Annotated in this window: 56 protein-coding genes and 1 pseudogene (2 of these 57 cut by a window edge); 38 read left to right on the forward strand and 19 right to left on the reverse strand. The window is 45.9% G+C overall.

What is annotated here, in order from left to right; translation table 11 throughout:
- From sirA to L5L77_RS03845, 10 genes are all read left to right on the forward strand, one after another.
- On the forward strand, positions 1–733 hold the end of the coding sequence (gene sirA / locus L5L77_RS03800) for a dissimilatory sulfite reductase SirA (RefSeq protein ID WP_263192868.1). Its footprint begins 1331 nt before the window's first position; 733 of the gene's 2064 nt are visible here — the last part of the coding sequence; the start codon falls outside the window, past its left edge; the stop codon is at positions 731–733.
- Between the two features lie 62 nt (positions 734–795).
- Complete coding sequence (locus L5L77_RS03805) at positions 796–1236, forward strand: rhodanese-like domain-containing protein (RefSeq protein ID WP_028761786.1); 441 nt, start codon at positions 796–798, stop codon at positions 1234–1236.
- 85 nt (positions 1237–1321) lie between these two features.
- Complete coding sequence (locus L5L77_RS03810; RefSeq protein WP_263222100.1) at positions 1322–2104, forward strand: FKBP-type peptidyl-prolyl cis-trans isomerase; 783 nt, start codon at positions 1322–1324, stop codon at positions 2102–2104.
- Positions 2105–2138: 34 nt separating this feature from the next.
- Positions 2139–2819, forward strand: a complete 681-nt coding sequence (locus L5L77_RS03815; RefSeq protein WP_263222102.1) for a tetratricopeptide repeat protein — start codon at positions 2139–2141, stop codon at positions 2817–2819.
- Between the two features lie 89 nt (positions 2820–2908).
- A complete protein-coding gene (locus L5L77_RS03820) occupies positions 2909–3400 on the forward strand; it encodes a nitrous oxide reductase accessory protein NosL (RefSeq protein WP_263222103.1) in 492 nt (163 codons plus the stop codon).
- A 10-nt stretch (positions 3401–3410) separates the two neighbouring features.
- Complete coding sequence (gene nosD / locus L5L77_RS03825) at positions 3411–4700, forward strand: nitrous oxide reductase family maturation protein NosD (RefSeq protein WP_263222106.1); 1290 nt, start codon at positions 3411–3413, stop codon at positions 4698–4700.
- Positions 4697–5737, forward strand: coding sequence for an ATP-binding cassette domain-containing protein (locus L5L77_RS03830; RefSeq protein ID WP_263222108.1), 1041 nt, complete (start codon positions 4697–4699; stop codon positions 5735–5737). Before nosD ends, L5L77_RS03830 begins: the two co-directional genes overlap by 4 nt.
- Positions 5734–6606, forward strand: coding sequence for an ABC transporter permease (locus L5L77_RS03835; protein ID WP_131524238.1), 873 nt, complete (start codon positions 5734–5736; stop codon positions 6604–6606). Before L5L77_RS03830 ends, L5L77_RS03835 begins: the two co-directional genes overlap by 4 nt.
- A gap of 221 nt (positions 6607–6827) precedes the next feature.
- Positions 6828–8111: a transcriptional regulator gene (locus L5L77_RS03840; protein ID WP_173496241.1), complete on the forward strand. Its 1284-nt coding sequence runs from the start codon at positions 6828–6830 to the stop codon at positions 8109–8111.
- A 235-nt stretch (positions 8112–8346) separates the two neighbouring features.
- Positions 8347–10461, forward strand: a complete 2115-nt coding sequence (locus L5L77_RS03845) for a M13 family metallopeptidase (protein ID WP_263222111.1) — start codon at positions 8347–8349, stop codon at positions 10459–10461.
- A gap of 51 nt (positions 10462–10512) precedes the next feature.
- Here L5L77_RS03845 and L5L77_RS03850 read toward each other — a convergent pair whose 3' ends face one another.
- The gene (locus L5L77_RS03850) at positions 10513–12906 is read right to left on the reverse strand and encodes a fatty acid cis/trans isomerase (protein WP_263184552.1); all 2394 of its coding nucleotides are present in this window, start codon (positions 12904–12906) and stop codon (positions 10513–10515) included.
- A gap of 255 nt (positions 12907–13161) precedes the next feature.
- Between L5L77_RS03850 and L5L77_RS03855 the strand changes: the two genes are divergently transcribed.
- From L5L77_RS03855 to L5L77_RS03865, 4 genes are all read left to right on the forward strand, one after another.
- Positions 13162–13791 (forward strand): flavin reductase family protein, encoded by a 630-nt coding sequence (locus L5L77_RS03855; RefSeq protein WP_263184550.1) that lies wholly within the window; start codon positions 13162–13164, stop codon positions 13789–13791.
- Positions 13792–14618: 827 nt separating this feature from the next.
- Positions 14619–14930: a type II toxin-antitoxin system MqsR family toxin gene (locus L5L77_RS22765; RefSeq protein ID WP_394474184.1), complete on the forward strand. Its 312-nt coding sequence runs from the start codon at positions 14619–14621 to the stop codon at positions 14928–14930.
- A gap of 13 nt (positions 14931–14943) precedes the next feature.
- Positions 14944–15501, forward strand: a complete 558-nt coding sequence (locus L5L77_RS03860) for a type II toxin-antitoxin system MqsA family antitoxin (RefSeq protein WP_263184549.1) — start codon at positions 14944–14946, stop codon at positions 15499–15501.
- Between the two features lie 2 nt (positions 15502–15503).
- Positions 15504–16013 carry a hypothetical protein gene (locus L5L77_RS03865; RefSeq protein ID WP_263184545.1) on the forward strand — a complete coding sequence of 170 codons (510 nt, stop codon included), beginning with the start codon at positions 15504–15506 and terminating at the stop codon, positions 16011–16013.
- 541 nt (positions 16014–16554) lie between these two features.
- Here the strand turns inward: L5L77_RS03865 and fre are convergent.
- Positions 16555–17265 carry an NAD(P)H-flavin reductase gene (fre, locus tag L5L77_RS03870; RefSeq protein ID WP_063883664.1) on the reverse strand — a complete coding sequence of 237 codons (711 nt, stop codon included), beginning with the start codon at positions 17263–17265 and terminating at the stop codon, positions 16555–16557.
- 114 nt (positions 17266–17379) lie between these two features.
- Positions 17380–18861: a 4-hydroxy-3-polyprenylbenzoate decarboxylase gene (gene ubiD, locus L5L77_RS03875; protein ID WP_263184543.1), complete on the reverse strand. Its 1482-nt coding sequence runs from the start codon at positions 18859–18861 to the stop codon at positions 17380–17382.
- A gap of 159 nt (positions 18862–19020) precedes the next feature.
- Between ubiD and L5L77_RS03880 the strand changes: the two genes are divergently transcribed.
- Both L5L77_RS03880 and L5L77_RS03885 read left to right on the forward strand, forming a co-directional pair.
- Positions 19021–19830: a hypothetical protein gene (locus L5L77_RS03880; protein ID WP_263184541.1), complete on the forward strand. Its 810-nt coding sequence runs from the start codon at positions 19021–19023 to the stop codon at positions 19828–19830.
- Positions 19831–19964: 134 nt separating this feature from the next.
- Positions 19965–21188 (forward strand): MFS transporter, encoded by a 1224-nt coding sequence (locus L5L77_RS03885; RefSeq protein WP_263171841.1) that lies wholly within the window; start codon positions 19965–19967, stop codon positions 21186–21188.
- A gap of 54 nt (positions 21189–21242) precedes the next feature.
- Here the strand turns inward: L5L77_RS03885 and L5L77_RS03890 are convergent, their stop codons facing one another.
- From L5L77_RS03890 to arfB, 4 genes are all read right to left on the reverse strand, one after another.
- The gene (locus L5L77_RS03890) at positions 21243–21920 is read right to left on the reverse strand and encodes an SDR family NAD(P)-dependent oxidoreductase (protein ID WP_263184539.1); all 678 of its coding nucleotides are present in this window, start codon (positions 21918–21920) and stop codon (positions 21243–21245) included.
- An 81-nt stretch (positions 21921–22001) separates the two neighbouring features.
- Entirely contained in the window at positions 22002–22466 is a 465-nt protein-coding gene (gene accB, locus L5L77_RS03895; protein WP_263184537.1) for an acetyl-CoA carboxylase biotin carboxyl carrier protein, read from the reverse strand.
- A 35-nt stretch (positions 22467–22501) separates the two neighbouring features.
- Positions 22502–22942: a type II 3-dehydroquinate dehydratase gene (gene aroQ, locus L5L77_RS03900; RefSeq protein ID WP_028759381.1), complete on the reverse strand. Its 441-nt coding sequence runs from the start codon at positions 22940–22942 to the stop codon at positions 22502–22504.
- Between the two features lie 272 nt (positions 22943–23214).
- Positions 23215–23646, reverse strand: a complete 432-nt coding sequence (gene arfB, locus L5L77_RS03905; protein WP_011787977.1) for an alternative ribosome rescue aminoacyl-tRNA hydrolase ArfB — start codon at positions 23644–23646, stop codon at positions 23215–23217.
- A 136-nt stretch (positions 23647–23782) separates the two neighbouring features.
- Here arfB and L5L77_RS03910 point away from each other — a divergent pair, with 136 nt between their 5' ends.
- The 7 genes from L5L77_RS03910 to L5L77_RS03940 all read left to right on the forward strand — a co-directional run bounded on the left by L5L77_RS03910 (position 23783) and on the right by L5L77_RS03940 (position 31866).
- Positions 23783–24148, forward strand: coding sequence for an STAS/SEC14 domain-containing protein (locus L5L77_RS03910; RefSeq protein WP_105250333.1), 366 nt, complete (start codon positions 23783–23785; stop codon positions 24146–24148).
- A gap of 36 nt (positions 24149–24184) precedes the next feature.
- Entirely contained in the window at positions 24185–24394 is a 210-nt protein-coding gene (locus L5L77_RS03915) for a DUF3012 domain-containing protein (RefSeq protein ID WP_113939200.1), read from the forward strand.
- Between the two features lie 181 nt (positions 24395–24575).
- Entirely contained in the window at positions 24576–25019 is a 444-nt protein-coding gene (locus tag L5L77_RS03920) for a hypothetical protein (protein ID WP_131524257.1), read from the forward strand.
- Positions 25020–25348: 329 nt separating this feature from the next.
- Positions 25349–26842, forward strand: a complete 1494-nt coding sequence (locus L5L77_RS03925) for a TolC family protein (RefSeq protein ID WP_263184536.1) — start codon at positions 25349–25351, stop codon at positions 26840–26842.
- Between the two features lie 10 nt (positions 26843–26852).
- Complete coding sequence (locus L5L77_RS03930; protein ID WP_263143111.1) at positions 26853–28118, forward strand: efflux RND transporter periplasmic adaptor subunit; 1266 nt, start codon at positions 26853–26855, stop codon at positions 28116–28118.
- Between the two features lie 29 nt (positions 28119–28147).
- Positions 28148–31372, forward strand: coding sequence for an efflux RND transporter permease subunit (locus L5L77_RS03935; protein WP_173496248.1), 3225 nt, complete (start codon positions 28148–28150; stop codon positions 31370–31372).
- Between the two features lie 170 nt (positions 31373–31542).
- A complete protein-coding gene (locus tag L5L77_RS03940; RefSeq protein ID WP_025008611.1) occupies positions 31543–31866 on the forward strand; it encodes an antibiotic biosynthesis monooxygenase family protein in 324 nt (107 codons plus the stop codon).
- A 77-nt stretch (positions 31867–31943) separates the two neighbouring features.
- Here the strand turns inward: L5L77_RS03940 and mscL are convergent, their stop codons facing one another.
- Both mscL and L5L77_RS03950 read right to left on the reverse strand, forming a co-directional pair.
- Positions 31944–32354: a large-conductance mechanosensitive channel protein MscL gene (gene mscL, locus L5L77_RS03945; protein ID WP_105250328.1), complete on the reverse strand. Its 411-nt coding sequence runs from the start codon at positions 32352–32354 to the stop codon at positions 31944–31946.
- A gap of 203 nt (positions 32355–32557) precedes the next feature.
- Positions 32558–33502 carry a LysR family transcriptional regulator gene (locus L5L77_RS03950; RefSeq protein ID WP_263222114.1) on the reverse strand — a complete coding sequence of 315 codons (945 nt, stop codon included), beginning with the start codon at positions 33500–33502 and terminating at the stop codon, positions 32558–32560.
- Between the two features lie 94 nt (positions 33503–33596).
- Here L5L77_RS03950 and L5L77_RS03955 point away from each other — a divergent pair, with 94 nt between their 5' ends.
- The 5 genes and pseudogenes from L5L77_RS03955 to L5L77_RS03975 all read left to right on the forward strand — a co-directional run.
- Positions 33597–34655, forward strand: coding sequence for an HlyD family secretion protein (locus tag L5L77_RS03955; RefSeq protein WP_263222116.1), 1059 nt, complete (start codon positions 33597–33599; stop codon positions 34653–34655).
- Between the two features lies 1 nt (position 34656).
- A complete protein-coding gene (locus tag L5L77_RS03960; RefSeq protein ID WP_131524254.1) occupies positions 34657–36285 on the forward strand; it encodes a DHA2 family efflux MFS transporter permease subunit in 1629 nt (542 codons plus the stop codon).
- A gap of 162 nt (positions 36286–36447) precedes the next feature.
- On the forward strand, positions 36448–36903 hold the full coding sequence (locus tag L5L77_RS03965) for a GNAT family N-acetyltransferase (RefSeq protein WP_263163685.1): 456 nt from the start codon (positions 36448–36450) through the stop codon (positions 36901–36903).
- 99 nt (positions 36904–37002) lie between these two features.
- On the forward strand, positions 37003–37329 hold the full coding sequence (locus tag L5L77_RS03970; RefSeq protein ID WP_113939190.1) for a putative quinol monooxygenase: 327 nt from the start codon (positions 37003–37005) through the stop codon (positions 37327–37329).
- A 28-nt stretch (positions 37330–37357) separates the two neighbouring features.
- Positions 37358–37456: pseudogene (locus tag L5L77_RS03975) on the forward strand (radical SAM protein); the annotation flags it as partial.
- Between the two features lie 273 nt (positions 37457–37729).
- Here the strand turns inward: L5L77_RS03975 and L5L77_RS03980 are convergent.
- The gene (locus L5L77_RS03980) at positions 37730–39367 is read right to left on the reverse strand and encodes a lactate permease LctP family transporter (protein WP_263222117.1); all 1638 of its coding nucleotides are present in this window, start codon (positions 39365–39367) and stop codon (positions 37730–37732) included.
- A gap of 566 nt (positions 39368–39933) precedes the next feature.
- On the opposite strand from L5L77_RS03980, the gene L5L77_RS03985 reads away from it, so the two are divergent.
- The 4 genes from L5L77_RS03985 to L5L77_RS04000 all read left to right on the forward strand — a co-directional run bounded on the left by L5L77_RS03985 (position 39934) and on the right by L5L77_RS04000 (position 43067).
- Positions 39934–40170, forward strand: a complete 237-nt coding sequence (locus L5L77_RS03985) for a thioredoxin family protein (RefSeq protein WP_113939188.1) — start codon at positions 39934–39936, stop codon at positions 40168–40170.
- 339 nt (positions 40171–40509) lie between these two features.
- On the forward strand, positions 40510–41379 hold the full coding sequence (locus tag L5L77_RS03990) for a DUF2927 domain-containing protein (RefSeq protein ID WP_263163682.1): 870 nt from the start codon (positions 40510–40512) through the stop codon (positions 41377–41379).
- Between the two features lie 117 nt (positions 41380–41496).
- A complete protein-coding gene (locus tag L5L77_RS03995; protein ID WP_263163681.1) occupies positions 41497–42936 on the forward strand; it encodes an MBL fold metallo-hydrolase RNA specificity domain-containing protein in 1440 nt (479 codons plus the stop codon).
- On the forward strand, positions 42924–43067 hold the full coding sequence (locus tag L5L77_RS04000; RefSeq protein ID WP_263222120.1) for a hypothetical protein: 144 nt from the start codon (positions 42924–42926) through the stop codon (positions 43065–43067). Before L5L77_RS03995 ends, L5L77_RS04000 begins: the two co-directional genes overlap by 13 nt.
- Positions 43068–43134: 67 nt before the next feature.
- Here L5L77_RS04000 and L5L77_RS04005 read toward each other — a convergent pair whose 3' ends face one another.
- Positions 43135–44490 carry a flavohemoglobin expression-modulating QEGLA motif protein gene (locus L5L77_RS04005; protein WP_263163680.1) on the reverse strand — a complete coding sequence of 452 codons (1356 nt, stop codon included), beginning with the start codon at positions 44488–44490 and terminating at the stop codon, positions 43135–43137.
- A 541-nt stretch (positions 44491–45031) separates the two neighbouring features.
- The gene (locus L5L77_RS04010; protein ID WP_006079984.1) at positions 45032–45208 is read right to left on the reverse strand and encodes a PA3496 family putative envelope integrity protein; all 177 of its coding nucleotides are present in this window, start codon (positions 45206–45208) and stop codon (positions 45032–45034) included.
- Positions 45209–45532: 324 nt separating this feature from the next.
- Here L5L77_RS04010 and L5L77_RS04015 point away from each other — a divergent pair, with 324 nt between their 5' ends.
- The 4 genes from L5L77_RS04015 (at position 45533) to rimK (ending at position 50927) form a co-directional block, all read left to right on the forward strand.
- Positions 45533–47686 carry a CHASE domain-containing protein gene (locus L5L77_RS04015; protein ID WP_263222123.1) on the forward strand — a complete coding sequence of 718 codons (2154 nt, stop codon included), beginning with the start codon at positions 45533–45535 and terminating at the stop codon, positions 47684–47686.
- A complete protein-coding gene (locus L5L77_RS04020) occupies positions 47683–48117 on the forward strand; it encodes a response regulator (protein ID WP_105250317.1) in 435 nt (144 codons plus the stop codon). Before L5L77_RS04015 ends, L5L77_RS04020 begins: the two co-directional genes overlap by 4 nt.
- Positions 48118–48126: 9 nt before the next feature.
- A complete protein-coding gene (locus tag L5L77_RS04025; RefSeq protein WP_263184528.1) occupies positions 48127–49842 on the forward strand; it encodes a putative bifunctional diguanylate cyclase/phosphodiesterase in 1716 nt (571 codons plus the stop codon).
- A 179-nt stretch (positions 49843–50021) separates the two neighbouring features.
- Positions 50022–50927, forward strand: a complete 906-nt coding sequence (gene rimK / locus L5L77_RS04030) for a 30S ribosomal protein S6--L-glutamate ligase (protein ID WP_113939182.1) — start codon at positions 50022–50024, stop codon at positions 50925–50927.
- Positions 50928–50985: 58 nt separating this feature from the next.
- Here the strand turns inward: rimK and L5L77_RS04035 are convergent, their stop codons facing one another.
- The 4 genes from L5L77_RS04035 to L5L77_RS04050 form a co-directional block, all read right to left on the reverse strand.
- A complete protein-coding gene (locus L5L77_RS04035) occupies positions 50986–51678 on the reverse strand; it encodes a TorF family putative porin (protein WP_105250314.1) in 693 nt (230 codons plus the stop codon).
- Positions 51679–51969: 291 nt separating this feature from the next.
- Positions 51970–52242: an HU family DNA-binding protein gene (locus tag L5L77_RS04040; protein ID WP_006079990.1), complete on the reverse strand. Its 273-nt coding sequence runs from the start codon at positions 52240–52242 to the stop codon at positions 51970–51972.
- Between the two features lie 159 nt (positions 52243–52401).
- Complete coding sequence (locus tag L5L77_RS04045; protein ID WP_105250312.1) at positions 52402–53199, reverse strand: response regulator; 798 nt, start codon at positions 53197–53199, stop codon at positions 52402–52404.
- Between the two features lie 82 nt (positions 53200–53281).
- Positions 53282–53662: a hypothetical protein gene (locus L5L77_RS04050; protein ID WP_105250311.1), complete on the reverse strand. Its 381-nt coding sequence runs from the start codon at positions 53660–53662 to the stop codon at positions 53282–53284.
- Positions 53663–53790: 128 nt separating this feature from the next.
- Here L5L77_RS04050 and L5L77_RS04055 point away from each other — a divergent pair, with 128 nt between their 5' ends.
- Positions 53791–54300, forward strand: a complete 510-nt coding sequence (locus L5L77_RS04055) for a DUF4240 domain-containing protein (protein ID WP_263139852.1) — start codon at positions 53791–53793, stop codon at positions 54298–54300.
- 13 nt (positions 54301–54313) lie between these two features.
- Here the strand turns inward: L5L77_RS04055 and L5L77_RS04060 are convergent, their stop codons facing one another.
- Positions 54314–54628 carry a hypothetical protein gene (locus L5L77_RS04060; RefSeq protein ID WP_263139850.1) on the reverse strand — a complete coding sequence of 105 codons (315 nt, stop codon included), beginning with the start codon at positions 54626–54628 and terminating at the stop codon, positions 54314–54316.
- A 135-nt stretch (positions 54629–54763) separates the two neighbouring features.
- The gene (locus tag L5L77_RS04065; protein WP_105250308.1) at positions 54764–55072 is read right to left on the reverse strand and encodes a hypothetical protein; all 309 of its coding nucleotides are present in this window, start codon (positions 55070–55072) and stop codon (positions 54764–54766) included.
- Between the two features lie 279 nt (positions 55073–55351).
- Between L5L77_RS04065 and L5L77_RS04070 the strand changes: the two genes are divergently transcribed.
- Positions 55352–55876 carry a DUF3016 domain-containing protein gene (locus tag L5L77_RS04070; protein WP_131523944.1) on the forward strand — a complete coding sequence of 175 codons (525 nt, stop codon included), beginning with the start codon at positions 55352–55354 and terminating at the stop codon, positions 55874–55876.
- Positions 55877–55919: 43 nt separating this feature from the next.
- Here L5L77_RS04070 and L5L77_RS04075 read toward each other — a convergent pair whose 3' ends face one another.
- Positions 55920–57671, reverse strand: the 3' portion of a protein-coding gene (locus tag L5L77_RS04075) for a GGDEF domain-containing protein (protein WP_263184527.1). Its footprint extends 6 nt past the window's final position; 1752 of the gene's 1758 nt are visible here — the last part of the coding sequence; the start codon falls outside the window, past its right edge; the stop codon is at positions 55920–55922.

Consider the following 57671-nt stretch of genomic DNA (forward strand, 5'->3'; position numbering starts at 1 on the left):
TACTAAACCAAAACTCATCAAAGAATGTACCGATTGCCATACGGCACAGGCTGAAATTGCGAGTAATACCAAGACCCACAGTAAACAAACTTGTCAAAGCTGTCATATGCCAAACATGGGTAGTTGTGAAAACTTCACCGCGATCCAGTTCCCTGATATGGCCGGTTTCGACAACGTTCGTAAGTCGCACATGTGGAAAATCGATGTCGATCCATTGCGTAAGACGCTTAACCCACCTGAAGGTAAGTCTCGCGACTCATCCACTAAGGGCTGGACTGTGGCGAAGGACGAAAATGGCCATAACTACCTCGATCTGATGTGGACCTGTGCTCGTACTTCCGCTTCTGATCACGATGTAGTGGATAACAAAGGCTGCCATAGTCAATTCCAATCTAAGTTGGGTGAGGGTCTGCACTTTAAAGATCAACAGCAAATCTACGGCAAAGTTCAGAAGTGGCAAAAACCAGTGAAAGAAACCTATGCCAAAGTAGAAAAAGCCCTTATTAGCATCGATAAGTCGCCCAATATGGCGAAGTTATCGGTAGAAGATAAGACGCAAGTGCTGTTGTTGACCGATAAAGCTCAAGATGTCCTCAAGCTGATTAAAGCCGATGGTTCATGGGGGGTTCATGGTGCGCGTTACTCACAAAAACGCTTAGATGCCGCCTTGACCTATGTGACCCAAGCCCAAGCCATTATTGATGGTAATGCGCTGAGTGCGAAGAAAATATAGTTTAACTTGAGTCCTAGTTATCCCCGACACCTTTGGGTGTCGGGGAATATGAGAGCCTAATTATGCATAACATGCTTCGTCAAAGTGTAAGCCGAATATTGATGGTGTTGGCCTTAGGCGTGACTGCGATGCCAGTCATCGCCGGTGGTGGCTCAGAAATGTCTGAAGTGCCCTATAACGAAATCCAATTAAATCCCATTTCGATGATGGAAGCGGAAACCTTAGTCGGCAAACAAGGCGTTTATTTTTTCGACGTAAATACACTGGAGATATGGGCAGAAGGTTTTATCCCCGGAGCGGTTTTTTTCAATGTTCAGAATTGGAGAGAGTTACTTCCAAAGAATAAAGATGCAGTCATGGTGTTTTACTGCGCTAACCGCCTTTGCACCAGCAGCAATATGGCGGCGAGAGAAACCATGAAGCTAGGTTACACAGGTGTGCGTCATATGGCCGATGGTATTTATGGCTGGCGTATGTCAGGTCGAGTAACAGAAAAACCTTAGTAACACACAGGACCGATGTTTTATCGGTTTGGTTTGCAGGGCCAAAAGGCGAAACCCACAGGGTTAACATTGTAGAGAACATAAAATGAAAACACGTATGTCAACTTCTTTTATCCCCAAAAGCATCACAGTGGCGACCTGCGCCGCATTATTTGTTTCGGTAGCCAGTTTTGCCGGCACAAGTCTGAAAACCGATGCAGATAAAACCTCTTACAGCATTGGCGCTTCTATTGGTAATTACATTTCTGGTCAAGTCTACAACCAAGTTGAATTAGGCTCAGAGGTGAATGTCGACTTAGTCGTGCAAGGTTTTGTGGATGCGCTTAAAGATAAACAGCAATTAACCGACGAAGAAGTGCTGACCTACCTGAACCAAAGAGCAGAACAACTCAATGCCGCAAGAACTGTCGTTGCTGAAAAACAAATGGCAGAAACTAAAAAGGCAAGTGCGGCATATCTTGCTGAAAATCAAAAAAAGTCTGGCGTTAAAGTTACCGCCTCTGGTCTTCAATACGAAGTCTTAACCCAAGGTAAAGGTCATAAACCCAATCCAGAAGATGTGGTCACAGTGGAATATGTTGGCACTCTTATCGATGGGACTGAGTTTGAAAATACGGTTGGACGTAAAGAGCCCACTCGGTTTGCATTAATGTCGGTGATCCCCGCTTGGGAAGAGGGATTAAAGTTGATGCCTGTGGGGTCTAAATACCGTTTTGTGGTACCAGCAAGCCTTGCCTATGGCACTGAAGCCGTAGGTATTATTCCTCCTGAGTCAGCACTTATCTTTGAAATTGAACTGAAAAATATTGAGAAACCCAGCGAAATGAAAGAGATGAAAAATAAAAAGATGATGCCTGCACACGGTTAATCTGGCTCCTAAAACGAGTTGTTTGGAGAGTGAAATGGAGACTGGAATGGTGAGCTTAGGACTAGGCATTGGCATCAGTTTACTGTTGTTTGTTGCTTATATTTACTGGCAGCACATGCGTCTAAACCTAGTCATGGGAATAGCACAGTTGCCAAACATGTCGAGCAAAGTGCCCTTTGCGATGGGAATCGTCCTAGTGCTGCTTACCCTTGCTGTCTACAGTCAAACAGGCCGTTTTAGGGATTGGGATCAAGGTCGGATTGATGAAAATATTGATTATTTAGTGGCGGCCGAGATCACTAAAGCCAGTCGTTGGGCTCAGAGTGAGCCGCAAAACACCTTGGCACTTATGTCATTAGCTCAGGCTTACAATGCGGGAGGTTTGTACTCAGATGCAGTGCTGACCTTAGATAAATTACTCGAAATAGGGGGAGAAGATGCTGAAGTGTTAGGGGCAAAAGCTAACGCGCTTTATTACCGCGAGCTTCGGCAAATGACACCTGAAACCCAAGAGGTGATTACCAAAGCATTAGCACTCTCTCCCTTTGAGCCTCAAACCCATATGTTACTCGCGGCAGATGCTTACTTGCATGCTCGTAACCAAGAGGCGATTGACCATTGGCAGCTTTTGCTCAAACACAATGGGGACAGTATCAACCGTGAAGCAATCGATAATGCGATTGCAAAAGCACAAAGCAAAATGAATGAAAGATGAAACCCGTTTCTATCAACCCTCGCCGTAAAGATCTGTCCCTGCAAGGAGTCTGGCGAGGCGTTGATATTTTTAATAAAAGGATAAATAGAATGAAGAAATACTATGCATTGTTGCTGTTAGTGCCCTTGCTATTTGGCTGTAATAAAAGCGAGGCCACAGACCATGTTCATAAAGCCGAGATGATCCACGAGCATGACCGTTGTCATTTATGCGGCATGGTGATCACTAAATATCCCGGACCTAAAGGGCAAGTGCACCTCAAGGCTGAGAAAACGGTACCTAAGTTTTGTTCTAGCCGCGATATGTTTAACTTTGCATTACAGCCTGAAAATAAAAGACAAATTGATTACATGATGGTGCATGACGCGGGCACGACCGATTGGGATCAACCTGACGATGGCGCCTTTATTGATGCCGCTAGCGCATTTTATGTTTACGGCACCAGTAAAAAAGCCGTGATGGGGCCAGCTGTGGCACCTTTTAGCACTAAAGCCGCCGCCGAAGCCTTTGCTAAGGAATACGGTGGCCGAGTGCTGAGATTTGATGACATCACCCTAGAACTGCTCGCGGGTGATAAATAAGGTTGTGATGATGAAGCTGCGTCTCGTCCTTATTTGGCTGCTGTGCTTTGCCTCTTTCGGTACTTGGGCTGCACTCATTCGGGTAACAGATACAGATTCACTCACCCTTGCCCTTAACAAAGCCCAAGCAGGTGACACCTTAGTGCTAGCCACTGGGGTGTATGAAGGCTCCTTTAAGGTGACGCAATCCATTTCGCTAAAGGGGGAAATAGGCGCGACATTAGATGCACTGCGCCAAGGGAGTGCGTTGGTCATTGAGGCGCCTCAGGTGAGTATTGAGGGGCTCAATATCCGCCACTGGGGACGGGATCTGTATTACCGTGATGCCGCCATTTTACTCAAAAAAGGGGCGGATCATGTGCAGATTAAGGGAAACCGCTTGGTGGGCGATGGTTTTGGTATTTATGGCGAACAGCTAAACTCACCCATCATTACGGACAATAGCATTAGTGGTAACGGTGCCATTCATGTGCTTGATCGGGGTGATGGCATTTATCTCAAGCATGTTAATTCGCCACAAATTGACCGAAATCAGCTGATTTTTGTCCGTGATGGTGTGTATTTAGAGTCCGTTACCCACAGCCGCATTTATGAAAATCAATTCACTAAGCTGCAATATGGCATTCACTATATGTATACCCAAGCCGACGAAGCGTGGCAAAACCAAGCGATTGCTGTCGATGGCGGTTATGCCCTAATGAATTCAACCCATATTTACCTGCACCACAACCGTGTGACTCAGGCGCGGGACTTTGGCATTTTGCTCAATATTACTGAGGCATCCCATGTGCAAGCCAATGTTGCGAGTCAAATCCATAACCCTAAGGGCACTGTGGAGCTTGGCAATGAGGGGAAAGGTATTTTTATTTACGCTGCTCAACATAACCGTATTCAAGATAACGAGTTTAGCCACAGCGATACCGGGATCAGTATGGCCATGGGCGGAGAGGAAAATCGCCTTTGGCATAATCGTATTATGGCCAATCAAACCCAAGTTAAGTACGTCGGCGAGGCACTGCTGGAGTGGAGTTATCAGGGGCAGGGCAATTACTGGTCGGAATATCAAGGTTGGGATCTGAATGGCGATGGATTAGGGGATATTGCCCATAGGCCGAATGACAGTTTAGATAAACTGTTTTGGCTTTATCCTGAAGCCAAACTGTTGATGGAAAGCCCCGTTGTGTTGTTACTGCGTTGGGTGGAACGCCAATTTAAGCCCCAAGTGACGAGCGGTATAAGTGATAGTTTTCCCCTAATGCAAAGTGGCGCGCATGTACTGATTGATGGAGGTTCGCGATGAATCATCAAACTTTGACCTGCTCAGCGAATAAGCCTGTAGTGAATGCTGATGTGGTTGTTAAAGCGACAAATATCAGTAAATGCTATGGCAAGTTTAAGGCACTGGATGATGTGAGTTTTGAGGTGTTAGCGGGTCAAGTGATCGCACTCCTTGGGCATAATGGTACGGGTAAATCTACGTTACTCAAGCTTATTTTGGGATTACTTACCCCCACAAGTGGTCTGCTCCAAGTTCAAGGTCATAGTGTGAGCTCCCAACAGGTGCGGCAGAGTTTGTCTTTAGGCTATTTACCTGAAAATGTGAGTTTTTATGACAATATGACCGCCAATGAGCTGCTGCGATATTTCGCTAAGCTTAAGGGCGTTGCCTTGCCTAAAGTGCATGAATTACTTGCTGAATTTGGTTTAGAGGCCGCTAAAGATAAGCGTTTGAGTACTTTTTCTAAGGGGATGCGGCAACGTCTTGGGCTCGCGCAGGCGATATTGGCTGAGCCTAAGGTACTGTTACTCGATGAACCGACAGTTGGCTTAGATCCCTTGGCATCGGCTTTCCTGTATCAAAAAATCGCTCAGCTCAGGGCGCAGGGCTGCGCCATTATTATCAGTACCCATGAGTTGGGATTAGTACAAGATCAGATGGATCGCGCTTTGATCTTAGGTCGAGGGCGAATGTTGGCTTCGGGAAGCTTAACCTCCCTGAGGGCGGCGACTCAGTTGCCAAATCATATCTTGTTGCATTTTCTATCTAATACTCAAAGGCAAGCATTGCTAGCGGATCCCATTTTAGCGGCATGTGTTAAGGCAAACGCGGGGCAGGGACTCACGCTCGCTGTGTCACAGGAGCAAAAGTCAGCCGTGTTAAATCACTTATTACAAAAAGTGCCCGTGGGGGATTTTTCTATTGAACCTCCTAGTTTGCAGAGTGTGTTTCATCATTACATGGAAAGTCTTTGCCCCCTTCAGTCGTCAAAAATGCCCACAAAGACTATTAACATAACAGATATAAATCAGGCGATTAATTTGGAATCAGTCCTATGAACCGTTCCGAGGTTTTGCACCATCGTTTAAGTGCCCTGAGCATAGTGAGCACCATAGCCGCCAAAGAGTTTAAGGATAATTTACGTAATCGTTGGTTATGGATGATGGCGGGAATCTTGTTGCTGCTATCTCTGTGTGTGAGTTTTATGGGCAGCGCTGTGTCCGGCAACTTAGTGGTATTTGAGCCTGCCCAGATCCTTTCTGGGTTAGTCACTTTATCGGTATTTATGCTCCCTTTAGGTGCGATTTTGTTGAGTTATGACAGCTTTGTTGGTGAAAAAGAATCCGGCACTCTGTTGTTACTGCTGACCTATCCATTAGCACGTTGGCATCTGGTGTGCGGCAAGTTTTTAGGCCATGCCTGCGTGATGACCATTGCCTGCATTTTGGGCTTTGGTTTAACAGGATTAATACTGATATCACTGGGCGATACTCAGGCCCAGTTATCCATAGCTATCGGGTTTATCCATTTGATTATGAGCAGTATTTTACTGTCATTAGTGTTCGTGCTCTTGGGTTATTGGGTTAGCTTGTGTGTGCGAGAAAAAGCCAAGGCACTGGGGATATTACTCATTTTATGGTTTGTGCTTGTGCTGGTTTATGATCTGATTTTACTCAGTGCTGTGGTTGGAATGAGTGAGATGTTTAATCGTACTGTATTCAATCTACTGATTTTGTTGAACCCTACTGATCTGTTCCGTGCTTTAAATTTACTCGCGACTCCCTCGGATACACTCGCGGCTAAAAGTAGTCTCACTCTGCTTGCTCAAACTGGGCTGGGCTTACCCTTAATGTATGGTTTGCTGGGTGGCTGGATTGGTGCATTACTTTTGTGTTGTTCTTGGATCTTTAAATACCAAGAAATCTAGTTTAGCGACCTCTGTATTAGTCTAACTTTGTACTTATTAAACAATGACTAAACTGAGTATAGAGTCACACTCTTATATGTTGTTAAAAGGTAAAATAAACCATCTTGACTTGGTGATTGCATATCATCGTTTTCTTGGAAAGAAACAATGTCACATGATGATTGCATGTTGTTAGTGTAATCAAACTTTATCAGTATTGGCTGATCTTTCAGGCGTTTAACATGCATAAAATCACATCTTATTTAATGTTAGATGAACAGGCTAAGGAATTAGTCGATCATGTGAATGGGACAACCATCAGCCTGACTTTTTCCGAAACGGCCTTATTAGTTCTGCTGTTATCATCCACGAATGCCATTTTTACTAAGGAAGAATTGCTGCAGGTCGGCTGGCCTGAAAGGGTGGTTGCTCCTACCTCTTTAACGCAATGCATCAGTACCTTACGTAAAAAGCTCGAACCCTATACCGAAGTGCAGCTTAAAACCGTGGCACGCCGCGGGTATCAATTGCATATCTCTGAACAATCCCATGTAAAGATGCTGGCGATCAATGATGCGAATGCAATTCGTGATGCCTTAGTGGGGGTGTCGGTTTGGACTAAAGTTGCTGGTATTGCCCTCTTGTGCGCTATCTTGGCAATCGTTTGGTATGTGAGCGACCACCATGCGGTGGTTAAACAGGTGGCTAAATGGCATGCCGATAAATATATCAGCCTCAATATTGGTGGCACGCTGGGGACGGCGCGAACCTTCTATATTGGTGATGAGGATCGTTTACATCCTTCATGGTGGCAAAAACATTTAGCGCCAGAGGGAAATCACATCAATAACCTTAATTACTTCAGTGCATTTACCTCAACTGATGGCAAAAATTATTCGATGGCGATTTGCCCTGAGCTGGACGCCGATGCCTGCAGTGGTCACGGCATCATCAATATCACGGCGATAGATGCAAAACCCGCAGGATTAAATATGGCGGAGTTCATTCCGCTGAGCCAAATAATGGAGCAGCGCATTCGCTATAACCGTATTGTCCTCCCTGCGGATGATAAAGGAATGGGGGAGTTACTTGAGCATAATTACCATGCGGATATTTATTTTCCCGTCGCGGGCGAACTCTTAGTTCGTAACGATCTCAGTATGTCTCTGGTCTATGAAGGGCAAAATAAGGGTAAGTTTTATTCGACCTCCTGTATTACAGATCAAGATTGTTTAACGACACCGATTAAATACACTATCCGCGGTGAGTTTGAGCAGTACCAGACCACAATTGATGACCTTAAAGTTGATGTTTTTCACGTTAAAGTGTTACAAAAAGAACTGACAAAACCGGATGAAGTCAGCCATTCTGCTATGCAGTTCTACCGTGAAATTCGTAAGCATGATATCCGTGATGAAGATTTATTTTATTATCGTGTTTATCAAAATGAGCACACGGCAGTATGGATCATTCCTCAGATGGGACAAGTGCTTGCGTGGACTCAGTACACTCAGATCAAATTATAAAGTAGTCGTTAGCCAAATTTGATTAAGCCGACATAGCGTCGGCTTTTTTGTGCCTGCAGTTGAGCGCGGTCGTGATGATGCTAAGCTGCGTGTTTAAGCGTCTGGCTCAAATTGTTTGCATTAACTTTCTATCATAAAAATTGGCTTTGTTTTACTTCTTCATTCAGTGCCAGTTACACTGCCAAACTTAGCAATCACACTATAAATACAATAATAAAAAAGAGAGGAGTCATTCATGTCGGACCGTCTTATTCCCGTGCTATTACTGTCAACGTCAGTATTGGCTGGGCTCACTGCTTGCAGTGATAACACCACAGAAAACACCGTAAAAACCAGCGAAAACGCGCCAAAAAGTCAAGACGTTGCGGCTCAAATGCCGATTGGCATTAATGTCGCGGCTATGACGCCAACGGTAAAACCAGGGGATGATTTTTATTCCTACGCCAATGGCGAGTGGATGAAAACGACGATGATCCCCGCCGATCGCTCCAGCACTGGCGCTTTCCTCGTTGCCTTTGAAGCAACCGAAAAGCATAAAACCAGTTTGATTGCCGATCTGGTGAAAGCGCAACATGCGGTGGGAAGCGACGAAGCGCGTATCGCCGATTTCTACAAGGCTTACACAGATACCGCCGCTATTGATGCCGCAGGAATGAAGCCTGCCGAGGCGGATATTGCCCGTTATGAGGCTATTGCGAGCAAGCAGGATTTATCTGCGGCATTAGGTGGAAATCTGCGCGCCGATGTCGATCCTCTTAATGCGACTGACTTTTATACCGAAAACCTATTTGGGATCTTCGTAACCCAAGGTTTAGCCACGCCGGGCGAAGTCTTACCTTACTTTTTACAGGGCGGTTTAGGCTTACCTGAGCGTGAATATTACCTGTCTGCCGATCCTAAAATGGTCGACATTCGCACCGCTTACCGCGCTTACATTGAAACCTTGCTTAAAGATGCGGGTGTGAGCGATGCCGCTGTCCGTGCCGATCGTATTTTCGCCCTTGAAAACAAGATTGCTGCAGCCCACGCCAGCCGTGAAGCAAGCGAAGATTTTACTCAGTCTTCGGGTGTATGGAGCCGTGCTGACTTTGATGCCAAAGCACCGGGCATCGATTGGACTGCCTTTCTAGCGGCGGCGCAACTGGGCAATCAGCCTAAATTTGCGGCCTACCATGCAACGGCGATTACGGGACTTTCTGCGCTTGTGGCCTCTGAGCCTTTAGAAGCATGGAAAGATTGGCTCGTGTTCCACCATATCAATAGCCATGCCGATGTGTTGCCATCGGCTATCGACAACGCTTCGTTTGCCTTTAATGGCACTAAGCTTTCTGGCACGCCAGAGCAGCGCAGTCGCGATAAACGTGCCTTAGCGGCACTCGACCAATATTTAGGTGATGCCGTAGGCCATGCCTATGCCGAGCAATATTTCCCCGCCTCGGCCAAAGCAGAAGTCAGCACTATGGTGGATAACATAGTGGCCGCCTTCGGTCAGCGAGTGGAAAAACTCGATTGGATGGACCCTTCAACCAAGAAAGAAGCCCTAGCAAAAGTGGCCACTATGGCGGTGGGCGTGGGTTATCCCGATAAATGGCGCAATTACGACAGCTATGCAGTGACTGCGACCAATGCCTACGCCAATGCCATCAATGGTGAAAAAGTAGAGTACAGCCATCAGCTAGCCAAGATTGGCAAACCAATGGATAAAGGCGAGTGGTGGATGACGCCGCAAGTGGTGAATGCGGTGAACTTGCCGGTGCAGAATGCGCTTAACTTCCCTGCGGGTATTTTGCAACCGCCATTCTTCGATGCTAAGGCCGATGCCGCTTACAACTATGGCGCGATTGGCGCTGTGATTGGCCATGAAATCAGCCATAGTTTTGATAACAATGGTGCGGCCTTTGACTCGACTGGTGCTATGCGTAACTGGTGGACGCCCGCTGACTTTGCTCAATTTGATAAGCAAGGCGATGCGTTAGCGCAGCAGTTTGATGCTTATGCGCCTTTCCCTGATTTACACGTGAATGGTAAGTTGACCTTAGGTGAAAACATTGCCGACGTAGCAGGTTTAGCCGCCGCTTATGATGCTTATCACGCCTCACTTAAAGGCAAAGATGCGCCTGTGATTGGAGGCTTTACGGGTGATCAACGCTTCTTTATCGGCTTTGCGCAAACCTGGGCCACTAAGATGCGTGACGAAGCCCTGCGTGCTCGGGTAGCAACCGATGGACATGCCCCCGGCATGTACCGCGCGCTGACCGTGCGTAACTTAGATGCTTGGTATACTGCATTCGATGTTAAGCCTGGCGATAAGCTGTATTTGGCTCCAGAAGATCGCGTTAAGATCTGGTAAGTTTACTGGGTTGATTTGAAAGGAAGGGGAACACTAGCGTTCCCCTTTTTATTAACGATTTTGCAGTCGGTTGTAATCCAGCCACCCACTTTCTATCGGGTGATTGTCAAAAAAGATCTGATTGAGTTTGTCACTAAAGGCCCAAAACTTCGGATCGGTACGGCGTACACCCACCATATCTAACAGTGCCTCATAGTCTTTTTCAGTTTGCATTTTCTCTACTGTCGCCACGACGTTAGGCAAGTCTTGTTCTTTCACTCGCCAAAATTCCTCAGGATAACTGCCCAATAAGCCATGCACTAAAGTGACGTCATCTTTAGCGGGTTCGCGGTTACTCGCCTCATTAAACAGGCTCGAAATATTCCGATGAGCGCTATTGCGAACTAAGGTAAATATCTCAGCTTTACCCGCTTTTTCAGGTTCCACCATGATCATAGTTAGTTCAGGTAACAGGGTCGCTTGTGTGCCTTTTAATCGATCTAATGTGTGTAAAAGTGCTTTGCTATGTATTTGCAAGCTACTGTTTTCTATGTGATATCGATTGGGTTGAACCTTAGCAACCTTCTGCCCGAGTTTTTGATACAGCTCGCCCTTTAGATCGTCACTAAAGTAGAGTACGCCCGTAGGCTGATGAAAGGTGTTGATATCCCCTGCGATAAAGGCCGTGAGCTGAGTACCTGCCCCTTGATACCAATCACTCAACTGCTTGCGTCTTTCCTCCTGCGGCAACAGGGTCAGGAAATTCGATTCCCCCTCCATACGTAAAAAATCCATGTATAAGCGAGTTAATAGCTGGTGGCCGTAGTTACCATAAACATCGAAACCCGCGACCAATAAATAGTGGATACGCTCCAGCAAGGCATAATCGATAATCCAAGCCGTTTTGGGTGGTTCGCCGACTAAGCCTTTGACCACTGTGGCATTGTCGAAATGGCGCAGCACTGTCAGGCTGGCATTATCATTGGTGTCGTCGCCATCCCAGAGTCCGTCTATGGTGAGGTGCTGGCCGTTTTTGAATTTCTCGTTTAAGAACTGATTACGCGCCCGCATATATTTGCCTTGTTTGGCGGCATATTTCACCCAAGTTACAGCGAGTGCAGTGCTTTCTTCCTCAGCTGGCATACGTAGGTTTTCAATCTGGGACTGATAGAAGGTCCTAAAATCCGTGTCGTCCATATAATCTGGGGTAACAAAGTACACCCAGAATCTGTCGTTAATCACATTGAGCGCCACCTGACCACGGCACACTGGGCCTTTAATAAAGCCCATAATGGTGTCTTGAGCGCGGTTCAGCATAAAGCGATAGCGCGCACCGGCAGGAATTTGAATAAAAGCTTCAAAGGGATTAGCCGCAACGCTCGGCTTGTAGCTCGGCAGTTGAGTGACTGAGTAATCCGCATCGATAAACCATTGTTGCCAGTTATTGAGCAAGCCGGTATTCAAAGCGTAGGGGATGTGGGTTTTATCGACTATGGTTGCCCGATAAGGCCGAAAGCGGTAATAGACTCGCTCCACCTTAGGATCGTCGAAGGGACGACGGGAGGCGATAATATCCAGCGCTTGCCCCGGCGGCGTCCGAGAACGCACTAACTCGAAGAATAAAGGCTGGGCGTTCGGTTGATTTAAAGACTCAAAATATAAGTGGAAGGCAAACAAATGCTCATAAATGTAACGTGCACTTAATTGGCTTTTTAAACTGTCGCCGTTTAAAAACGTCTCCCAGTGGGTTATTTCTGCACTAAATTCAGGTGTAAGCGCCTGTGCAAATGGCAGTGGTGCACCTTGCTCAAGCCAGTGCATCAACACTTGATGCTCATTAGCATTCAGTGCTGGCAAGCCATAAGGCATACCTGCAAGGGGCTGGCTTTGCTCGTATTTGTCCATTTCCTCTAGGCTGGCGCACTGTTGAACTCTGTCTAGGCTGAAATCAAAACGCTTATCTAAAATCTTGTCTTCGGGCAGGGGATGCATTTGCTTAAGCGTGAGCATTCTGGCTAATACTGAGGCTTGGGTATTGGCTTCTGGGGTTTGATCGCGCTCGTTTAGCATGGGGTAAAACCCGCGTTGACGCCAAGCTTCTGGGGTAAAGGCATCGACAAATAAGCGATTAGGTGTGGCAGCGACTAAGCGTGTGCCTTGGTAAACCTTTTCCTTACTTGCCCCACGCTCTATACCTTCGCTTGAGGTCATTTTTAACTGACAGGGGGCATCGTAACAGGCATGACATACCACGCAGCGGCTATTGAGAATAGGCTCGACTTCTTTGTGCACAAACTCGGCTTGTTGAATAAATTGGTCGTTCAGCTGTACATTTTCGACGCGTTTTTGCGGTGAGCTAGTGCCAAACAGGCTATTGAAATCGATTTGCGCTACGCTGGCGCAACCTGTCGCTAACAGCACTGCGACCAACAACAACCTCTTCCATCCCCCTTTTATCACTTCCATTCACTGCTCCTTCATTTGCCACATGCTATTTAGCAGAGTTAGGCTTTTTAGCCCACTGATAAGTATCACTTTAGCAGAAGAGTGTGTTGGATTTAAAATTTGCAGCCAGATGTTGTTCAAGGAGCTGACTTAAGTAGCCCTACAGACTTTTGGTCGCTGCTCGAAACTTGGGTAAGATAGCGGCTATAAAAGCGTAACTGTGATGGCTGTATTAATTGCACCAGTATTGTTGTGGCAATAACAAAAGGATGAAGTATGACTGCTGATAACCGCTATTTTTACGAACCGAGCAAAGGCCATGGCCTTGCACACGATCCTTTAAATGCGATTGTGGGGCCTCGACCGATCGGCTGGATTTCATCACGGAATACTCAGGGGCAACCCAATCTTGCACCTTACAGCTTTTTTAATTGTTTCAACTACAAACCGCCCATCATCGGCTTTGCCAGCACAGGTTGGAAAGACAGTGTCGCCAATATTGTCGAAACAGGCGAATTTGTGTGGAACCTCACCACTCGCGGCTTAGCCGAGCAGATGAATCAAACCTCCGCCATGCTGCCACGCGGTCAAGATGAGTTTAGCTTTGCCGGACTCACGGCTAAAGCTGGCACCATTGTTAAGGCCGATTTAGTGGCTGAAAGCCCAGTAAACTTCGAATGCAAATTGTCCCAATGTATCCAGTTAACCGCCGCTAATGGCGACAAGATCGATACTTGGTTAGTGTTAGGAGAAGCGGTGGCCGTGCATATTGCTAAGCATTTACTCAATGCCGAGGGGATTTATCAAACAGCCCTTGCCGAGCCCGTATTACGTGCCGGCGGCCCATCGGCCTATTATGGGATCTGTGAAGATCTGCGTTTTGATCTACATAGACCACAAGTGTAGGGGGGTGCTCAGGTGCCGCAGGGCTGTGGGTTTTCAAACTTCGTTTGAGTTTTAGGCATTAGTTTAACTTTTAACTTTTTAAATCAAAATCTAAGTCAAAGTCGTGGGGCTTCACCCCACACCCGACCAAGGAGGACTGCTCGTCCTATCCTCCTTGGATTCTCCATGACGCCCCTAGCGAAGTTACATGCATTAGTTACCTGTCTCATACTCCAATAAAAATCGCCTAACGGCTCAGATGGGACATCCCTGTCCCCCCGAGCCTGTGCCATCATCCATGATGTCGCCACGGCATTTTTATCTGCGTATTTCGACAACTTCGCAGGGGAAGTGTATCCCTTAATTTTGGTGTTGTTCGTTAGTTATTAAAAGCAAAAAGAGTTGTGGGTGTTTTGACTTTCGAGACGTCAATTTGGATCTCATTTGGGCGCAACAGACGCCGACCTTTATTTTTAACATCAGGTCGCAAGACTGCGAGCCATTAACGGTTGATACCCCGTTGTGAAAGGTGAATTATCGATTATCGTAAATGTAGTTTGAATAACATAGGACATTGGCTTTGCTAAACTCGAGGAGACATATGTGTCCTCGCTTTTGCGCACTTTTCGCTCTTTCCCGCTCCTTCGAGCAAAGGGGTGCTTGACGGTATCGATTGACTTATTATTCAAGAATAATACATTAGTCATTATATTTTTTTACACTTGGTTTCTGTTTGCTTCCTATTTACTACGGAACAATTAGTTAAAGAAGTTGTTGCAAATTTAACCAGCACCACCTAGAATCCGCGCACTTAAATCAACCATATTGGTTGATTTTGGGAATTACTAATGCCACAGTATGATCTAGCTACAGTGAAAGCTTTGGTTCATAACCAACGTAATATAATCATGCTAGGTAATAGCAGGAGAGATAGGATTAATCTTGGTTACGAGATGAGTGATGTACAAGCATGTATTAACATGCTTCAAGAAGATGGATTCCATAGGACACATGAATACGGTGACCATACCGTAGATTCCTATAAAATCAGTTATTTACTGAGCGGCCAAGAAATGGCTGACAACCTCTACATTAAGTTCTACATTGATAGAGAGCAACAAATAGTCGTAAAAGTGTTGTCTTTTCACATGGATAGGTGATAGCGGAGCAATTATGAAGAACTGCATTACATGTGGCTCTACTGAGACGCATGAAGTACAAGAAGAGTTGTTAATGCGTTACAAGAAGGTGCAACTGAAGGTTTTCAGTAAGTTCACTATTTGTGGAGCATGTGGAGAAGAGTTTGAATCATCTGATCAAGCAGATGCTAATGACCTTGTCATGAGAGAGGCTAAGAAGAAGCATGATGGCCTTCTTGGTAGAGAAGAACTAAGAAAGATCAGGCTGTCATTTAAGTTGACTCAACAAGAAGCTGCTATCGTATTTGGGGGGGGGATCAATTCGTTTTCTAAATATGAGCGTGGCGAAATATCACAAAGTGAGAGTTTAGACAAGCTCATCAGGCTTTGTTACTCAGACAGCTTTATTCTTAGGAAGCACCTTCAATTAATTAACAGAGTTGACTTATTTAGAATAAAAAATCCAGTATGCAAGGTATTAGATTTTGTTTCTGATGTTGAAGATATGTCTCTTCATTACTCTAAAAGAAACGCTGTAAATAATGCAACTCATAAGATATTGAACTCGGGCATAAGCCACTACGGGACTTAAAAATGAATCAAGAAGCAATCAGAGAAGCAATCGATAATTTAGAGCTTCTGAACATAAAACTTCGTGGTTCTTCTTTTCAAGTAAATGAGGAAATTGAAGGTGTTATCAGAGCTGATATGCAACAGCAAAGCATGCTACATATTGAAGGAGAAGTTATTGATGATGCGTTAGAATCTTCTAATGCTCAAAAGACTGCAAATATGCTCCAAGTCAAAATTACACTTGGAACAAGGTATATATTGAAAATAGATAATAGTTTGAAAGATAAAGTAAAAAAAGGACACGTGGAGACTTCCTCAGAGCCAACAGAGCTTGCGAAAATAGAGGCTACTTTTCTCTTAGAGTATTTAATTAAGGGAGAAATCAATGACTCATCAATTAAGGAATTCTGCGAGTTTAACTCTGTTCATAATTGTTGGTCATTTTGGAGAGAGCATGTTTTTAGTGTATGTCAGAAAGCTCACATTCCAGTTTTTAGCATTCCTTTTTTTAAGAGCACTAATAATAAATAGTATTACTAGTAAACTAGTTTCAACCTAGGCTTAAATCAGATACTTGATCAATTCCTTATCATTATTATATTAATATCCCACGACTTTGATCCAAACGAAGTTTGGAAAGCTTTAAAGTCGATATTCCTAGCATTCGCTAAAACTATAGAAATAATAAACCCCAGTAAACAGGGGTTTATTATTTGAGCCTATACTGGTAAAAATTTAATGAGCCATCCATTCTTAAACTTTCAGCAAGCATGACAGTAAAAAGAAGACTTTCAGGTTTCTGAGGAGTTTAGGGAGATTAAGCACTGGCATGTAAGTGACCGTTGACGGCATGGATGCCGTCGTCGAGCCCTCATGGACGAGTTTATGGCGTGTCACTGGAATGACAATGCTTAATGGCTTAATTTGATGCTAAATCAGTTGGTCAAATTAATCAGCTATTTGGTTAAGTGATTAAGCAACAGCCAGTTAGTTCAAAGCTGGATTCCCGCTTAACAGCATTGCGGGAATGACGCTGATGAGTGGCTGGCTTTAGAGACTACAAATCCATGCGTTATTTGATAAACGCGAATGCATCACCGTAGAGATGCGCTTCTTCTACACCAATCTCACGGAAGATTTCCCGTGCTGCACCCACCATGTCGAAACGGCCGGCGATATAGATGTCGTAGCCATTTAGGCTGACAAAATCTTGTTTGATTTGCGCTAACAGATTAGCAGTTTTGCCTTGCCAATTGGCTGGCGCTTCTTCGATGACTGGGACGAAGTGTAACCAAGGGTGAGCGTCGTGCCACTCGCGGGCGATGGTTTCAAAATACATGGCATCTTGGGTGCGACAACCCCAATACAGCATTGTTTCAACCTGTTGGCCAAGGGCGATTTGGTGCTCGATGATACTTTTAATGTAAGAGAAACCTGTGCCGCCGGCGATTAACAGGCGAGGGCGAATGCTTTCGTGACGCAGGTGGGCTTCGCCGCCTGGGGCTTCGATGTCGATAGTGCTGCCATCAATGGCGCAGGCTTTCAGGCGCTCGACCACTTGCATTGGGTAGCTTTCGCTGACGGCTGCGCCAATGTGTAATTCGATCAGCTCGGCGTTTGGCGCTGATGCGATAGAGAAGGGGCGTTTATCTTTTTCACCCATGACAACACATAAGTATTGCCCCGCTTGGAAATCGAAGGCGGTTTCAGGCCTTAACAATACTTGATATACGGCATCGTTAAATGGGTTAACTTTCTCTATCTTACAACGTATGGTTTTCATCAAACTTCCTTTGCACCTTTCTTCAACAGTATGTGTCTAGGTGTCGCTTTAGAGGCCTGTTATTGGCCTATTCTCTTGGCTAAAGCCGATACTTGAGTAATGGCTTAAGCTGAATTATAGGGTTGGGCTGTCGTCTATGCCTAACTCATCCCAGATTGAGTCGATCTTTTGTTTTACTTTTGGATCCATCACGATTGGCGTGCCCCATTCGCGGTTGGTTTCACCTTCCCACTTATTGGTGGCATCGAGTCCCATTTTTGAGCCTAAGCCCGCAACGGGTGAAGCAAAATCGAGGTAGTCGATCGGGGTGTTTTCGATCATCACGGTATCGCGTTTAGGGTCCATACGGGTGGTGATCGCCCAGATCACATCCTGCCAGTCACGGCAGTTCACATCTTCATCCACTATGACAATAAACTTAGTGTACATAAATTGGCGCAGGAAAGACCAAGCGCCCATCATCACTCGTTTGGCATGTCCCGGATATTGTTTGCGAATGGAGATCACTGCCATGCGGTACGAACAGCCCTCAGGCGGCAGATAAAAATCAACGATCTCAGGATATTGCTTACGCAAAATCGGCACAAACACTTCGTTTAATGCAACCCCCAGCATGGCGGGTTCATCCGGTGGACGGCCAGTGTAAGTGCTGTGGTAGATGGCATCTTTACGGTGAGTGATGTGAGTAACGGTAAATACTGGAAACTTATCGGTTTCGTTGTAGTAACCCGTGTGATCGCCGTAGGGCCCTTCTTCCGCCAGTTCCTCAGGATCGATATAGCCTTCGAGGATGATTTCACTGGTGGCGGGCACTTCTAAGTCACAGCTTAATGCCTTACAGACTTCGGTACGTTCACCGCGCAGTAAACCGGCAAAAGCGTATTCGCTCATAGAATCGGGGACTGGGGTGACGGCGCCTAGAATGGTCACAGGATCGGCGCCGAGTGCGACCACAACCGGATAACGCTCACCGGGGAATTGTTGTTTAAAATCAGCAAAATCTAACGCGCCGCCACGGTGGGACAACCAGCGCATAATCAGCTTGTTTTTACCCAGTAATTGTTGGCGATAAATGCCTAAATTCTGACGACTCTTACGCGGGCCTTTGGTGATGGTTAAGCCCCAGGTCACTAGTGGTGCGACATCGCCCGGCCAGCAATGCTGAATAGGCAATTGGGTTAAGTCGACCTCATCGCCGGTTTTGATGATTTGTTGGCAAGGCGGATTACGCACTGTCTTTGGCGGCATATTCAAGGCTTGCTTGAACATAGGGATCTTAGCGATCGCGTCTTTAAAACCCCGAGGTGGTTCGGGTTCTTTTAAAAAGGCTAACAGTTCACCCACTTCGCGCAGGGCTAATGGGTCGTCTTTGCCGAGTGCCATGGCCACACGTTTTGGCGTACCGAACAGGTTTACCAACACGGGCATGTGATGATTTTTGGGATTTTCAAATAATAGCGCAGGGCCTTGAGCGCGTAATACGCGATCGGCGATCTCTGTCATTTCTAAATGAGGATCAACTGGGTAGCTAATGCGTTTAAGTTCGCCATTGGCTTCTAAGTGATCAATAAAGCTGCGTAAATCCTTAAAACTCATGTGGAAATAGCCTCCGCGGTGAAAATCCGTGTGGCGCGCACTATAGCATTTTTCTGTTTTAGGGTTAACCAATTCAGTGATCTTCAAGCTTAGGAAGCGTAAAATGGTTACTAGTAAGTCGCGATAGATCTCGCTTACGCCCTTTATTTCGAGGTTTATATGAATATTCCTGTATGGTTTGCTCAAGAAAAGTGTGTTCAAAGTCAATCACATGGCGCGCATAAGCGGTCGCTAAAGTGCTTGGTTTTATCGCTTGCCGTGGGGATCTCACTTTTGGGGGCGCTCAGTGTGCCGACTGTGGCTGTGGCCGGAAATAGAGGCTATTCGGATCAAGACGAACGTCATGGTCATCGTGATAGCCACAGTCGTGGCGACAGTCATTACAACAATCGTTATGACAATTATTACGACAACCGCCATGTGCGCAAAGATAATCGCCATTATCGTCCCTATTATCGACCTTATTACCCTTGGGGTTTAGGACTGGGTTTAGGGCTCGCTACGGGGTGGGGATCGGGTTGGAATGTCGGTTATGGTGTGAACACCCATTGGAACAATGATTGGGGTTGGAATACATCGCGTGACGCCTACGCTCGAAATTACTGGAACTCGCCCTATTCGGGCATAGGTTTGTCGATTCCTATGCGCTACGACGATGAACCTGTGGCCATTTCTGCACCTGTACGGGTAACAACCAGTATGCAGTATTCTGCGAGTGAAGGCCGTATGGTGTCGAGTATGCCTGTAAATATGGCCGGACAAACGACTGGGCAACTGGTGTCGCAAACTAGTAACGGCACAGGCAAAACAGCTGCGACTCCGCGTCCACGCGCACCGCACAGTGTGTCTAGCTTGCCGAGCAATGCTAGGGTTGTGCAGCAGGATGGTCGTACACTTTACGAGTGGCAAGGCACGCTTTATGCCTACGACTGGAACAGTCAAACCTATCAAGAACAGTTAGTCAGATAGATTTACATTACGTAAATGACTGAGAAATTGGAGCCCCTTAGTGGGCTCCAATTTATTTATCATCTTTTATTATCTTTTTATTGTTTATTTATCTATTAGCTAGTTGTCGTTTTATAGCATAGCGGAGAAAAAGTTTGAAAACCGTTCAAAATCCATCTGTCCAAAATCAGCATAAGGGCGCCAGTACATTATGGGTGTTACTTGCCTTAGCACTCGGAACATTCGCTTTAGGCACCACAGAATTTGCTTCCATGACCTTAGTGCCTTATATCGCGAGCGATTTAGGGGTAGAGGTTGCCCATGTGAGTTATGCCATCAGTGCCTATGCGCTGGGGGTTGTGGTCGGTTCGCCGATTATCATGGTGCTGGCCGTTAGGGTCAGACGGCGAACACTCTTGATTGCCTTAGCCGGGTTAATGGCGGTGGCCAATGGCTTAAGTGCGTTAGCGCCATCATTGAATTGGCTAATCTTTTTTCGTTTTCTCAGCGGCTTGCCCCACGGCGCTTATTTCGGCGTGGCTATGTTGCTCGCTGCCTCTTTAGTGCCACCAGAAATGAAGGCCCGCGCCGTATCGCGGGTAATTATTGGTCTTACGCTGGCGACGATTATCGGTGTGCCGTTTGCGACTTGGATGGGGCAAACTGTGGGCTGGCGCTCGGGTATTGGTATAGTGGCGATTCTGGCAACCATTACCGCGATAATGGTGTATTTTTTAGCACCTAATCAAGCCGTGCCTGCTGATGCGAGTCCCAAAAAAGAGCTACAAACCCTTAAAAATCGTGAGGTCTGGCTGACGCTCGGCATCGCGGCCATTGGCTTTGGCGGTATCTTCTGCGTGTATACCTATCTGGCCGAAACCTTAATCCAAGTGACACAAGTCGAGCCGTTTAAGATCCCAATCATGATGGCGGTATTTGGTATTGGCGCAACATTGGGCACGCTAGTGTGTGGCTGGGCGGCGGATAAGTCGGCCTTAGCAGCGGCATTTTGGTCGTTAGTGTTAAGCACTGTGGTGTTGGCTATTTACCCGAGTTTGACCGGACATTACTGGGCGCTGATGCCCGTGGTATTTTTTGTCGGTTGTGGGTTGGGGCTCGCCACTATTGTGCAAGCCAGATTGATGGATGTGGCGCCCGATGGACAGGCCATGACAGGCGCTTTAGTGCAATGCGCCTTTAATCTTGCCAATGCAATTGGCCCTTGGGTGGGCAGTTTAGTGATCCTGTCAGGACAAGGCATTGCCGCGACAGGTTATGCGGCGTCTTTGTTGTCATTGGGAGGACTGCTGATGTGGTGGCTGACCCATAGAGAAAGCCGTCGCGTCGTTACCCTAAACACAGCGAACTGCGCCGACTAGCGAGTGCTAAGGAAGAGACGCAGTGGTCATATTCTGCGTCTCGAATCCGCACATTTAGCCCCTTTGTATGGTGATATCGGCGATATAACCATGCTCTGTGGCAACTAAGGCTTGTTTGAGCATGCTAGCCGCTTCATCGGCGGACATAAAGCTTGAGGTATCTAAAGCCTTACCGCTACTGGGCCAAAAGCCTGTGTCCATGCCACCGGGATACACGGCAATCAACTTCATTGGGCTTTGTTTAAGCTCTAATCGCACCGATTCGATAAATCCCCGTACCGCCCATTTTGCCGCGCAGTAAGTGGATTCTCCCGCCTTGGCGGCCAGTGCTGCGGTGGACATGACCACAACCACAGTGACCGCTTGATCTTTATAGCGTTTCACTAATTCCCGCACTAACAAAATCGTCGAGGTGACATTGTTATTGAGCAGGCTTTGGATATCGTTGGCGGTTTGGGTTTCAATCGCACCAAAGTAGCCGCTGCCCGCACAGTGGATCACGGTCTTAGGGGCTTGCGTTAGGCCATCGAACAAGGCTTCGAGACTCGATTCACTGGCGAGATCGGCGGTGATCGCGGCGATAGGCTTGTTGGAGAAGGGCGTTAATGCATTGGCGACGGTTTGCAGACGCTCGGCATGGCGACCTGTGAGTGTCAGTGCTTCATTCTCTTTTGCGTAGAGCGATGCGAGTGCCGCGCCTAAACCACTGCTGGCGCCGGTAATTAATATCATAGTGACCTCGGTTAATGCTGTCTTGGCTTGAAAACCGCATCTTAAATTTAAGTGCGCTTCAATTCATGGGAAGGCGAGCGGTTAGATTAAGGTAAATAGCGGCTGATCGAATGCCACTTCATCGCCGTCTTTGGCCCAAATCGCGCTGACCACGCCATCGCGCTCGGCTTGGATGGGATTCATCATTCTCATCGCTTCGATAATGCAGATCACTTCACTTTTGCTCACACGTTGACCGACTTTAACCAGCGGCACATCATCGAGTTCTGCCGCCGCGTAAAAAGTGCCGACCATAGGTGAGACTTGTACAAAACCTTCTGTACTTGGTGTAATGCCTGTTTGCGAATGGCTTGTCTGCTTTGCCTGTGAATTCAAAGGCGCCACAGGTGCTTTGGGGATCGCTTGCTGTGATTGCACATTGGCTGGCATAGGGCTGTAGCGGGTGATGCGAATTGATTCTTCACCTTCGGTGATCGCCAGTTCTGCTATGTCAGATTCTTGTACTAACTCAATGAGTTTTTTAATTTTACGAAGATCCATTACCATTTATCTGCCCTTGCAAAGCACGCTATTGAATGGGATTACTGTGGCTGGTTGAGCCGTTTAATGGCCGCCGCCAGCGCAAACTCATAACCCTGTGAACCGAAACCGCAAATCACGCCTATCGCCTTATCGGAAAAATAGGAATGGTGGCGAAAGGCTTCACGGGCGTGCACATTGGATAAATGCACTTCAAAGAACGGAATTGCCACGCCAAGCAGGGCATCACGCAGGGCGACGCTGGTATGGGTAAAGGCGGCGGGATTGATAATAATCATCTGGGCATCGGTTGCATGAATCGCATTGATTAGCTCAAATTCGGCGTTGGACTGAATATGTTCGAGCTCAACTCCCGCCAACTTTGCCTGCTGATTTAACTCCGCCACTATGTCGGCTAAGGTTTGATGACCATAAACGCTGGGCTCGCGGCGGCCTAAGAGGTTGAGATTGGGGCCATTGACGAGCAAAATTTTGTGACTCATTGCGCTTTCCTTTACGGCATGCCTTGGGATTTATGCTGGGATTAAAGTTGGAATAAATTTATTTCAGTTTTCTACATAGGCCATTAACTTAACCTGTTCAAATCGATTTTGCATTATCCGTTAGTCAATTGTGTGCGAGCTGATCATGTGCGAGCCGATTATACCTTTGAAATCCTGTGCCATTGTTGGCTGGGTTCAATTGCGGTTATTTCTCTGGTACCGAGTTAGCAATTGCCTAAGTTGGCTGTCAGTTGAGTTAATTGTCACCTAAGTTAATAGTCACTCTTCTGTTGGCGCATGGCCTTAGTGGCACCTTTTTGTTTCTTGGTTTCTAATCGCCGCGTTTGGCTGCCTTTAGTGGCGCGGGTGGGGATGCGTTTTTTCTGCACTTCACCGACACTGGCAACCAAGGCGATAAATTGCTCCAACGCCGTTTGGCGGTTGGCATCTTGGCTGCGACTCGCTTGGCATTTGATAATGATTTTGCCGCTTTTAGTGATGCGGTGATCCGCCTTGTTGAGCAAGCGTTCTTGGTAAAACTCGGGTAATGATGAGCTTTTAATATCGAAAATCAGCTGCGCAGCGGTGGACACTTTATTTAAGTGCTGGCCGCCTGCACCACTCGAACGGATAAATTGCCACTCGATTTCATTTTCCTGAAGTTCCACACGGTTTGAGATTTTTATCATGGCAAACTTAGGCATTTTTCAGCATGGATTGAGAAGCCATCAATAATGACTTATGGCTTTCCAATAGATTTGTTATCATCGGGCGCATTCTTTGCCGCTGCATTGGCTAAAGCCATTGCCTGCAAAAGTGTTCTCGATTCGGAGTGCCTCTATGTTATGCCAAATCCCCGATATTGCTAAGGGTGTTATCAGTCTTTTTGCCAGTGGCCGACTATCCTCCACCGATTATCGGACCCGTTTACAGCCAGCGATTAAGAGTTATCGTAAGGATTGGGGCCAAGTTTGCCTGTATATTGAGGCGGATGTGTTACTCGAAGGCTGGGAATTTGAGTCGCTGACCGGTAGTGGTGAAGTCCAGTTACCGAATTTTGAAGCCTTAGTGTTTGTGGGCGGCCCTGATTGGGTGGGAAATGCGGTGCGCTTACTCGGGCCTTTTATGCAGGGCGAAGTGGCTTGGTTTCCACTCGAACAGAAAGCCAAAGCGATTGCTTGGATCACTAAGCGTTCGAATATTTAATGGTCTAATTTAGGCCATATTTACAAGGAATTAAGTATGTCATTATTGAAATCGCGCTCTTTTTCTTCACTGACAGTTTCTAAGGTCAGTGCGATTGCGTTAGTGTTGGCATTTACCGCTGGACTGAGTGCCTGCGCGCCAGAAGTGGGCAGTGATGCTTGGTGTAAACAGATGAAAAATAAGCCGTCTGGCGATTGGACTGCTAACGAAGCCGCTGATTATGCTAAGCACTGTGTATTTAAATAAGTGCTGTGCATTTAAATAAGCACTGAGTGTTTAAGTCAGCGTTAGCCTTTAGAGATCACAGCTTGAAAGACTTTGCTTGCGAGCTGTGAACTTATGTTTATCATACGGGTCAGATGTTCCGTTATCCTTTATTTGCTATAGGTGATATTTGAATTCTACCGCTAAGCCATTTTTTACTCGAATGGTGACCCTACTGATAGCCATTATCGTGCTGCAATTTGCTGGCGCGAATATGGGTGCGCATCAGTTACATGCGGGCAATGGTGCGGAAGAAGCTGAGAATCATCCCCATCTGCAATTTAGCGCTCAAGTGACCACTTTGGCCCAATGTGTCGATTGCGTTTGTCCAAGCGAGCAAGCCTTAGGCTTTGCGGACTCCACGGGTGTCACCAGTAATCACACGGGAGAAAACCAAAGCAGCGGATTTCATTCCCACTTAGTGAAAACCACTGAAATACAAGATTTTGACCTATGCCTCGACTGCCAATGCCATGGCGGTCATGTGGCGTTGTTATCTCAGGCAGTGAGTCAGCCTGTACAGGCGTTAGAAAGCGTCTATCTGCCTACCGATGTATCCTATTTTCCGCCTGAAAATTTACCTAAATACCGCCCTCCTATCGCTTAATTCTCTAATATTCGGCTTATTTCTCGGCCTAGGACGATTGATTCATCTGATTGGATCTCATTCTATTTTGCCGCGTGATAAGCCCGTTATGTTCATCCCCCAAAAGATACGCTTGAACTGATGCTTGCAGCGTTAACTGTTGGAGCCGTCATTGGCTTTTTAGCCGCGCACTGTATTGCTTGGCGGGATGATTCGATCGGCGCTTATTTGCCATGCCCAGAACGATATGATTGCTTTGCATTGAGCTATTTAAATGAAGCTCACATCTAGCCGTTTCGCTTTGGGCGCAAAAGTCAGCCGATCCACATTCGATATTGTTAGGATTTGCGATGAAAAAAACGATTCTTGCCCGTACTTTAGTTTGTCTGTTTAGATCGGGCTTGTTTAGCTGCGGATTAGTATTGGCCGCCGGATTGCTAGCCTTTGCCCTCGCGGCAGAAAATGACTCTCTTGAAGTCAATGTCCTTGAAGTCAAGGTCCTTGAAACCAAAGCCTCTGAAGCTAATGCCCCTGAAATCAATGCCTCTGAAGTTGAGGCATTTAAGGCGCAATCACTGGGCTTACCCGCCAAAGAAACCGACACGGCACATGTCAACTTTGGCCAATGGTTGCCTGAGTTACTCACACAGTTCAATCAGTTACCTGAAGTTCAGGCGCAACTTGTAAGGCAGCAACAGGCCAAACTGGCCATTCAGGCGGCAGATCGCGCTGTGTATAACCCAGAACTTGGGCTTAATTATCAAAATGCCGATACAGATGCCTACAGCTTAGGGCTGAGCCAAACCCTCGATTGGGGCGACAAACGCGGCGTGGCGACAAAGCGTGCCGAGCTTGAAGCGCAAATCCTGTTAGCAGATATAGGGTTAGAGCGTAGCCAAATGTTGGCCGAACGCTTACTGGCGTTGGCAGAACAGGCGCAAAGCCGTAAGGCGCTGACCTTTGCTGAGCAGCAATTAAGGTTCACCAAGGCGCAGCTCAATATTGCTGAGCAGCGATTGGCGGCGGGGGATTTATCCAACGTCGAGCTGCAATTGATACAACTCGAAGTCGCCTCTAATACTGCCGACTACGCCTTAGCCGAGCAGGTGGCCTTAGTGGCCGATGGCAAAGTAATTGAATTACTTGGGGATAATAATTTTGCTTTTAGTGAGTTTATCAAAGAGATCCATTTCTTTGTGACTCAGGCTAAGCAAGCGCCAGCGGCCGAGTTGGGCACCTCTACATCAGCCTTGCCAGCCCTGGCGAGTGCTTATCAGCAAGTGCTGCTCGCCAGAGTTAATGTTATGCAAGTCAAAGCGGAAGCTTCAGCTGACCTAACTATTAGCCTAGGCGCTGAAAAGGAGGGCACGGACAATAAGCTCGGTGTCGGCGTGTCGATTCCTCTACAAGTTCGCAATAACTACAGTGAGTTGCAAGCCGTAGCCGATAAGGGCATCGCTATCGCGGAGCAAGGCTATCTTGCCCGTGAGCGAGTGCTTACCGCTAAGCAGAAACAATTCCTCTATGCGTTACCGCGTTTACTCGAACGTTACCAAGACTGGCGTGAGTTAGTGCAAGTGTCAGGTGCTAAAGCCGCTAAATCCTTAAGCCAACAATGGCAGGCGGGGGATGTGAGTACTAGCGAGTACTTACAGAGCCGTCGTCAGTTAGCCGCCAGTTATTTGGTGGGCTTAAACCTAGAAACGGCTATCTATCAAAGTTGGTTAACTTGGATGGGCGAAAGCGGCCAGCTTATGCCTTTTATCGAAAAGCTCATTATCGAAAAGCTAAATGCAGTCCCTTCGATAACATCTAATGCCGCCGCACGCACAGTAAACCCATGAGGTCACAATAATGAATTCAAATACTCACCACGAAAATGTCCTTCAACTGGATGCTGTAATGACGCCTAAAAAGCGTCGGTTTAACCTATCAAAAATTGCGCTCGCATTATTCGTGCTGAGCACGCTGGCATTTCTCGCTCAGCCTGTATTGGCTGGCGGTGATCACGCTCCCGTCGCTAAGGCAAGCGGCGATTCGGTAACGCAAACGGCGCCGACGGATGAACACGGCGAACAGGCGTTGAAATTGACCGAAGCGCAGCAAGCCTTGGCGGGGATTAGCTTGTTACCTTTGTCGAGCGATAGCTTGAACCTCGCCAATTTGAATCTCGATATTAGGGCGACGGCGACCTTAGTGGTGGATCGCGATCGAACCGCGACCCTTGCGCCGCAGCTCGATGTGCGTGTGTTGGCGCGCCATGTGGTGCCGGGACAAGAAGTGAAAAAAGGTGAGCCTTTACTTACCTTGGGTGGCGCAGCCGTTGCGCAGGCACAGGCGGACTACATTAATGCCGCTGCCGAATGGAGCCGAGTCAAACGCATGAGTGAAGGTGCGGTTAGCGTCAGTCGGCGGATGCAGGCGCAGGTGGATGCCGAACTTAAACGGGCGATTTTAGAGGCAATTAAGATGACGCCCGCGCAAATTCGTGCACTGGAATCGACGCCCGAAGCCATAGGCAGTTATCAACTCTTAGCACCAATTGACGGCAGAGTGCAGCAGGATATCGCCATGCTAGGTCAAGTTTTTAGCGCGGGCACACCCTTAATGCAACTGACCGATGAATCCTATTTATGGGTTGAGGCGCAGTTAACCCCAACTCAAACTACGTATATCCAGGTTGGCAGTTCAGCTTTAGTGCAAGTAGGGGATAAGACGTTGGCAGGTAAGATCATCGGTCGCTCCCATGAACTCGACAGCGTAACGCGCACCGAGCAAGTGCTGGTGAGTATGCCCAATCCTGATCATGTGTTGCATGCGGGGCAATTTGCTGAACTCTACTTTGCTGGCTCTACTACCGATCCAAACGGCAGTGGCATAGTGCTGCCCGATACGGCGTTGACCCGTGGCGGCGATGGCGATTGGCAGATTTTTATTCAAGATGAGGATGGCTTCGAGTCCATTGAGGTAGAAGTGGTGCAGCGTCAACGTGGTCTGAGTCTAGTGCGTGGACCTGAGCTTGAAAAAGCCCAACAGGCACAGCTCAAGGTTGTGGTGGCTGGCGCGTTCTTCTTGGCATCCGAGCAGGCGAAAGCGGGCTTTGATATTCACGCCCACTAATATGAGCGCCCTTATTTTGGAGATTTTCTATGTTGCAAAAGTTAATCGAAGCCGCGATTAAAAATCGGCTGTTAGTGGTATTGGCTCTGCTCGCCGTGATTGTGGGCTGTGTGGCCATGTTACCTAAGTTGAATCTCGATGCCTTTCCTGATGTGACTAACGTGCAAGTGACCATCAATACAGCGGCCGAAGGCTTAGCTGCAGAAGAGGTGGAAAAACTTATCAGTTATCCGGTGGAATCGGCCATGTACGCCTTGCCAGCTGTGACTGAGGTGCGCTCGTTATCGCGTACCGGCTTGTCGATTGTGACTGTGGTATTTGCCGAGGGGACGGATATTTACTTCGCTCGTCAGCAAGTGTTTGAACAGTTGCAGGCGGCGCGGGAGATGATCCCAAGCGGCGTCGGAGTGCCGGAAATCGGCCCCAATACCTCGGGATTAGGGCAGATTTATCAGTATATTCTGCGTGCAGAACCTAACTCTGGCATTAATGCCGCCGAGCTGCGTAGCTTAAATGATTATCTGGTGAAGTTGATATTGATGCCCGTGGGCGGCGTGACTGAAGTCTTGTCTTTTGGTGGCGATGTGCGCCAATACCAAGTGCAGGTCGACCCGAATAAACTGCGTGCCTATGGCTTGTCTATGGCGCAGGTGACAGAAGCGCTAGAGAGCAATAACCGCAACGCTGGCGGTTGGTTTATGGACCAAGGCCAAGAGCAACTTGTGGTGCGCGGCTATGGCATGTTGCCCGCAGGAGACGCTGGATTAACGGCGATCGCGCAGATCCCTCTGACCGAAGCCAGCGGCACGCCAGTGCGTATTGGCGATATCGCTCAGGTGGATTTCGGCAGCGAGATCCGTGTCGGGGCTGTGACTATGACGCGCCGCGATGAATCAGGCCAAGTGCAAAATCTCGGTGAAGTGGTGGCTGGTGTCGTGCTCAAACGCATGGGGGCAAACACTAAGGCGACGATTGACGATATTGGTGCACGGGTGAGCCTTATTGAGCAGGCCTTGCCCGATGGCGTGTCCTTTGAGGTGTTTTACGACCAAGCGGATCTGGTCGATAAGGCTGTGACCACAGTGCGCGATGCGCTGCTAATGGCCTTTGTGTTTATCGTGGTGATCTTGGCGTTGTTCCTCGTCAATATCCGTGCGACCTTGTTGGTGTTGCTGTCGATTCCAGTGTCTATCGGGCTCGCGCTTATGGTGATGTCCTATTATGGTCTGTCGGCAAACCTGATGTCGCTCGGCGGCTTAGCAGTGGCGATTGGTATGTTAGTCGATGGCTCTGTGGTGATGGTAGAGAATATTTTCAAACACTTAACCCAACCGGATCGCCGCCATTTACCTGAGGCGAGGGCGCGTGCCGATGGTGAGGACGATCCCTATCACAGTGAGGAGGATGGCGCTAAAGCCAGTGGTGATGTCAGCGAATCGAATATGGTTATTCGGATAATGCTCGCGGCAAAAGAGGTGTGTAGTCCAATCTTCTTCGCCACCGCCATTATTATCGTCGTATTTGCGCCGCTGTTTGCACTCGAAGGCGTTGAAGGCAAGCTGTTCCAGCCGATGGCGGTCAGTATTATTTTGGCTATGATGTCGGCGCTGCTGGTGGCGCTGATCGCCGTGCCAGCCCTTGCCGTGTATCTGTTTAAGCGCGGTGTGATGCTTAAACAAAGTGTTATTTTAGCGCCACTGGATGCCGCTTATCGCAAGTTACTGACGGCAACGCTTGCTAGGCCAAAGGTGGTGATGCTCAGCGCCTTGGTGATGTTCGGCTTGAGTCTATTATTGCTACCAAGGCTGGGTACCGAATTTGTGCCTGAACTGGAGGAAGGCACGATTAACTTGAGGGTGACGCTGGCACCGACGGCGAGTTTAGGTACTTCGCTTCAAGTAGCACCTAAGCTTGAGGCTATTTTGCTAGCATTTCCCGAGGTGGAATATGCCCTGAGCCGCATTGGTGCACCTGAATTGGGCGGCGATCCCGAGCCTGTGAGTAATATTGAAGTCTATATTGGCTTGAAACCGATAGCAGAGTGGCAGTCGGCAAGCTCGCGTTTGGAACTGCAACGCTTGATGGAGGAAAAGCTCAGCGTGTTCCCTGGACTCTTGTTGACCTTTTCGCAGCCGATTGCGACTCGGGTAGATGAATTACTTTCGGGGGTAAAAGCCCAGTTAGCGATCAAAATCTTCGGCCCAGATTTAGCAGTATTGTCACAGAAAGGCCAAGCGCTTACCGATCTTGTCGCGAAAATCCCCGGTGCCGTGGATGTGTCGCTTGAGCAAGTGAGCGGTGAGGCGCAATTAGTCGTGCGCCCCAAACGCGAGCTATTGGCGCGTTACGGCATCAGTGTCGATCAAGTGATGAGCCTCGTCAGCCAAGGTATTGGCGGCGCGAGTGCAGGGCAAGTGATCGATGGCAATGCCAGATACGACATCAATGTGCGACTCGCGGCCGAGTTTCGCCAAAGCCCTGATGCGATTAAAGACTTATTACTCAGTGGTACAAATGGCGCCACAGTGCGCTTAGGGGAAGTCGCCAGCGTCGAAGTGGAAATGGCGCCGCCGAATATTCGCCGTGACGATGTGCAGCGCCGTGTTGTGGTGCAGGCCAACGTGGCGGGGCGCGATATGGGCTCGGTTGTAAAAGATATTTATGCCCTAGTGCCAAAGGCGGATTTGCCAGCGGGATATACAGTGATCATTGGCGGCCAGTATGAGAATCAGCAGCGAGCGCAGCAAAAGTTGATGCTAGTGGTGCCGATTTCTATCGCCTTGATTGCCTTGTTGTTGTACTTCTCCTTTGGTTCATTCAAGCAAGTGTTGCTCATCATGGCGAACGTGCCCTTAGCTTTGATTGGCGGCATAGTGGCCCTGTATGTCAGTGGCACTTATTTATCTGTGCCTAGCTCTATTGGCTTTATCACTCTATTTGGGGTAGCGGTGCTCAACGGTGTGGTGCTGGTGGATTCGATTAATCAGCGCAGGCAAAGCGGCGAAGCACTCTATGATTGTGTTTATGAGGGCACGGTTGGGCGTTTACGGCCGGTATTGATGACGGCACTGACCTCGGCCTTAGGTTTGATCCCGATTTTATTGTCATCGGGTGTCGGCAGTGAGATCCAAAAGCCCTTGGCAGTGGTGATTATCGGTGGCTTGTTTAGCTCGACGGCGCTGACCTTACTCGTCTTGCCGACCTTGTATCGCTGGTTATATCGCGGCGATAAGCGCATTGATGAGCTCGGTTAATCACAAGTAAGCCGTCATCGTGGGCAATAACTTGTTATGTTTCGGGTTATTGCCTTCGTTGTAGACAGGGTTATCACATTGACTAAAACTCTAAAAATCAGTGAGCTAAAGAGTGATAGATGGGCTAGTCTTAGAGTCGACATTAAGGACATTCATTTCTGGAGAACATTATGATTGCGGTAATTTTTGAAGTCATCCCGACAAAGGAAGGGAAGGAAGAGTATCTGCACGTGGCGGCTGAAATGCGCCAATATTTAGAAGGCCGCAAGGGATTGATTTCGATCGAACGTTTTCAGAGCCTAACCGACGATGGCAAAGTACTGAGCCTGTCGTTCTGGGAGGACCAAGCTTCCATCACCCAATGGCGTAATCAGATGGCCCACAGCATTGCTGAGCAAACGGGTATAGTGCCCTGTTTGTTTAACTCTTATCGCATTCGGGTGGCAGAAGTAGTGCAAGATTACAGTGAAACTGTGCATGTTGAAGCTGAGTAATCACTTATCTCGCTGATGTAAAAAACAAAACCCATCTCTAGAGATGGGTTTTTTATGCGTGACACTCAAGTTTGAGATTATTTTTCTTGTTGAGCTTTCAATAGATCGCGGATTTCAGACAGCAACTCTTCTTCTTTGGTCGGTGCTGGTGGCGCTTTAGGCGCATCTTCTTCCTTGCGTTTTAGGGTGTTAATGGCTTTTAAACCCATAAAAATGGCGAAGGCGATAATCGTAAAGTCGATAATAGTCTGAATGAATTTGCCATAGGCAATGACCACAGAAGGCGCATCGCCTTGAGCTGCCTGTAGCACTATGCTCAAATCACTAAAATTCACGCCGCCTAGGATGATGCCAATTGGTGGCATGATGACATCGGCCACGAAGGACGAGACGATTTTGCCGAATGCGGCACCTATGATAATACCAACGGCCATGTCGATCACATTGCCACGGGACGCAAAAGCCTTGAACTCTTTAATTAAGCTCATTAGGTTTCCTCCAAAATTGAGATTAAATGTTAAATTTTATTGTGCAAACTGTATCAGGAAAACCTAAGGTCTTTTGCAGCCTGTTACCTTGCCAAGCTTATAGGGGCTTATGGATTAAGGCAATTCTGACATAGAGGATTTATCCTCAAGGCAATGATTTACACTTTACAAAGTAACAATTGTTACTTTTTTGGGCGTTCGATTTATTCAGCTAGATCGGCATGGCCGATAAAATCAGGGACTTCTAAGACTTGCGATCCCCAACGTTTAAATAGGGAGCTATAGATGAATTCGATAAAGACGCGGTATTTTCGCGGTAGATACGCCCGCTGTGGATAGCTAAGCACTACCTTAGTTTGCACCATTGGATAGTCATCTAGTAGCGGGATTAAATCGCCTTTTTCTAATGCGACTTGGGCTATGATGGACGGCACCGCAGTGATCCCAAGCCCCGCAATGGCGGCCTCGCGAGCGAGGGTGACATTGTTTACCGTCAGTTGAGTCTTGGGCTCGGCGACAATCCAAGTTTTACCATCGAATAATTTCCACGCACCTTCGATATGCGCCGACTGCAAGCGAATCGCTTTATGTTTGGCTAAGTCCTGTGGCACTTTGGGTGTTCCATGGGCAGCTAAATAAGCTGGGCTTGCCATGAGCGATTTATGGGCGTTGACTAAGGCATAGCTTTGCAGGCGAGTGTCACCCGAATCGGCAATTTGAAATAACAGATCTATGCCTTCTTCTATTACATCAACCTTTCGATTGGTGAGTTCAGCCTCTATGGTGATTTCGGGATAAAGCGTTAAAAACTGCGCGAAAATCGGCCCTAAAAACAATTGGCCTAATTCAATTGGGCAGACAATTTTTAGATTGCCTTTAATCAATTGCTGTTGGGCGCTGAGCTGATTTTCGGCGCTCTGCAGATCGCTGAGGATCTTATTGATCCTGTTGTAATAACTCGATCCTGCTTCGGTGAGTTTTAGGGCTCTCGTGGTGCGAAAAAGCAGTTGTGTGCCGGTATCGGCTTCGAGCTCGGCTATCTTGCGACTGACGGTTGCCTTAGTGAGCCCAAGGGCTTTAGCTGCGCCAGTAAAGCTGCCTTGCTCGACCACTTGAGCGAAAATTTGCACGCGATTGAGATCCATCATTGTTACACCTGTGAAACAGTGGGTTGATTTTTTACTGACTAATAAACTTAGTGAGACAGTAGTACACTAGATATCACTAATCAAGGAGTCATTCATGTCCAAAAGTAAACTCATTATCGCCGTTCCACTGTTACTCGCTGCAGTTGCGGGAGGCGGTTATTACTGGTGGACACAGGTACGTTTTATCGAAACCACGGATAACGCTTATGTTGAGGCCGATATTTCCCATATCAGCGTGAAAGTGCCCGGCTACGTTGTGTTAAGCGATGTAACTGATAACCAGCATGTGCAAAAGGGTGAGTTATTAGCTCAGCTGGAAGATAACCAGTTTAGTGCCAAAGTAAGTCAAGCCGAAGCCTCACAGGCGAGTGCGAAGGCGGACTTGCAAACTTTAGCCGCAAAGGTGGAGTTGCAACGGGCTTTAATCACTCAAGCCAGCGCAGGTGTGGTAGCGGCAAAGGCTGATAAAATACGGGCACAACAACAATTGAGCCGTTCGAAAAAGCTCAAAGTCAGTAATTACAGCTCCCAAGATGATGTCGACCAACTACAGGCCGGATTTGATTCTGCCGCCGCCCGTCTCGATGAAGCTCAAGCCGTGCTAGTGGCAAAGCAACGGGAGTTAGCAGTTTTTAATGCCCAATTAGATCAGGCGGGCTCAGTAGTAGAGCAGGCCGATGCGACTTTAGAACTGGCGAAAATTCAATTAAATGATACCCGCGTGACCGCACCTTTTTCAGGGGTGATTGGTAAACGTGGCGCTATGGTGGGGCAGTATGTGCAACCCGGCCAAGCACTCTACAGTTTGGTTCCGGATGGGGCAGTGTGGATCACGGCGAACTTTAAAGAGACCCAGATCCAACATATGCAACCAGGACAGTCAGTGCAGGTCAGTCTCGATGCGTTTCCCGACAAAACCTTTATAGGTGTTATCGATAGTCTGTCACCGGCGTCCGGAGCCAAATTCAGTCTACTGCCGGCGGAAAACGCCACAGGTAACTTCACTAAAATCGTGCAGCGTATTCCCGTGCGTATTCGCTTAGATTTAACTGAGGAAGAAGCACACATGCTACCGGGCTTAAGTGCAGTCGTAAAAGTGGATACGGCATCTGAGTCATCAACATCGGCAATCGCTGCAAATACAGGTCCTTAGTATGAGCGCAACTGGCTCTATCACTGCGTCTGCCGATATGGAGGCGCAGGGCATCAGTGTACCTAGAAAGCCTACCGATTATGAGCGTGGCAGTCGCCGTTCATGGATTGCGGTATTTGGTGGTTTGATCGGCGCCTTTATGGCGATCCTCGATATTCAAATCACCAACGCATCGATGAAGGAGATTCAAGGCAGCCTTGGGGCAACGCTCGAAGAAGGCAGCTGGATTTCAACCGCGTATCTGGTTGCTGAGATGATCGCGATCCCGCTCTCTGGCTGGCTCAGCACAGGATTGTCGGTCAGGCGTTATCTGTTATGGACCACGGCTGCTTTTATCTTTGCTTCTGTGCTTTGCTCAATCGCGTGGAACTTAGAGGCCATGATCGCCTTTCGGGCGCTACAGGGCTTTTTTGGTGGTGCGCTTATTCCGTTAGCCTTTAGGCTTATTCTTGAGTTTTTACCCGATAACAAACGTGCTGTCGGCATGGCGTTATTTGGCGTGACTGCCACATTTGCGCCTTCAATCGGCCCGACCTTAGGCGGTTGGCTGACCGAGCAATTTAGCTGGCATTATCTGTTTTATATCAATGTGCCACCGGGTTTGTTGGTGATGGCCATGTTGGCCTACGGTTTAGAGAAGCAGTCGGTCGTTTGGGATAAGCTGAAGAATGTCGATCTGGCGGGCATAGTCACTATGGCGCTGGGGATGGGTTGCCTTGAAGTGGTGCTCGAAGAAGGTAACCGCAAGGACTGGTTTGGTTCAGAACTCATTCGTAATCTGGCCATTATTGCCGTCGTGAATCTGGTGTTGTTTGTTTGGATCCAGTTAAGGCGTAAAGAGCCGTTAGTGAATTTGCGCCTGCTCGGTAAGCGTGATTTTGTGCTCTCCACCGTGGCGTATTTTTTACTGGGGATGGCACTATTCGGCGCTATTTACTTGATCCCGCTTTATCTATCACAAGTCCATGATTACACACCGTTAGAGATTGGTGGCGTGATTATGTGGATGGGATTTCCGCAGCTATTGGTCTTGCCCTTAGTGCCGAAATTGATGGAGCGCTTCGATAGTCGTTATCTCGCTGCCTTTGGCTTTTTAATGTTCGCCATTAGCTATTACATGAATAGCCAGATGACCGCAGATTATGCCGGACCGCAGATGATCGCCTCGCAAGTAGTGCGGGCATTAGGTCAGCCTTTTATTCTGGTGCCAATTGGAATGCTTGCGACCATGCATTTAAAACCCCATGAAAATGCCTCGGCATCGACGGTATTAAACGTGATGCGTAACTTAGGTGGTGCTTTTGGTATCGCGCTGGTGGCGACCCTGACTGACACTTTGTCGCGCGGGCATTTGGCTCATATTAAGGAATCTTTACCCGCAGTGAGCACACAAGCACAGGATTATTTAACCCAAAGCGCAAGCATGTTGCAGGCGGGAGGTTCTGATCCCTATACCGCCGCCGCGCAGGCGAAAGCTTTACTGGGCAAAACCATGAGTCAGCAAGCTTATATTCAGGCCTATAACGATGTGTTTTACATCATGGGCGCTCTGCTACTCATCGCCGTATTCGCTGTGCTGCTGATCCGTAAACCGACAGGGCCTGTGGCCCACGATGCCATGGTTGAGTAATAACGTTTTTCGTTATCCTGTTGTTGCCATAGATTTCCCCAGATCTATTGGTTTGCGCAACAGTTTTGCGCCTTAGTCCTCACGGATTAAGGCGCTTTTTTATGGTCTTTATGCTGTGGTAGACTCAAAGCTCTTTTTCGATGATTTGCAGAGGGATATCGTTTGCAGTGGCAAAATCTTACATTTAATCAATTAAATGCCAATAGGCTATATGACATATTGAAGCTAAGAGTCGATGTGTTTGTGGTAGAGCAGGCCTGTGCGTATCCAGAGCTTGACGATAAGGATAGGCATCCAGAAACCCAGCATTTGATCGGTTTATCGCCAGACGGGGAACTGCTTGCCTACGCGCGTATTTTGCCGCCGGGGTTGAGTTATCTAGAGGCGAGTATCGGCCGTGTGGTGGTATCGCCAGCGGGTCGAGGCAAAGGGCTAGCCATGCCTTTAATGCAGCACGCCATCGAATCTGCACTGACGACATGGCCCGATGCGGGGATCCAAATTGGCGCCCAAGATTACCTCAAAGCTTTCTATCAAAAACTCGGCTTTGTCGCCTGCTCTGAGATGTACTTAGAAGATGGTATTCCCCATTTGGATATGCGCTACCAATCAGCATAAGCGGCTATCAATATGAGTTATCTACATCAATTATCAACATAAGCGATCAACAAAAGCTAGGCACATAAGTATTCAACATTAAGCCAATAAGGAACCGAGATGTCGACTTCAACGGACTATAGAATCAATCAACAGCAAATTGCCTGCGTGGCGAGTTTTCTGGCTAAAGAGGGCAAAACCGAAGCACTAATCGCTGCGCTCGCGAGCCTTATTCCTGATACGCGCCGCGAAGCGGGTTGTATTCGTTACGAACTCAATGTGAGCCGTGATGAACCACGCCGCGTGACGTTTGTAGAGAAGTTTGTCGATATTGCCGCCTTTGATGAGCACTGCGCTAAAGATGCGATTCAACACTATTTCCACCAAGTTATGCCCGAATTAGTCGAGTCATACCATGTGGAAACCTATCATCAAGTGATTGTTTAACCATGAGATAAACGATTAGGAGCTTGCAGTGTTGATTAACGCTATCGAGCCAGTATTTAGATCTCTATCCGAATGGATCTCATTGATACTGCAAGTGACTAATGGCCGCAGCTGGAACTATTGCACTTTAACTCTTTAGTGTTAAAGGGTGTATTAGTAAGGACAAGGTGAAGTTGCTGGCTTAAGTTGCATTTGCCATCAATGTACCGAGTAGTTATCTACGACAAGAATGACAACCTAGACTTTGATTGTATGACTTCACTGGGATTAATAAAGCTGCCTTGCTACTTTGCTTAATTGAACCCATTCGAATTTCATCGCAGAGTGAGTTTTATATCCATTCCAATCTAAAAAGCCGAGTGGTTTATCACTCGGCTTTTAATATATATTAGATATCGCTTTATTTAGTGAAAAACACTAATGTCCAAGGGACTACGTATGCTTGGAGTACTGTGATCACGCCAATGAAAGTACAGAAAAATAGACTGTGCTTTAGCGTAAAGCGGAAAAGATCTGACTCTTTACCTGCCAATCCCGTTGCAGCGCAAGCAACGGCAATAGATTGTGGCGAAATCATTTTGCCCGTTACACCTCCCGTAGTGTTTGCGGCGACTAATAACTCCGGTGTTACACCTATTTGGTTTGCTGTATTGGCTTGCAGCGCGCCAAATAGGGCATTTGATGAGGTGTCTGAACCTGTTAAAAACACACCTAACCAACCTAAGAATGGCGAGAAGAAGGGGAATGCTACGCCAGTGCCAGCGAGCACGAGTGCTAAGGTTGAAGATAGACCTGAATAGTTTGCAACAAAGGCAAATGCTAATACTAATCCAATCGACAATATCGGGAATTTTAATTCAATTAAAGTGTCTTTAAAGGATGTCAGTGCATTACTTACTGACATTTTAAGGACCACAATTGAGATCATTGCTGCGATTAAAATTGCAGTTCCAACAGCGCCCAATAAATTAAGTTTATATATTGCTGCATAAGGGGTTTCCTTAGCGACAATAGGCGCACTTTTGATAACGAGATTATGCAAATAAGGTACTTCAATACTGATAGTGGCAAAACTTAATGCCAGTTGTACATCTTTAAGACTCCACAGAGTTACAATTGCCGTGAGAATAATAAAGGGAGACCATGCTTTAAATATCTGGCTATTAGAAAAAGTAGATTTAGGGGTAGTAACTCTTTGTTTCATGCCTGAGAAAGTGAATATTTCTTTTGGTTGCCAGACGTTTAAAAATAACGTTAAACAAATTAGACTGACTAACGCCGAAGTAATATCGGGTAATTCGGGGCCGATAAAGTTTGAGGTTAAAAATTGGGTGATCGCAAATGAAACGCCTGCTACTAATGTTGCGGGCCAAGTTTGACGTATTCCCCTGATGCCATCCATCATTGCGATGAGCCAGAAGGGGACAATAATTGATAATATTGGCAACTGACGGCCAGCGAGTTGTCCAATATGGAATGGGTCTAGTGATGAAACCTGACCCGCTACGATAATTGGGATACCCATAGCTCCAAAGGCGACGGGTGCCGTATTTGCGATTAAGCAAAGTCCTGCTGCATACAATGGATTGAATCCAAGCCCGACAAGTAACGCAGCTGTAATAGCAACAGGTGCACCAAAACCCGCAGCACCTTCGAGGAAGGCTCCAAATGAAAAGCCAACCAATAGCATTTGTAATCGTTGATCTTCCGTGACTGAGATGACTGACGAGCGAATAACCTCAAATTGACCTGTTTTAACGGTGATTTTATATAAAAATACTGCGGTAATAATAATCCAAGCAATTGGCCATAGCCCATAACTAAAACCATATATAGCAGAAGCAAGCGCGATACTAATAGGCATTTTGTAGGCGAGTATCGCGACTGCTAAGGCAATTAATAAGGTTAATGCCCCAGCGATATAGCCTTTAAGTTTTAACACAGTTAAGGCTAGGAAGAAAAACACAATAGGCAGTAAAGCAACCATTGCGGTTAGCCACAAGCTACCGAGTGGCGTGTATGTTTGGGTCCAGGTCATAGGGTGGTTTCCGTATTGTTATAATATGTTGATAAATCGTGTCGCAGTCGCAACATAGCAGATACTAGTGTTTAGTGATGTAGGATCAATCTTAAATGTTGCAATAAGTGATATGGGTCACGAGATGTGTGGATAAATGATGACGGGGAAATACCTGAATAATAATCAAGTAAAATATTGATTGTTTTAGCTATATTCACCAAACATCTAATTTAGGTTGTATTAATATTTGTTGTGTTATCAAGATTATTTTTTTGAGTCGTGAAATTAACTAGAGTATTGTGATTTTATGAAAAACTAGGCTGTACTTTTTTAGTTTTTTGGTAGTGTTTATAACAGATGGTTTATAAATATTTGTTTATATTTATATATAGAAATTAATAGCAATCAATGCAATGCAACTAATAATGCAGTTATCTTATTGTGGCCTGAATTGAGCTATAGATGTTGCCATACTCTTGTCTATGAGTTTGCTTGGCTGGAAATTTACCTTGCTATATGTGGCTGCGAGTATGACAGTAGGTTGAAATTTTTAATTTTGCAGCACAGTTCGTTAAGGAAGTAACATGAAACAAGTCAAAGTATTAGGCAGTGGTTGCGCTAAATGTAGCAAAACCGCTGAGATGATTGCGGACATATCAGAAGAAATGGGTGTGGATGTTATTGTAAAAAAGGACACAGATCCTCAAAGCCTATTGAAATTTAAAGTGATGAAAACCCCAGCGGTAGTGATCGATGGTGAGCTCGTACATAGCGGCTCAGTACCGACGCGCGATGAAGTTGAGGGGTGGTTAAGGGACTAGAGCTCGCTGAATAGTTGCACGGATTATGCTCGTTAGAAAGCGCTTAAGCTAAAAATGCACACCATTGTCATCCTGAATCCTTGGCAATGGTGGTGTAATATCATCAGTATACGATTAATGATCGTTAAATATAATTTGTTTAAAAACAATGTATTGATGCTTTGTGTAGTAATTTTATTATGGGGTTTTATTGGCTACGGTTTAGTCGGCATTGCATTATCTGGGCGAGTTTATTAAGTCTATGTCGTAGGAGATTGTTTGCAGATTTCGACTTCTTTTATCAGTATCACTGCTATGATTTTGATTCAGTGACCTCGTCAAGTTGCGGGATGAGTGCCAATGCAAAAGTGGCTTAGGGTATTAACACGTTTCTACAGTTGGTTATTTTTTACTGCACGTCTGTTTCGTTTAGGGCTTTTTCTAACGCTAAGTTTATTAGCTTTACCTTTATTTGCTGCTCAAACATCTCCCGGATTAACCCAAGTATTAACGCCCGCTACGGATTGGAAAAACTCCGCTTATATCACCCAAGCATTTAGTGAAGTCGCCCTACAAAATGAGTATGACCTTGCTAAACATAGCGTGCGTAAGTGGCGCATACCGGTACGAGTGTTTATTGAGCATCAAGTGGGTGATAAGGCGCTGCACACTCAATTAGTGTTGATGCACTTAACACACTTAGGCAAGATCACCGGCCTCGATATTCAACGGGTAGATACGCTCTCTGAGGCGAATCTGCACTTAGTGTTTACCCGTCAATCCCTATGGGCAAGTGAGGTGATGCGCTTAATGGGACCGAGCTCGGCGAAAAATGTCCATGGCTCTGTGTGTATGGCAAAGTTTGCTCTCAATTCACGGCAAGAGATTGAACGTGCTTGGATTATTATTCCTGTAGATCAAGCCAAAATGCACGGTAAGTTAGTGGCTTGCGTAGTGGAAGAGATTACTCAAGTGCTTGGTTTACCTAATGATTCAGAGAAAGTATTTCCCTCCATCTTTAACGACAAAACCCCGCAGGACTTACTCACCGGGCTCGATTTTATTTTGCTTAAATTACTCTATAGCCCAAGTATTAGCGCTGGAATGACGGCCGCAGAAGTCAAACAGCCTTTGCAGATCTTGCTCGAACAATGGCTGCGCGATGGCACTATTGCTAGCGCTGGCAAAACGGTACGTCAAGGTCAGTTGTACCCATTGTTAGGTTATTGATGACTAAGCATTACAGCTAAAGTTGACATTGCTCGCACGTGACTAATTAATCCTTTTTGTTTTAGGAATAAGGGCATAGTCTATCTTTATATGAGATAAACACCTTGGAGGGACACCATGCGAATGACATTGCAGTTTTTAGGGGCGACAGCGGAAGTGACAGGTTCGTGTCATTTACTCTCGGTTGATCATGAACACTTATTGCTCGACTGTGGTTTGATCCAAGGTGGTAAATCTGATGAGTTGCGTAATCATGATCCCTTCGCATTTGATCCTGAGTCTATTTCTGCTGTCGTGCTTAGCCATGCCCATATCGATCATTCTGGGCGTTTACCACTCTTAGTCAAAGCGGGTTTTGATGGGCCTATCTACACCCATAAAGCCACGGCAGAGCTGTGCGCTATCATGCTCAAAGATGCGGCTATGCTGCAGACCCGCGATACCGAAAGAGTCAATAAAAAGCGTGCTAAACATGATCTTGAACCCCTAGAACCGCTATTCACCGTTGAAGATGCTGAACTCGCGATAACTCAATTTGTACCATTGGAATATGGTCAAGTGACTCGGGTTATTCCCCATGTGGATATTTGCCTCTCAGATGCAGGGCATATTTTAGGTTCCGCCTTAGTCGAGTTGTGGTTAGGTGAGGGCAAATCCCAGAAGAAAATCGTCTTCAGTGGCGATCTTGGCCGTGCAGGTATGCCGATTTTACGTAATCCTACCTTAGTGGATACGGCAGATTTAGTCTTAATGGAAAGCACCTATGGCAATCGTTTTCACCGCAGTTGGACGGATACCTTAGCTGAATTGAAAGCCATTTTTGCTAAGACAGTCAACGAGAGCCAAGGCAATATATTGCTCCCTGCTTTTTCGGTTGGACGAGCACAGGAGTTATTATATCTATTTCATTTATATGCTAAAGAATGGGATCTCGGCCGTTGGAAAATCTGCCTAGATAGTCCGATGGCAATTGAGGCGACCCGCGTTTACGTTAATAATTATCCGCTGATGGATGAGGACTTTAAACGCTTTACCCGCCAACATCCTGGGCAGCATCCGCTGTTGTCGAATGTCGAATTTATCCAAACGACCGAAGAGTCGATAGCGCTGAACGACGTGCATAAGGGATTGATCATTATCGCAGGGAGCGGCATGTGTAACGGTGGACGTATTCGTAGCCACTTAGAGCATAATCTATGGCGCCCAGAATGTGATGTGATTATTTGTGGTTATCAAGCGCTTGGAACACCGGGGCGCGCCCTCGTCGATGGCGCTGAGGAACTGTCTATTCATGGTAACAGCATTAAAGTAGCGGCTACGTTACACACAGTGGGTGGACTTTCAGCCCATGCGGATCAAGCAGAGTTATTACGTTGGTATCACCATTTTGAAGGCCAGCCGCCGTTAATTTTAGTCCATGGAGAACCCGAGGCGCAGCATGGATTAGTCGATGTGATTAACCAAGATCCTCAGACTAAACCAAAGGCTATAGCAATTGCGACCCAGGGTGATCGATTGGATTTAAATGCACTGCCGCAGTTAGTGTGGAAGCCTTAAAAGAGTTGAAAGTACAAGTTCAAAAGTTGGGTGGAAATGCCATTATTTTCTACACGTGTGGCAAAGCGAGTTATCCTGCCTGTGAGTTGTATTTTGAATGTAATGGTGAAGGTTTTTCTATCGAAGATTAGTGTTTAGTTTTATAAAAAGCTCACATAGTTGTGAGCTTTTTTATTTTAAATCAATCAGGTTACTGTATTAGTCCGAGTTGTTGTCAAATTCAGTATCATCGAGTAACTCAAAGGCGGGGACGACATTCGGTACGTCTTTAAATAAGCGAGTGAAATGGCGCTGTACACCTTTCAAATCGATTCCTGCTAAACCTGATGCAAAACCAAACCAAGCATAAAGGCCACTAAAGTTATCAAACATGGGCGGTAGATATTTAGGCGTAGTCAGAATGCCCTCTTGGCAAGCTTGGTATAACACGGGGATATCTTCGATCGCCAATTTACCGAGGAATAGCATAGGGATGAGTTCAGGAAGGCCTGAGGTTATGGCGCTGCGGATAAAGTTAATGTTTTCCACATAGCCACGTACATAGGAAATATCCTTAGTGAAGAAACTGCCGCCTTCCACCATACCCCCACGGAAAACCCTTTGGGTGACACGGTAACTGTCTGTCGCACTTAGATTCAATCCTCTGAAATAATTGAATACCTCTATAAAGTCAGCACCATTTTCAGCCATATCGACCGCGGCAACACGGTCACTAATTCGCCGAGCCCGTCCTGGATTTGAGCTTAGCGTCAGCATTTCCAGTAAAACGGCTAGACCTTCTTGGGTTGCTGCTACGCGCGGAGAACCGACACTGAGCCAAGTGGCGTGGGGTTGAGCTCGGCCGTTTAGCGTCGTGCCAACATGCACCCAACCTTCGTGAACTTCATATACATTAAGATCCGATTCGCTGAACATTGCTTTGCTATTGAGCTTAACAGTGTCGCCACCGACTGCAGCGTCAGAGACGATACCGTCACTAAGGCGTACACGCATATCATCGCTATGGAAGTACTTTTCTAAACGTTGGCTGAGAACGTTAACCGCTTCTGGCGCGCTAATAATTTTAGGGTGGTGTTTATTCATGTGCCTCGCCGCGGGCAGCGAGAAAATGTAGCTGAGTTTATCGCCTAACTGGCGCAAGGTATGGCGATCGCCATGCAGTTTATGGCTAGCACTGCCGTACAATTCTTGGCTGAGCTTACCAAAGGTTGGCGTGCCTCTGCTCCCCAACATATCAATGACAAGGCGATACTGATCGACGTTTGCCACTAATATCTTGCCGAGTTTGTCTCGTTTACCCAAACGTCTATGGATGTCCTGTTTTAGGGAGGCTAGCTCAGCTTGGGTTTTAACAGGATCAAAAGGTAAAGCAATGTTTTGATAAAACTCTTGCTTGATAGCCGGAAGTACCGTGCCCTTATTGGAGAGAAAACGTTCCTCCATTTCCCGCGGCCATTTAATGGCATCTAAAATTTTTATTGGCGTTTGAATGCGAATTAATTCATCGGAAAAACGGCGTAGATCTTGTTGATATTGGGCTAACGACTCAGACATTCCCGTATATCCTGCAGGTAATTTCAGCGAGAGAGATGTGGCTAATCATAGCCTTAAACCTCATTTATTCATATTGATTCGCAGGCTAGCTGAGAAAATATACCGATTAAATAAATTAGCTGTTATCGATTTTGTGAATCATTTTGGTGCACTTGTTACAATTCTAGCGCTATGTCTATGGGACATAAATAAGTAACCATCTGTTTAATAATATTTTATTGATATGACATTAAAGCTGCTTTGTTCTTGATATAGAAATAGATTGATTGGAGCAAAGCATGACAGCGATGAGTTATTTGAGTGTGTTCAGGCTGAATGCTTGTTAATCAAAACTCAAGCCGACAAGAGTGGTAAAAATGACTGTGATGACGCGATATTAAATCTGGAGGTTAGTGAGCTAAAGCAGAGTCACACCCAGCATTATTGGCTGGGTGAGATATTCGATTTTAGTGGGCCAAAACTCAGCGAGTTCGAAACAAATGATCACCGACTGAGATCATCATCCCATCATTTTGACCACTAGATAGCGAGATAGAATTGGCTAGAAAAAATCGTCATCTCCTAATGCACGTTTTAACTCCGCCCGCTCGAGGTAGTCTTCTAAACGCTTTTTGACTTCGCGTCTATGCTGCATTGCCTCGGCGGCTTTGCTGTTTCTTGGTGTGGTCATTGCCTCAAGTTCAGTATCGTTGGGCACGACTTCAGTAATATGAGCCATAACGAATTCCTCTTGTTGTTCCTAACGACTTTCTAACTAAAAAGAGTATGGTAGAAAAGCAAATAATTTTGTGAGTTAGGGTGAAAAATTCTTCCCGTGAGTCGGATGATTCAGCTTACTGCTGTTTGGCGTAGGCCCGAGACAGCAATTGAATATTTGATTAATTTAGTTTTTGCTTATTTTGTGATTAAGAGCACTGTATAGTCATAGATATATTCGGGTTAATTCCGAGTTAAATAGTAGGATAAACTTGAATTTAGTCATAATTACAACAACACTTGTACCAGTGTTTGTTGTTAATCGTTTGCTAGGGAATTGGCTTACATGGACAAGGATCAGTTTTCTAAATCACTCCCCCCATCTAATAATATCTACTTTAGCGTGCTGAGCTCTAGCTGGCTGATGATAGTGGCAGCCTTACTTTTCATGGGGATCTCTTGGTATGTGCTTGAGCAATATCTTAGGGACAGAGGTGAAGAGCGTTTCGAAAATAGCGTTCAAGAATTAACAGAAGCCGTAAATCGCAGAATGCTTGCCTATGAACAAGTCTTACGTGGTGGCGTTGGCTTATTATTATCGTCGAGTAATGTGACACGTCAGGAATGGCAAACTTATGTCATCAATGCTCATTTATCTGAGTATTACCCTGGTTTTCAAGGTTTTGGCTATGCTCAGTTACTTAAGCCTGACACATTAGATGCCCACGTCCAACAAGTTCAGGCCGAAGGCTTTAAAGACTATAAAGTGTACCCAGAAGGAGTTCGTGATCAGTATTGTGTGATCTTGTATTTAGAACCTTTTGATTGGCGCAATCAAAGAGCTTTTGGTTATGACATGTGCTCCGAGGCTAATCGGCGCAAAGCCATAGAGCACGCCATTAGCACTGGTCAGCCAACTATTTCTGGCAAGGTCGCCTTAGTGCAAGATACGCCCGAAGATGCTAAAGCGGGTTTTTTGATGTATTTGCCAATTTATCAAGGGATTGTGGCAACGGAGGCAGAGCGGAAACAGCAGGCGATTGGACTCGTGTATGCGGCGTTTAGGATGGACGACCTCATGCAAGGAATTATGGGGGATCGATTCTCAGGTTTGAAGCTCGCCATTTATGAAAGCCCGCAGGCAAATGCCGACAGTTTAATGTTTACTAGTAGTAAAGTTCTGCCAAATCAAAAAGATGTGTTTTATCAGTCACAGACCGACTTGATTGGCGGTAGGCAGTGGCGCTTGGACATTTCATCACAATCGCGTTTTATCTCAAGATCGGAAGAGACCCAAGGTATCTGGCTGCAATTTATCGGTTGTGCATTCATTTTGGCGCTGTTTTATTCTGTGTTAATTATGGCGCGTAATCGATATAAGGAGTCTTTACTGACTTCAGAGTTAATTGCTAACGAAAAACGCTTTAGATTAGTAATTGAAGCCTCTCCAAGTGCGCTATTTATGGTGGATAAATCTGGATTTATTACTTTAGTGAATACCCATGCTGAACGTTTGTTCGGCTATACCAGAGACGAGTTACTCGGTCGTTCCATCAATATGTTATTGCCCGAAACCCTAAGGGATGCTCATCAGCAGCACATGAGTAACTATTTAGTGCAGCCTATTGCGAAAAATATGTCGATGCGGGATGACCTGTTTGGCTGTTGTAAAGATGGCAGTCGACTCGCAATTGAAGTGGGGTTGACGCCTATTCATTTTAGTAATGGCATTTCTATTCTCGCGACAATTAACAATGTCTCTGAACGTAAACGTATTGAAGTTCAGCGTGCAGAACATATGCTTGAGCTTGAGCGTATCAATCAAGAATTAGACAGGTTCGCCTATATTGCTTCCCATGATTTGAAATCCCCCTTACGTGGTATCGAGCAGCTAACCTCTTGGTTATCTGAGGATTTAGTCGATAACACCAATGAAAATGTACAGAAATACCTAGGGCTTATCCAAAGTCGTATTCATCGAATGGTGTTATTACTCGATGGACTATTGATGTTTTCTCGGATTGGTCGTGTCGATACCGAAACCACTGAAGTGAAAAGTCGGCAATTGGTTGAAGACATGTTTGCGCTCGTCGCGCCGCCACAGGGATTTGAATTAGTCCTAAAAGGTGAATTTCCGAATTTTTATACCGTAAGACCATTGTTGGAATTAGTTATACGAAATTTAATCAGTAACGCCATAAAACATCATGACTTAGGTACAGGTGTGATTACGGTTTCATGTGAGGCGTTTGATCAGCAGTATCGATTCAGTGTGATAGATGATGGTCCGGGGATATCAAGCTCATATCATGAAAAAGTCTTCGAGATTTTTCAAACACTTAAACCAAGGGATGAAGTTGAAGGCAGTGGTTTAGGCTTATCACTTGTGAGGAAAACGGTTGAAAGTTTAGGTGGAGAGATTCAGCTTAAATCGCAGGGCCGAGGTTGTTGTTTTTGCTTTAGTTGGCCTAAGCAAATAGTGAAAAAGGAGCTTCTATGAGCGCAGCAAATCACTATCAACAGGTCACCATTTTATTGGTTGATGACGATGACGTGGATTACATGGCCGTGCAGCGGGCGATGAGACAATTGAGGTTACTCAATCCCTTAGTGCGTGCTCGGGATGGGATCGAAGCATTAACTATTCTAACGAGTTTAGACACGATCAAAGGTCCGTATCTTATTTTGCTGGATCTTAATATGCCAAGAATGAATGGGTTTGAGTTCCTTGAGCGAATACGTTCAGATCCTTCTCTTTCTTCGTCTGTCGTTTTTATGCTCACCACGTCGAGTACCGATGAAGATAGGATGAAAGCCTATAGCCATCATGTGGCTGGTTATATGGTTAAAACTGATATGAAAGATGGTTTTAACAATATTTTTAATATGCTTGAAGGTTACTGGCGAATAGTGGAGCTCCCATCCGCATAAGGTGAGTATATGGATTTACTACTGATCGATGATGATGAAGTTGATAGAACTGCGATCATCCGAGCACTCAGACAGTCAAAGTTGACTTTTAATGTGGTCGAAGCAAATTGTGCATTTGATGGTTTAAATCTCGCATTAGAACGTCATTTTGACGGTATTCTATTGGATTATTTATTACCCGATGCTAATGGCTTAGAAGTGTTGATCAAGCTCAATGCCATGACGCAAGATCAGACCGTAGTCGTTATGCTGAGTCGCTATGAAGATGAGAAACTGGCTCAGCGCTGTATTGAACTAGGCGCGCAGGACTTCTTGCTTAAAGATGAGGTCAACTCGCGGATACTAACCCGTGCAATTCGTTATGCGAAACAAAGATCTTCAATGGCGTTGGCGTTACGTAATAGCCACCAAAAACTAAAAGAGCTAGCTGAACACGATTCGTTGACTAAGCTGGTTAATCGCTATGGTTTTGAACTTTGTCTTAATCGAGCGATAGCAAGGGCCAAACGTTGTCACGACTATTTAGCCGTTATCTTACTCGATTTAGATGATTTTAAAGCGATCAATGACACTCTAGGCCATCAGACGGGGGATATTCTTTTAGTTAAAGTAGCCGCTCGATTAAGTGAAGTACTAAGAGATGGCGACATTATTGCCCGTTTAGGTGGGGACGAATTTGTCGTGCTAGTCACTGATAATGATTATAAATATTTCCCTATGATTGTGGCTAATCGATTGCTCAAAGTGTTTGAGGACGTGTTTTGTCTCGGTGATAACGATGTGCTTATTGGTGCCAGTATCGGTGTGGCTTTTTATAATGAAGCGGCTTCGAATAGTTCTGAGCTGATGAAATGTGCCGATATTGCCATGTATCGCGCTAAAAAAATGGGCCGAAACCAGATTCAGTTCTACTCAGAAGCTTTAGATAAAGAGGTACGTTACCGTAATCATATCGAGTCGAGTTTGCGTACTGCCTTAAAAAGAAATGAATTTAAGGTTCATTATCAAGCGCAAGTGAATGCGAAAACCCATCAGCTGGTGGGGATGGAAGCCCTCGTCCGTTGGCAGCATCCTGTGGATGGTATTATCGCCCCAGATCAGTTTTTACCCATAGCCGAAGAGATAGGATTAATGGAGGACATTGATGATTGGGTGCTTGAACAAGCCTGTATTCAGGCACAGGTTTGGTTAACCCAATTACAGCCAACAGGGAGAGAATTTACCATTGCCGTTAACCTGTCTGCATCGCAAATTGGAAATGAGAACCTGTTTGATAAAATAGCGAGTACGCTGACTAAGACAGGACTTCCTGCTGTAGCATTAGAGCTTGAAATTACTGAAAATTGCCTTATTGAAGATCCCCATGAACATGCCAAAATGCTCGATAGAATCGCCGAGTTAGGGGTGCGTTTTGCCCTCGATGATTTTGGGACGGGTTTTTCGTCCTTAGAACATATCAAATTGTTTCCCATTAGCGTGCTGAAAATCGATAAAAGCTTTGTCGCTTCCTATGATAAGGATGATAAAGACACTTGTTTGCTCGCTGCATTACTTAACTTCGCCCATGGGTTTAATGTCATATCAGTAGCTGAGGGCGTTGAAACGATTGAGCAGGCTGAGTTTTGCACTTCTCGCCATTGTACTGTATTACAAGGTTATTTGTTTTCTCGTCCCTTAGATGCAACGGAGTTTGAGGCTAAGTATATTCTGCCGCTGTTAACTTAAACCGAGTTCCGAGTGTGATAGGTCTTGAAGTATTTCATTAGCATAATGATTTCGTCTGGTGAGGAATATTTTCTTGCTTTACACTGAGCAATAGACAAATATCAGCCCCTTTTTCTGTCGCTGTGCTTTTGGTGCCGCAGAACGGTTTATTCACTCATGCTTAAGTTGGTCACTCAGCAATGAAAATAGGTATTTTATCCCAATTCCCCCAGTTGTATTCAACACAACGTTTAGTCGCGGCTTGCCAAAGTCGTGGACATGAAGCTGTCGTGATCAATACGCTGAATTGCTACATGAATATTAATTCTATTAAACCTAGCATTCATTATGAAGGTACTGAATTAGTTGGGTTTGATGCCATCATTCCGCGTATTCATGCTAGCGTGACTTTTTATGGTTGTGCCGTTGTACGTCAGTTTGAAATGATGGGTGTATATGCCGCGAATGATTCAATCTCCATTGCGCGTTCGCGGGACAAATTGCGGGCACTGCAACTACTTTCCCGCAAAGGGATTGGCATGCCAGTGACGGGTTTTGCCAATAAGCCAAATGATATCCCAGATCTCATCAATATGGTGGGCGGCGCTCCGTTAGTCATTAAATTACTCGAAGGCACTCAAGGGATTGGTGTCGTACTCGCTGAAACTAAAACGGCTGCTGAGAGCGTGATTGAAGCATTCTTGGGGCTCAAAGCGAATATCTTAGTACAGGAATACATTAAAGAATCCAATGGTAGTGATATTCGTTGTTTTGTTGTCGGTGACAAGGTTGTTGCTTCGATGAAACGTCAAGGTCCCGAGGGTGATTTTCGCTCGAATCTGCATTTAGGGGGTTGTGGTGAGGTGGTAAAAATCACCTCTGTTGAGCGTAAAATGGCTATTGCCGCTGTGAAGGCGATGGGATTGGTTGTCGCGGGAGTAGATATTTTACGTTCTAACCGTGGTCCACTGATCCTTGAGGTTAATTCGGCGCCAGGCATTGAAGGGATTGAGCAAACAACAGGGATTTCAGTGACTGAGCCTATTGTTGAATATATTGAGAAAATGGTTGCGGCCCGTAAAACAAACCGGTCAATTATTGCCTAGTAGGTGATTGTGATAAAACGACGCCACTTTTTAAGGTGGCGTTTTTTATGTTTAGAGCTTATAGATCAAAACTGTAGGAATATCCGAGTACTAGTTTGGCATCATCATCGGTGAGATCGGTATCTGAGACCATAAATGACACTGTGCCTATGCTGGTATCTGCGCTGAGAGTCACGTTATAGTCGGCATAATTATCTTCGCCAAACCAAGATTGGACGACATCACCGTTTGAGTAACCATAGTGCACTGATAAACTCAGCTTTTCAGTGAGAGGAACGGATACCGTCGCGGCAAGATAACTGAGATCTTTATTATCTAAAGGATCGGCGGCCAGATCGTCACCGGCATTGATGACTTGGGAGTAAGCAAGTTCGAGCCATTTCCACGTGACAGCAGCATGGAGCTCACCAAAATCAATACTGCCTGGCGCGTCTGGATAGGCGTAGTAGAGATAGCCAAAGTCGTAGCTGATGTCTTCGGTAATACTGCCGCCATAACCCGCATATAGATCAAGCTCGTAGCTAGTATCATCACCAAAATCCACATTCGATGCCCAAGTTCCCGCATAAAATCCAGAATCGTGGCTGTAGTCAAGGCCACCTTGGATTGCGACCGCATCTTTAGTTTGGGTCGCACCGCGCCATAGATAATTAGAGGTACCGCCAATGTTGCCTGATACGGCTGCAAAGGCGTTGCCTGCCAGTAACATTCCCGTCGATAAGGCCAAAACGCTGTACAGTGATTTCTTCATGCTCATCCCCTCGATTGACTTATTTATCGATTCACCATTGGCACACTCAAAGTCAGCTGTGTTCATTAGTGCATCTTGGTTTTTTTCTAAGGAAGGATTTGCTAATCACATGCCACTATTACAATGCCATGTAAAACAAGGTATTAGAACTTGCAATGTTAATGAAATGTTTTTATTTGCCAGTTTGTGGGGCAGAGGCGCACTTTTGTTGTGCAAAAAATATTCAGTGCTTCACTGGGATTGGGCAAAAAAAACGCCTCACAATGGAGGCGTTGTATTGAATTTTATAACTTAGTTTACGCTGTCACGTAGGGTTTTACCCGCTTTAAACTTAGGCACTGTCGCTTCAGCAATTTGAATTTCTTTACCCGTTTGTGGGTTACGGCCAGTGCGAGCGGCACGAGTCGCTGTTTCAAAAGAACCGAAACCTACGATGGAGATTTTGTCACCATTTTTCATTGATTCGGTAATAGCTGCTTCAAAAGACTTCAATGCGCGTGCTGCTTCTACTTTCGTTAGATCGGCATTTTCTGCAATTTTGGCGATTAGTTCAGTTTTGTTCATTTTTATTGTCTCTTCTTTCCGTAGATTTATTTGAAATAAGCGTGCCTAACATGCCATAAGGTTTAACACTTGGAAAGCCTTTTGCGTCTAGCGTGCAGCAAGATGTTCAGTAAAGCGCAGAATATTTACTCAGTTCGTGACTTAAGTTTTATTCTGGTTTTATTCTTCTAACAGTTGATAGAGTAATTTTTTAACAAGTTTGGGTTCAAAGGGTTTGTCACATAAGGCATTTACACCCGCTTGGGATACATTGCTGAGGTGGGTATCGTTGGCTTCGGAAGACACCATCAAGATGGGAATGTGTGATTGTTGGCTTTCATTGCGGATAAATTGTGTCAAAGCTAGCCCATCTACACTCGGCATATTGTAATCAGTGATCACTAAGTCGAACATATTGTGTTTCATTAACGCTATGGCTTGCGCGCCATCCTCGGCCTCGGTAATTAGCTTCATCCCTAAGTTACCAATCGTACGTTTAATGACGTTTCTTGCCATACGGCTATCATCGACCACTAATACACGCACATCTTGTACATCGAAATTACTCAGGTCGAGTTCATCGTGGCTGAGTAAATCAATCGTGGCATTCAATGCTGTACCTAAATGGTCGGCACTGAAGGGTTTAGGTAGAATCGCTACTACACCCGATTGGCGGAATATTTCAAGTTGCTCACGGCGGCACTCACTCGAGACCAGCATAAATTGGATATCTTTGCAGTCAGCGTTGGCCCTTAAGTAGCCCAAGAGATCGATGGCAGTGCCATCATCGAAATGCATGGCGCTCGCAATAAGGTCAGGTTTATGGCGAGCAATAATATCTTTAGCCGCTTCTATGTTTTCTGCGGTTTGAATGCTGAGAATGCCTTCTTGTTGTAAGCGCTGAATAATAATTCGACGCTGTGTCTCTGAAGGTTCTACCAAAAGAATGGAAAGTTCGCTGGGCGATAAATGGCTCATAGTCTACTTCAAGTTAAAAGTCGTAAGTATTTTACTGGGTCGCTAAGCTACGCTGTTGATAACAGCTTAGCAACAAAGTCCATTACTGAGTTTGGCGGGTCAAATAGTGTCTCGTGACCTTAGAAAATGCGATCCAATACTGCACGAGTAAAATAACAATAATGCTCACTGTGAGTGGCAACATAGGAATGTTGTGGCCAGAAACAACTACTTTTACATCCTCAGGGGTAATGCGATAGGCAATAATTGCTGTAATCCCCAGTGCCGAGAATCCTAAGGTTTGCATGCCAATATAAATCTTCAACACTAAGCTAGACCACGGCGCCCGTATGAGTATGCCAACGAGCACGGGGAGGACACCTAGGGTGAATACATCAAGGGATTGAGTCATCACAGTACGCCAAAGTGCAGCAATGCTGAAGAGGCAATATAACGTGATCAGTAGTATAAGACGTTTAGGCATAGATTGAAGTGCACACCAGTAGCAAAGAAGATGAGCAAGTGTAGGAAATGCCCTAATCCGAGTCCAGTATAACCGTAATATCGTGTAGAATATGCCTTTTTACTAGAGGCTCTAAATAGGTGACGTTTATGACAGAAGTTGAGTTTTGGGGTTTAGTCACGCGAACGGAAGCGGCGCAATCACAGGAGTCTTTGACTCAAGCACTGAAGCAGAAACTTGCCGAATTGAGTAATGAAGAGTTAAAAGCTTTCGATAAAATCTTTGGTCAGCAGATGCGCCGTAGTTATTTGTGGTCTGTTTGGGGGGCGGCCTACATTATTACGGGCTGTGATTCTGAATATGCTTTTGCCGAGTTTAGGTGTTTTTTGATTTCACTTGGTAAAGAAATTTTCGAAGGTGTGGTTAATCAGCCTGACGCCCTAGCACGTTTAGTCGCTTGGCCAGAGCGAGATGCCTATGCTTACCCTTTTGTAGATGAATACGACCTTATCGCAGGGCAATTATACGAAGATAGAACCGGTGAGGAACTGCCCTTTATGCCATCGGGCAAGGCGACGCCCGTGGGTAAAAAATTTAGCACTAAGCCCAAGGATTTAAAGCTGCAATACCCTGAACTGAGTGCCCGTTTTCCATTTTAATCTTGGCAATACCTTACGAGCGTAAGCAAGCGTTGGTAGTGACATCGAAGGTCATGCCATATTTAGGGCAGATGTCGCTCATAAACTCATGTTCTTGCGTGGTTAATTGTTGACTAAAATCTTGCTTAAGCTGCTCTGTCATTTGATGTTCAGCCGCATTTTGCGCCTGAGCCAATTTACTCAAATGAACAGTAACAGCTTGTTGCTGGCTGATGGTCAATGGTGCAGCTTGGCTTGAAAGGCTGATACTCGTTCCAATTGTCAGCAGTGCCAATAAAGCGAGTTTTCGTGAATATGGGTTGAATAGATAAGCCGTTTTTAGGTTCATAGGTAAGCTCCAAGTTAAAAATTACGTTTAACACGTTAGTTCTAAATCGTGCATCCTTAGACGGTAAAGAAAACGAGTTGTACTGTGAGGAGCTGAGTTTATTGTATAAATATTGAACCTATGCTGAATGGTTAGTTAGTGCTCATTCTTCATTTCTTCGCATTGAAATCCTTGCTTACGAGTATCGAACTGGCACATAGATCCACATTCCCAAGGCACATTGTCGTAGAAGGCAGATTGTTCGCGTGCAAAATCGCGGCAGGTATTATAGCTGTCAAAGTTATCGGTTTTTTTATATTTTCCTGAATCATAGCCATGGTTGTAGATAAAGGCTGACCAAGTTTTAGGGCCAGTATTTTTGTCACTCGGGGAGATAAACCAAATCGCACTTACGACGCAGGTAAACAGGATAAGAATGAACACAGGTACAACAGGGAATTTCATTTTTTATTAAGTGGGCAATGTAAACAATAGCGGAAGGATAACGCTTTTTTTGTCGTTATGCGCGTGAAATGTTCACAAATTGATAACTATGCACTTACTTGGTGCAATCTCGATACAAAAAGATACGTATCGGTTGTGATGGTTAAACAATATTTACTCAATTATACAAAAGCTTACGACACATTTGCTGTACTTATATCAGTTTTGCGTTAAGCTCTAGTTCAGGTTAGATTTTGTACTGTAGTTCTCAAGAAAGTTATCTAGGCCTTGGAGGCAAACATGAAAATTCAGTCCCTTTTACTCGCAGGTGTATTAAGTTGCAGTGCGGCTTGGGCGGCCGATGAAGCGCCTGTGGATCCCGTCACCGAAGATGGTGTGGTTAAAATTGTTTGGCAAAGTCCTAAAGATTATCGCGATATAAAATCATCAGGGGAGCTCCAATCCCGTTATGAGAAGCGATTATTTGAGACCTTAACTGAAAACATCAATAAAGAAGCCGCGAAGATTTTAAAACCAAATCAAAAGCTTGAAATGACCATTACCGATGTTGATCTTGCGGGTGATATGCGTCCAACATTTGGTGCGACCGCCAATGATTTACGCATTATCAAAGACATTTATCCGCCGCGTATGACTTTTTCTTATCAAGTCATGGAAAACGATAAAGTGATTATCGCGGGTGATGAAAAACTGTCGAATATGGGGTTCATGGATGGGATCCAATCTTTAAATGATAAACCTTTTATGTATGAAACCAAAATGTTAACCGAGTGGTTAAAGAAGACGATTGCACCACAGCTTTAATATCTCATATCGGTCGCTAATGCTGAGGATTTAAGCTGTTTAGCTATGCCGTTAGGGTCTGAGTGTCGATAATCAGATGATTTTCTAACAGGTAAAATCCGTTATTTGCGGATTTTGCCTGTTTTTTTGCCCTAGCGCTTAAGGTAGATAGACTGTGTTCATGGGCGTTAAAGGTGAGTGCGGGGGGTAAAATGCCTACACACAGACTGATCAATTGATGGTAACAGGCTTCACCTTTTCTATCGTCGGCGAGCATTTCCTGGGCCTGCCAGTGATCTGCGCTATAAAACAAATGCTTATGGGTTTCAAAATCCGCTAGAATTCGCTGGCAACGGCTGATCATATGCTCACAGGTGCTGATAATTACAAAGTCATCGCCGCCGACATGACCAACAAAGCAATTGTCGCTTTTATACTTCAGTAACAGATTCGCCACTTCACAAATCACTTCATCGCCACGGCAAAATCCATAAATATCGTTATAGGGCTTAAAGTTACACAGATCAAAATAGGCTAGATAAAAATGTTTCTTTTGGATCTTAAGGCGTTTTAATTCCTCTTGAATGGGCACATTACCCGGCAAGTCTGTCAGAGGATTCGCATGGTGCGCCATCTTAATTCTGTGCTCTGTGATCCTTTGTAGCAAATCCTTGGTATGGCCTATGCCGAGTAGTTTTCCACGGCGAAGGATAATGAACTGTTGCGCTACCGTATTAGCACTCTCTGAGGTCAGTAATTGACTTACGGTGGATAACGGTTCGTTGGCCTCAATCTGGATAACTTGCGGGTCCATCACTTCACTCACAGCATGATTTTCATGTAAGGCGCGACCATAGGGTGTGCTGAAGAGTTCAAGTAAGGTCGCGCGGCTGATAATACCGAGTGGCAACTGGTTATCGACCACTACAACCGCCTGTAATGCAGGTTGCGAGATAAAGGTGTCACTTAAAAATTTGAGTTTAAGTGTAGGCACTACGGTTATGGCGCTCGTGCACAGGCTCTCGGCCGATTCGCTGTATCTAGGTTGAATTTGAGTATTGCTCGGCACTAAGGTCGCTTTCATCGCGCGGCAGGGGAGCACTTCTGGACGACCGAGTAAGTAGCCTTGGCAATAGACGATACCCAGTTGTTTGAGTACGGCTAATTCCTCTTGCGTTTCAATTCCTTCGGCTATCACTTTGCAGGTTAAGCTTTGGCATAACTCCACAATCGAGCGGACAAATTCCTGTTTTACGGGAGTCGAATCAATCTGATGGATAAAGTGACGGTCGATTTTGACATAGTCAGGTGACAATTCTGACCAGAGTCTCAGACCCGAATAACCTGCACCTAAGTCATCGATCGCCGTTAAAAAACCTTGGCTACGATAGTGATTTAAGCAGGATTTGAGTAAATCGATATCATCGGCGGGATATTGCTCTGACAGTTCAATCACAACCTGTGATGGCGCTATGCCAAGTTGTTGCAGCAGTTGTAAGGTCATGCCCTTGGGGTGGGCGGGATCTAACAATGCCTTGGGCGAGATATTGATAAACAGCTTGCCTTGAAACTGACGCAACTTAAATTGCTCGAGTGAAATACGGCGACAAAGGGTTTCTAGCTCGCTTAATTTACCTTGATGTTCGGCGGTCTGAAATAGCGGGACTGGGGAGTATAACGGGCTGTGTTCAGGGCCACGGCTTAACGCCTCAAAACCATGAATTTTATGTTCTAATATATTGAAAATTGGCTGAAATAAGGGACTGATTGCCGCTTTAGAGATTATTTTATCGAGCTCTTTAGCCAGATCTAAACT

Origin of the sequence: Shewanella sp. SM29, assembly GCF_025654245.1 — a bacterium.
Taxonomy (GTDB): Bacteria; Pseudomonadota; Gammaproteobacteria; order Enterobacterales; family Shewanellaceae; genus Shewanella; species Shewanella oncorhynchi.

Excerpts from the sequence above, each read along its gene's own strand:
- mscL (WP_105250328.1), bottom strand. The coding sequence starts at position 32,354 with ATGAGCTTAATTAAAGAGTTCAAGGCTTTTGCGTCCCGTGGCAATGTG.
- rimK (WP_113939182.1), top strand. The coding sequence starts at position 50,022 with ATGAAAATAGGTATTTTATCCCAATTCCCCCAGTTGTATTCAACACAA.
- L5L77_RS04025 (WP_263184528.1), top strand. The coding sequence starts at position 48,127 with ATGGATTTACTACTGATCGATGATGATGAAGTTGATAGAACTGCGATC.
- L5L77_RS03845 (WP_263222111.1), top strand. The coding sequence starts at position 8,347 with ATGTCGGACCGTCTTATTCCCGTGCTATTACTGTCAACGTCAGTATTG.
- L5L77_RS03985 (WP_113939188.1), top strand. The coding sequence starts at position 39,934 with ATGAAACAAGTCAAAGTATTAGGCAGTGGTTGCGCTAAATGTAGCAAA.
- L5L77_RS04070 (WP_131523944.1), top strand. The coding sequence starts at position 55,352 with ATGAAAATTCAGTCCCTTTTACTCGCAGGTGTATTAAGTTGCAGTGCG.
- L5L77_RS03815 (WP_263222102.1), top strand. The coding sequence starts at position 2,139 with ATGGAGACTGGAATGGTGAGCTTAGGACTAGGCATTGGCATCAGTTTA.
- L5L77_RS04020 (WP_105250317.1), top strand. The coding sequence starts at position 47,683 with ATGAGCGCAGCAAATCACTATCAACAGGTCACCATTTTATTGGTTGAT.
- aroQ (WP_028759381.1), bottom strand. The coding sequence starts at position 22,942 with ATGAGTCACAAAATTTTGCTCGTCAATGGCCCCAATCTCAACCTCTTA.
- arfB (WP_011787977.1), bottom strand. The coding sequence starts at position 23,646 with ATGCCTAAGTTTGCCATGATAAAAATCTCAAACCGTGTGGAACTTCAG.
- L5L77_RS03940 (WP_025008611.1), top strand. The coding sequence starts at position 31,543 with ATGATTGCGGTAATTTTTGAAGTCATCCCGACAAAGGAAGGGAAGGAA.
- L5L77_RS04045 (WP_105250312.1), bottom strand. The coding sequence starts at position 53,199 with ATGAGCCATTTATCGCCCAGCGAACTTTCCATTCTTTTGGTAGAACCT.
- L5L77_RS03805 (WP_028761786.1), top strand. The coding sequence starts at position 796 with ATGCATAACATGCTTCGTCAAAGTGTAAGCCGAATATTGATGGTGTTG.
- L5L77_RS04005 (WP_263163680.1), bottom strand. The coding sequence starts at position 44,490 with ATGTCTGAGTCGTTAGCCCAATATCAACAAGATCTACGCCGTTTTTCC.
- L5L77_RS03920 (WP_131524257.1), top strand. The coding sequence starts at position 24,576 with ATGGTGACCCTACTGATAGCCATTATCGTGCTGCAATTTGCTGGCGCG.
- L5L77_RS03855 (WP_263184550.1), top strand. The coding sequence starts at position 13,162 with ATGACTGCTGATAACCGCTATTTTTACGAACCGAGCAAAGGCCATGGC.
- L5L77_RS03865 (WP_263184545.1), top strand. The coding sequence starts at position 15,504 with ATGAATCAAGAAGCAATCAGAGAAGCAATCGATAATTTAGAGCTTCTG.
- L5L77_RS03960 (WP_131524254.1), top strand. The coding sequence starts at position 34,657 with ATGAGCGCAACTGGCTCTATCACTGCGTCTGCCGATATGGAGGCGCAG.
- L5L77_RS03995 (WP_263163681.1), top strand. The coding sequence starts at position 41,497 with ATGCGAATGACATTGCAGTTTTTAGGGGCGACAGCGGAAGTGACAGGT.
- L5L77_RS03910 (WP_105250333.1), top strand. The coding sequence starts at position 23,783 with ATGTTATGCCAAATCCCCGATATTGCTAAGGGTGTTATCAGTCTTTTT.
- L5L77_RS04015 (WP_263222123.1), top strand. The coding sequence starts at position 45,533 with ATGGACAAGGATCAGTTTTCTAAATCACTCCCCCCATCTAATAATATC.
- L5L77_RS03820 (WP_263222103.1), top strand. The coding sequence starts at position 2,909 with ATGAAGAAATACTATGCATTGTTGCTGTTAGTGCCCTTGCTATTTGGC.
- L5L77_RS03930 (WP_263143111.1), top strand. The coding sequence starts at position 26,853 with ATGAATTCAAATACTCACCACGAAAATGTCCTTCAACTGGATGCTGTA.
- L5L77_RS22765 (WP_394474184.1), top strand. The coding sequence starts at position 14,619 with ATGCCACAGTATGATCTAGCTACAGTGAAAGCTTTGGTTCATAACCAA.
- L5L77_RS04060 (WP_263139850.1), bottom strand. The coding sequence starts at position 54,628 with ATGAACCTAAAAACGGCTTATCTATTCAACCCATATTCACGAAAACTC.
- L5L77_RS03860 (WP_263184549.1), top strand. The coding sequence starts at position 14,944 with ATGAAGAACTGCATTACATGTGGCTCTACTGAGACGCATGAAGTACAA.
- fre (WP_063883664.1), bottom strand. The coding sequence starts at position 17,265 with ATGAAAACCATACGTTGTAAGATAGAGAAAGTTAACCCATTTAACGAT.
- L5L77_RS03840 (WP_173496241.1), top strand. The coding sequence starts at position 6,828 with ATGCATAAAATCACATCTTATTTAATGTTAGATGAACAGGCTAAGGAA.
- L5L77_RS03980 (WP_263222117.1), bottom strand. The coding sequence starts at position 39,367 with ATGACCTGGACCCAAACATACACGCCACTCGGTAGCTTGTGGCTAACC.
- L5L77_RS03950 (WP_263222114.1), bottom strand. The coding sequence starts at position 33,502 with ATGATGGATCTCAATCGCGTGCAAATTTTCGCTCAAGTGGTCGAGCAA.
- L5L77_RS03880 (WP_263184541.1), top strand. The coding sequence starts at position 19,021 with ATGAATATTCCTGTATGGTTTGCTCAAGAAAAGTGTGTTCAAAGTCAA.
- L5L77_RS03970 (WP_113939190.1), top strand. The coding sequence starts at position 37,003 with ATGTCGACTTCAACGGACTATAGAATCAATCAACAGCAAATTGCCTGC.
- L5L77_RS04035 (WP_105250314.1), bottom strand. The coding sequence starts at position 51,678 with ATGAAGAAATCACTGTACAGCGTTTTGGCCTTATCGACGGGAATGTTA.
- L5L77_RS03990 (WP_263163682.1), top strand. The coding sequence starts at position 40,510 with ATGCAAAAGTGGCTTAGGGTATTAACACGTTTCTACAGTTGGTTATTT.
- L5L77_RS04040 (WP_006079990.1), bottom strand. The coding sequence starts at position 52,242 with ATGAACAAAACTGAACTAATCGCCAAAATTGCAGAAAATGCCGATCTA.
- accB (WP_263184537.1), bottom strand. The coding sequence starts at position 22,466 with ATGGTAATGGATCTTCGTAAAATTAAAAAACTCATTGAGTTAGTACAA.
- nosD (WP_263222106.1), top strand. The coding sequence starts at position 3,411 with ATGAAGCTGCGTCTCGTCCTTATTTGGCTGCTGTGCTTTGCCTCTTTC.
- L5L77_RS04055 (WP_263139852.1), top strand. The coding sequence starts at position 53,791 with ATGACAGAAGTTGAGTTTTGGGGTTTAGTCACGCGAACGGAAGCGGCG.
- L5L77_RS04010 (WP_006079984.1), bottom strand. The coding sequence starts at position 45,208 with ATGGCTCATATTACTGAAGTCGTGCCCAACGATACTGAACTTGAGGCA.
- L5L77_RS03925 (WP_263184536.1), top strand. The coding sequence starts at position 25,349 with ATGAAAAAAACGATTCTTGCCCGTACTTTAGTTTGTCTGTTTAGATCG.
- L5L77_RS03830 (WP_263222108.1), top strand. The coding sequence starts at position 4,697 with ATGAATCATCAAACTTTGACCTGCTCAGCGAATAAGCCTGTAGTGAAT.
- L5L77_RS03890 (WP_263184539.1), bottom strand. The coding sequence starts at position 21,920 with ATGATATTAATTACCGGCGCCAGCAGTGGTTTAGGCGCGGCACTCGCA.
- L5L77_RS03935 (WP_173496248.1), top strand. The coding sequence starts at position 28,148 with ATGTTGCAAAAGTTAATCGAAGCCGCGATTAAAAATCGGCTGTTAGTG.
- ubiD (WP_263184543.1), bottom strand. The coding sequence starts at position 18,861 with ATGAGTTTTAAGGATTTACGCAGCTTTATTGATCACTTAGAAGCCAAT.
- L5L77_RS04065 (WP_105250308.1), bottom strand. The coding sequence starts at position 55,072 with ATGAAATTCCCTGTTGTACCTGTGTTCATTCTTATCCTGTTTACCTGC.
- L5L77_RS03835 (WP_131524238.1), top strand. The coding sequence starts at position 5,734 with ATGAACCGTTCCGAGGTTTTGCACCATCGTTTAAGTGCCCTGAGCATA.
- L5L77_RS04050 (WP_105250311.1), bottom strand. The coding sequence starts at position 53,662 with ATGCCTAAACGTCTTATACTACTGATCACGTTATATTGCCTCTTCAGC.
- L5L77_RS03850 (WP_263184552.1), bottom strand. The coding sequence starts at position 12,906 with ATGGAAGTGATAAAAGGGGGATGGAAGAGGTTGTTGTTGGTCGCAGTG.
- L5L77_RS03915 (WP_113939200.1), top strand. The coding sequence starts at position 24,185 with ATGTCATTATTGAAATCGCGCTCTTTTTCTTCACTGACAGTTTCTAAG.
- L5L77_RS03810 (WP_263222100.1), top strand. The coding sequence starts at position 1,322 with ATGAAAACACGTATGTCAACTTCTTTTATCCCCAAAAGCATCACAGTG.
- L5L77_RS03955 (WP_263222116.1), top strand. The coding sequence starts at position 33,597 with ATGTCCAAAAGTAAACTCATTATCGCCGTTCCACTGTTACTCGCTGCA.